This is a genomic window from Mesorhizobium sp. M0808, from assembly GCF_040320025.1.
In the GTDB taxonomy this organism is placed as follows: domain Bacteria; phylum Pseudomonadota; class Alphaproteobacteria; order Rhizobiales; family Rhizobiaceae; genus Mesorhizobium.
In genome coordinates this window covers 1-56,914 of sequence record NZ_JAMYOX010000027.1, presented here as the reverse complement: position 1 = coordinate 56,914, position 56,914 = coordinate 1, and the positions used below count along the sequence as shown (strand labels likewise).

At 61.6% G+C, this 56,914-nt stretch carries 55 protein-coding genes, 1 tRNA gene and 1 pseudogene (1 of these 57 cut by a window edge); 35 read left to right on the top strand and 22 right to left on the bottom strand.

Features of this window, described 5'->3' with window-relative positions; genetic code table 11:
• From NKI25_RS25145 to NKI25_RS25070, 16 genes are all read left to right on the top strand, one after another.
• Positions 1-1,618: the 3' portion of a bifunctional 2',3'-cyclic-nucleotide 2'-phosphodiesterase/3'-nucleotidase gene (locus NKI25_RS25145; RefSeq protein WP_352999672.1), read on the top strand. Its footprint begins 362 nt before the window's first position; 1,618 of the gene's 1,980 nt are visible here — the last part of the coding sequence; the start codon falls outside the window, past its left edge; its stop codon occupies positions 1,616-1,618.
• A 604-nt stretch (positions 1,619-2,222) separates the two neighbouring features.
• Positions 2,223-2,510 (top strand): Dabb family protein, encoded by a 288-nt coding sequence (locus NKI25_RS25140; RefSeq protein WP_352785014.1) that lies wholly within the window; start codon positions 2,223-2,225, stop codon positions 2,508-2,510.
• 96 nt (positions 2,511-2,606) lie between these two features.
• The gene (locus NKI25_RS25135; RefSeq protein WP_352568594.1) at positions 2,607-3,494 is read left to right on the top strand and encodes a VOC family protein; all 888 of its coding nucleotides are present in this window, start codon (positions 2,607-2,609) and stop codon (positions 3,492-3,494) included.
• Complete coding sequence (gene kdsA, locus NKI25_RS25130) at positions 3,491-4,342, top strand: 3-deoxy-8-phosphooctulonate synthase (RefSeq protein WP_352568595.1); 852 nt, start codon at positions 3,491-3,493, stop codon at positions 4,340-4,342. The genes NKI25_RS25135 and kdsA overlap by 4 nt, the downstream gene beginning before the upstream one ends.
• A gap of 122 nt (positions 4,343-4,464) precedes the next feature.
• The gene (locus NKI25_RS25125; protein WP_023675091.1) at positions 4,465-4,830 is read left to right on the top strand and encodes a PRC-barrel domain-containing protein; all 366 of its coding nucleotides are present in this window, start codon (positions 4,465-4,467) and stop codon (positions 4,828-4,830) included.
• Between the two features lie 413 nt (positions 4,831-5,243).
• The gene (gene eno / locus NKI25_RS25120) at positions 5,244-6,518 is read left to right on the top strand and encodes a phosphopyruvate hydratase (RefSeq protein WP_352568598.1); all 1,275 of its coding nucleotides are present in this window, start codon (positions 5,244-5,246) and stop codon (positions 6,516-6,518) included.
• A 135-nt stretch (positions 6,519-6,653) separates the two neighbouring features.
• Positions 6,654-6,974, top strand: a complete 321-nt coding sequence (locus NKI25_RS25115) for an FtsB family cell division protein (RefSeq protein WP_352523806.1) — start codon at positions 6,654-6,656, stop codon at positions 6,972-6,974.
• Positions 6,975-7,144: 170 nt separating this feature from the next.
• On the top strand, positions 7,145-8,185 hold the full coding sequence (gene pdhA, locus NKI25_RS25110) for a pyruvate dehydrogenase (acetyl-transferring) E1 component subunit alpha (RefSeq protein WP_352568599.1): 1,041 nt from the start codon (positions 7,145-7,147) through the stop codon (positions 8,183-8,185).
• Positions 8,186-8,200: 15 nt separating this feature from the next.
• Complete coding sequence (locus NKI25_RS25105; RefSeq protein ID WP_352593868.1) at positions 8,201-9,604, top strand: pyruvate dehydrogenase complex E1 component subunit beta; 1,404 nt, start codon at positions 8,201-8,203, stop codon at positions 9,602-9,604.
• An 18-nt stretch (positions 9,605-9,622) separates the two neighbouring features.
• Positions 9,623-10,999 (top strand): pyruvate dehydrogenase complex dihydrolipoamide acetyltransferase, encoded by a 1,377-nt coding sequence (locus NKI25_RS25100; RefSeq protein ID WP_352593869.1) that lies wholly within the window; start codon positions 9,623-9,625, stop codon positions 10,997-10,999.
• Between the two features lie 18 nt (positions 11,000-11,017).
• Positions 11,018-11,437, top strand: coding sequence for a hypothetical protein (locus tag NKI25_RS25095; RefSeq protein ID WP_023675084.1), 420 nt, complete (start codon positions 11,018-11,020; stop codon positions 11,435-11,437).
• Positions 11,434-12,072 carry an SGNH/GDSL hydrolase family protein gene (locus tag NKI25_RS25090; RefSeq protein WP_023675083.1) on the top strand — a complete coding sequence of 213 codons (639 nt, stop codon included), beginning with the start codon at positions 11,434-11,436 and terminating at the stop codon, positions 12,070-12,072. The genes NKI25_RS25095 and NKI25_RS25090 overlap by 4 nt, the downstream gene beginning before the upstream one ends.
• 11 nt (positions 12,073-12,083) lie before the next feature.
• Positions 12,084-13,529, top strand: coding sequence for a dihydrolipoyl dehydrogenase (lpdA, locus tag NKI25_RS25085; protein ID WP_023675082.1), 1,446 nt, complete (start codon positions 12,084-12,086; stop codon positions 13,527-13,529).
• A gap of 98 nt (positions 13,530-13,627) precedes the next feature.
• Positions 13,628-13,885 (top strand): GlsB/YeaQ/YmgE family stress response membrane protein, encoded by a 258-nt coding sequence (locus NKI25_RS25080; protein ID WP_023675081.1) that lies wholly within the window; start codon positions 13,628-13,630, stop codon positions 13,883-13,885.
• 137 nt (positions 13,886-14,022) lie between these two features.
• Positions 14,023-14,988: a lipoyl synthase gene (gene lipA, locus NKI25_RS25075; RefSeq protein WP_023675080.1), complete on the top strand. Its 966-nt coding sequence runs from the start codon at positions 14,023-14,025 to the stop codon at positions 14,986-14,988.
• A 12-nt stretch (positions 14,989-15,000) separates the two neighbouring features.
• Positions 15,001-15,462 (top strand): type II toxin-antitoxin system RatA family toxin, encoded by a 462-nt coding sequence (locus NKI25_RS25070; protein ID WP_352457493.1) that lies wholly within the window; start codon positions 15,001-15,003, stop codon positions 15,460-15,462.
• Here NKI25_RS25070 and NKI25_RS25065 read toward each other — a convergent pair.
• Both NKI25_RS25065 and NKI25_RS25060 read right to left on the bottom strand, forming a co-directional pair.
• Positions 15,438-15,947, bottom strand: a complete 510-nt coding sequence (locus NKI25_RS25065; protein WP_352593871.1) for a CinA family protein — start codon at positions 15,945-15,947, stop codon at positions 15,438-15,440. The two genes, NKI25_RS25070 and NKI25_RS25065, sit on opposite strands and share 25 nt — an antisense overlap.
• Positions 15,944-17,164: a bifunctional 2-C-methyl-D-erythritol 4-phosphate cytidylyltransferase/2-C-methyl-D-erythritol 2,4-cyclodiphosphate synthase gene (locus tag NKI25_RS25060; protein ID WP_352593872.1), complete on the bottom strand. Its 1,221-nt coding sequence runs from the start codon at positions 17,162-17,164 to the stop codon at positions 15,944-15,946. Before NKI25_RS25060 ends, NKI25_RS25065 begins: the two co-directional genes overlap by 4 nt.
• A 181-nt stretch (positions 17,165-17,345) precedes the next feature.
• Between NKI25_RS25060 and dusB the strand changes: the two genes are divergently transcribed.
• The 8 genes from dusB to hflX all read left to right on the top strand — a co-directional run bounded on the left by dusB (position 17,346) and on the right by hflX (position 27,467).
• Positions 17,346-18,371 (top strand): tRNA dihydrouridine synthase DusB, encoded by a 1,026-nt coding sequence (gene dusB / locus NKI25_RS25055; protein ID WP_352785036.1) that lies wholly within the window; start codon positions 17,346-17,348, stop codon positions 18,369-18,371.
• Positions 18,368-19,510: a two-component system sensor histidine kinase NtrB gene (locus NKI25_RS25050; protein ID WP_023675075.1), complete on the top strand. Its 1,143-nt coding sequence runs from the start codon at positions 18,368-18,370 to the stop codon at positions 19,508-19,510. Before dusB ends, NKI25_RS25050 begins: the two co-directional genes overlap by 4 nt.
• Positions 19,507-20,967 (top strand): nitrogen regulation protein NR(I), encoded by a 1,461-nt coding sequence (gene ntrC / locus NKI25_RS25045; RefSeq protein WP_023675074.1) that lies wholly within the window; start codon positions 19,507-19,509, stop codon positions 20,965-20,967. The genes NKI25_RS25050 and ntrC overlap by 4 nt, the downstream gene beginning before the upstream one ends.
• Positions 20,968-21,095: 128 nt before the next feature.
• Positions 21,096-23,381, top strand: a complete 2,286-nt coding sequence (locus tag NKI25_RS25040; protein ID WP_023675073.1) for a sensor histidine kinase NtrY-like — start codon at positions 21,096-21,098, stop codon at positions 23,379-23,381.
• The gene (gene ntrX, locus NKI25_RS25035) at positions 23,371-24,732 is read left to right on the top strand and encodes a nitrogen assimilation response regulator NtrX (RefSeq protein WP_023675072.1); all 1,362 of its coding nucleotides are present in this window, start codon (positions 23,371-23,373) and stop codon (positions 24,730-24,732) included. The genes NKI25_RS25040 and ntrX overlap by 11 nt, the downstream gene beginning before the upstream one ends.
• An 88-nt stretch (positions 24,733-24,820) precedes the next feature.
• A complete protein-coding gene (locus NKI25_RS25030) occupies positions 24,821-25,684 on the top strand; it encodes a D-amino-acid transaminase (RefSeq protein ID WP_023675071.1) in 864 nt (287 codons plus the stop codon).
• A 145-nt stretch (positions 25,685-25,829) separates the two neighbouring features.
• On the top strand, positions 25,830-26,075 hold the full coding sequence (gene hfq, locus NKI25_RS25025; protein WP_006202172.1) for an RNA chaperone Hfq: 246 nt from the start codon (positions 25,830-25,832) through the stop codon (positions 26,073-26,075).
• Positions 26,076-27,467, top strand: a complete 1,392-nt coding sequence (hflX, locus tag NKI25_RS25020) for a GTPase HflX (protein WP_023675070.1) — start codon at positions 26,076-26,078, stop codon at positions 27,465-27,467. It begins immediately after the preceding gene.
• Between the two features lie 6 nt (positions 27,468-27,473).
• Here hflX and mazG read toward each other — a convergent pair whose 3' ends face one another.
• Together mazG and NKI25_RS25010 are read right to left on the bottom strand one after the other, a co-directional pair.
• On the bottom strand, positions 27,474-28,298 hold the full coding sequence (gene mazG / locus NKI25_RS25015) for a nucleoside triphosphate pyrophosphohydrolase (protein WP_352593874.1): 825 nt from the start codon (positions 28,296-28,298) through the stop codon (positions 27,474-27,476).
• Between the two features lie 136 nt (positions 28,299-28,434).
• On the bottom strand, positions 28,435-29,619 hold the full coding sequence (locus NKI25_RS25010; protein ID WP_352593875.1) for an amino acid aminotransferase: 1,185 nt from the start codon (positions 29,617-29,619) through the stop codon (positions 28,435-28,437).
• A gap of 218 nt (positions 29,620-29,837) precedes the next feature.
• On the opposite strand from NKI25_RS25010, the gene NKI25_RS25005 reads away from it, so the two are divergent.
• Genes NKI25_RS25005 through NKI25_RS24990 form a run of 4 tightly spaced genes read left to right on the top strand, consistent with a single transcriptional unit; the run spans position 29,838 to position 32,460 of the window.
• On the top strand, positions 29,838-30,371 hold the full coding sequence (locus NKI25_RS25005; RefSeq protein ID WP_502897431.1) for a sigma-70 family RNA polymerase sigma factor: 534 nt from the start codon (positions 29,838-29,840) through the stop codon (positions 30,369-30,371).
• Positions 30,368-31,141 carry an anti-sigma factor family protein gene (locus NKI25_RS25000; protein ID WP_352471852.1) on the top strand — a complete coding sequence of 258 codons (774 nt, stop codon included), beginning with the start codon at positions 30,368-30,370 and terminating at the stop codon, positions 31,139-31,141. The genes NKI25_RS25005 and NKI25_RS25000 overlap by 4 nt, the downstream gene beginning before the upstream one ends.
• A 24-nt stretch (positions 31,142-31,165) precedes the next feature.
• A complete protein-coding gene (locus NKI25_RS24995; protein ID WP_352999668.1) occupies positions 31,166-31,873 on the top strand; it encodes a Bax inhibitor-1/YccA family protein in 708 nt (235 codons plus the stop codon).
• Between the two features lie 23 nt (positions 31,874-31,896).
• The gene (locus NKI25_RS24990; protein WP_245274627.1) at positions 31,897-32,460 is read left to right on the top strand and encodes a DUF2076 domain-containing protein; all 564 of its coding nucleotides are present in this window, start codon (positions 31,897-31,899) and stop codon (positions 32,458-32,460) included.
• Between the two features lie 157 nt (positions 32,461-32,617).
• On the opposite strand, the gene NKI25_RS24985 is transcribed toward NKI25_RS24990, so the two are convergent.
• From NKI25_RS24985 to NKI25_RS24945, 9 genes are all read right to left on the bottom strand, one after another.
• On the bottom strand, positions 32,618-33,208 hold the full coding sequence (locus NKI25_RS24985; protein WP_352593878.1) for a hypothetical protein: 591 nt from the start codon (positions 33,206-33,208) through the stop codon (positions 32,618-32,620).
• Positions 33,209-33,411: 203 nt separating this feature from the next.
• The gene (locus NKI25_RS24980; protein ID WP_352636703.1) at positions 33,412-34,230 is read right to left on the bottom strand and encodes an MBL fold metallo-hydrolase; all 819 of its coding nucleotides are present in this window, start codon (positions 34,228-34,230) and stop codon (positions 33,412-33,414) included.
• A 3-nt stretch (positions 34,231-34,233) separates the two neighbouring features.
• A complete protein-coding gene (locus NKI25_RS24975; RefSeq protein WP_352593880.1) occupies positions 34,234-35,028 on the bottom strand; it encodes a TatD family hydrolase in 795 nt (264 codons plus the stop codon).
• The gene (gene metG, locus NKI25_RS24970; protein ID WP_023675060.1) at positions 35,028-36,578 is read right to left on the bottom strand and encodes a methionine--tRNA ligase; all 1,551 of its coding nucleotides are present in this window, start codon (positions 36,576-36,578) and stop codon (positions 35,028-35,030) included. The genes NKI25_RS24975 and metG overlap by 1 nt, the downstream gene beginning before the upstream one ends.
• Before the next feature lie 153 nt (positions 36,579-36,731).
• Positions 36,732-37,787: a DNA polymerase III subunit delta' gene (locus tag NKI25_RS24965; RefSeq protein WP_352593881.1), complete on the bottom strand. Its 1,056-nt coding sequence runs from the start codon at positions 37,785-37,787 to the stop codon at positions 36,732-36,734.
• Positions 37,784-38,458, bottom strand: a complete 675-nt coding sequence (gene tmk, locus NKI25_RS24960; protein ID WP_352448921.1) for a dTMP kinase — start codon at positions 38,456-38,458, stop codon at positions 37,784-37,786. Before tmk ends, NKI25_RS24965 begins: the two co-directional genes overlap by 4 nt.
• A gap of 64 nt (positions 38,459-38,522) precedes the next feature.
• Positions 38,523-39,653 (bottom strand): D-alanyl-D-alanine carboxypeptidase family protein, encoded by a 1,131-nt coding sequence (locus NKI25_RS24955; protein ID WP_352593887.1) that lies wholly within the window; start codon positions 39,651-39,653, stop codon positions 38,523-38,525.
• 131 nt (positions 39,654-39,784) lie between these two features.
• Positions 39,785-41,008: a septal ring lytic transglycosylase RlpA family protein gene (locus NKI25_RS24950; protein ID WP_352646064.1), complete on the bottom strand. Its 1,224-nt coding sequence runs from the start codon at positions 41,006-41,008 to the stop codon at positions 39,785-39,787.
• A 273-nt stretch (positions 41,009-41,281) separates the two neighbouring features.
• Entirely contained in the window at positions 41,282-42,166 is an 885-nt protein-coding gene (locus NKI25_RS24945; protein WP_352593883.1) for a GNAT family N-acetyltransferase, read from the bottom strand.
• Between the two features lie 307 nt (positions 42,167-42,473).
• Between NKI25_RS24945 and NKI25_RS24940 the strand changes: the two genes are divergently transcribed.
• The 4 genes from NKI25_RS24940 to rimO all read left to right on the top strand — a co-directional run bounded on the left by NKI25_RS24940 (position 42,474) and on the right by rimO (position 45,550).
• Positions 42,474-42,563 (top strand) — tRNA-Ser (locus tag NKI25_RS24940).
• A gap of 282 nt (positions 42,564-42,845) precedes the next feature.
• Positions 42,846-43,253: a DUF930 domain-containing protein gene (locus NKI25_RS24935; protein WP_352456770.1), complete on the top strand. Its 408-nt coding sequence runs from the start codon at positions 42,846-42,848 to the stop codon at positions 43,251-43,253.
• A 171-nt stretch (positions 43,254-43,424) separates the two neighbouring features.
• Complete coding sequence (locus NKI25_RS24930) at positions 43,425-44,084, top strand: TerC family protein (protein WP_023675054.1); 660 nt, start codon at positions 43,425-43,427, stop codon at positions 44,082-44,084.
• Positions 44,085-44,236: 152 nt separating this feature from the next.
• Positions 44,237-45,550: a 30S ribosomal protein S12 methylthiotransferase RimO gene (gene rimO / locus NKI25_RS24925; RefSeq protein ID WP_352577862.1), complete on the top strand. Its 1,314-nt coding sequence runs from the start codon at positions 44,237-44,239 to the stop codon at positions 45,548-45,550.
• Between the two features lie 63 nt (positions 45,551-45,613).
• Here rimO and NKI25_RS24920 read toward each other — a convergent pair whose 3' ends face one another.
• The 8 genes from NKI25_RS24920 to NKI25_RS24885 form a co-directional block, all read right to left on the bottom strand.
• Positions 45,614-46,681, bottom strand: coding sequence for a BMP family ABC transporter substrate-binding protein (locus NKI25_RS24920; RefSeq protein ID WP_352646066.1), 1,068 nt, complete (start codon positions 46,679-46,681; stop codon positions 45,614-45,616).
• Positions 46,682-46,728: 47 nt separating this feature from the next.
• Positions 46,729-47,703 carry an ABC transporter permease gene (locus NKI25_RS24915; protein ID WP_352448916.1) on the bottom strand — a complete coding sequence of 325 codons (975 nt, stop codon included), beginning with the start codon at positions 47,701-47,703 and terminating at the stop codon, positions 46,729-46,731.
• Positions 47,703-48,815 carry an ABC transporter permease gene (locus NKI25_RS24910; RefSeq protein WP_352999665.1) on the bottom strand — a complete coding sequence of 371 codons (1,113 nt, stop codon included), beginning with the start codon at positions 48,813-48,815 and terminating at the stop codon, positions 47,703-47,705. Before NKI25_RS24910 ends, NKI25_RS24915 begins: the two co-directional genes overlap by 1 nt.
• A complete protein-coding gene (locus tag NKI25_RS24905; RefSeq protein ID WP_502897430.1) occupies positions 48,812-50,404 on the bottom strand; it encodes an ABC transporter ATP-binding protein in 1,593 nt (530 codons plus the stop codon). The genes NKI25_RS24910 and NKI25_RS24905 overlap by 4 nt, the downstream gene beginning before the upstream one ends.
• 152 nt (positions 50,405-50,556) lie before the next feature.
• Positions 50,557-51,534, bottom strand: coding sequence for a quinone oxidoreductase family protein (locus NKI25_RS24900; RefSeq protein WP_352456767.1), 978 nt, complete (start codon positions 51,532-51,534; stop codon positions 50,557-50,559).
• 18 nt (positions 51,535-51,552) lie between these two features.
• Positions 51,553-52,329: a phosphatidylcholine synthase gene (gene pcsA, locus NKI25_RS24895; protein WP_502894454.1), complete on the bottom strand. Its 777-nt coding sequence runs from the start codon at positions 52,327-52,329 to the stop codon at positions 51,553-51,555.
• Between the two features lie 35 nt (positions 52,330-52,364).
• Complete coding sequence (locus NKI25_RS24890) at positions 52,365-52,979, bottom strand: DUF1326 domain-containing protein (protein ID WP_352999662.1); 615 nt, start codon at positions 52,977-52,979, stop codon at positions 52,365-52,367.
• Between the two features lie 13 nt (positions 52,980-52,992).
• Entirely contained in the window at positions 52,993-53,931 is a 939-nt protein-coding gene (locus NKI25_RS24885; RefSeq protein WP_352698876.1) for a DUF2182 domain-containing protein, read from the bottom strand.
• Positions 53,932-53,992: 61 nt separating this feature from the next.
• Between NKI25_RS24885 and NKI25_RS24880 the strand changes: the two genes are divergently transcribed.
• Entirely contained in the window at positions 53,993-55,201 is a 1,209-nt protein-coding gene (locus tag NKI25_RS24880; RefSeq protein WP_352568627.1) for a UbiH/UbiF family hydroxylase, read from the top strand.
• A gap of 221 nt (positions 55,202-55,422) precedes the next feature.
• Positions 55,423-55,746: a heat shock protein HspQ gene (gene hspQ, locus NKI25_RS24875; protein ID WP_023675043.1), complete on the top strand. Its 324-nt coding sequence runs from the start codon at positions 55,423-55,425 to the stop codon at positions 55,744-55,746.
• A gap of 124 nt (positions 55,747-55,870) precedes the next feature.
• Here hspQ and NKI25_RS24870 read toward each other — a convergent pair whose 3' ends face one another.
• Positions 55,871-56,500: an invasion associated locus B family protein gene (locus NKI25_RS24870; RefSeq protein ID WP_023675042.1), complete on the bottom strand. Its 630-nt coding sequence runs from the start codon at positions 56,498-56,500 to the stop codon at positions 55,871-55,873.
• 231 nt (positions 56,501-56,731) lie between these two features.
• Here NKI25_RS24870 and NKI25_RS24865 point away from each other — a divergent pair.
• A pseudogene (locus NKI25_RS24865) lies at positions 56,732-56,914 on the top strand (ABC transporter substrate-binding protein); the annotation flags it as partial.

Below are 56,914 nucleotides of genomic sequence, written 5' to 3'. Positions count from 1 at the left end.
GAACCTGCTCGGCTACGAATGCTCGACGCTCGGCAACCACGAGTTCAACTACGGCCTGTCGTTCATGGACAAGGTGCTGGCCGGTGCCAATTTCCCGTTTGTCTGCGCGAATTTGATCCGCGGCACGGAGCCCGCCGCGAACCCGCGCGACGACAAGCTTTATCTCAAGCCTTACGTCATCCTCGACAGGAAGATCAAAGACGGGTCGGGCGCCGAGCAGCCGATCAGGATCGGCATCATCGGCTTCGTGCCGCCGCAGATCATGGTCTGGGACCTGAAAAATCTCGAGGGCAGCGTCAAGACGCGCGACATCGTCGAGGCGGCCAAAGCGTGGGTGCCGCAAATGAAGGAAGAAGGCGCCGACATCGTCATTGCGCTCTCCCATTCCGGCATCGACGTGAAGCAAAGCGACATGATGGAGAATGCCTCCTTCTTCGTTGCCGGTGTCGAAGGTATCGATGCGGTGTTCATCGGCCACCAGCATCTGGTCTTCCCCGGCAAGAAGGACTTTCAGTCGCTGGACGCCGTCGATACGGCGAAAGGCACGTTGCAAGGCAAGCCCGCCGTCATGGCCGGCTTCTGGGGCTCGCACATGGGGCTGATCGATCTTTTGCTGGAGCGCGACGGATCGACGTGGAAAATCGTCTCGGCGACCTCTGAGGCCAGGCCGATCTTTGAGCGGGTCGACAAAACGAACAAGCCGACCGTCGCGGACGACCAGCGCATCATCGACGCGCTCAAACCGGACCACGAGGCGACGCTTGCCTATGTGCGCCGGCCGGTCGGCAAAACCTCGGCGCCGCTCTATTCCTATTTTGCGCTGGTCGCCGACGATCCATCGGTGCAGATCGTCAGCCAGGCGCAGACCTGGTACTTGAAGGACATCCTGAAGAACACAGAGTGGAAGGATATGCCGCTGTTGTCGGCGGCGGCACCGTTCAAGGCCGGCGGGCGCAACGGCGCCGACTATTACACCGACGTGGCGGTGGGCGATATCGCCATAAAGAACGTCGCCGACCTCTACCTCTATCCAAACACGGTGCGCGCCGTCGAAATCACCGGGGCAGAGGTGAAGGAATGGCTGGAAATGTCGGCCGGCATCTTCAACCGGATCGAACCGGGCAAAGCCGACCAGGCGCTCATCAACACCGACTTCCCATCCTATAATTTCGACGTGATCGACGGCGTCACCTACCGGATCGATCTGTCGCAGCCACCGAAATACGATCCGAAGGGCGGGCTGGTGAACGCCGGCTCGAACCGCATCATTGACTTGATGTTCGACGGCAAACCAATTGATCCCATGCGGAAATTCATCGTCGCAACCAACAACTACCGGGCCGGCGGCGGGGGCAATTTCCCGGAGATCAATGCCTCGAAGATCATCTACGAAGCGCCCGACACCAACCGCGACGTGATCGTGCGCTATATCGTCAGCAAAGGCACCATCAACCCGTCGGCGGACGCCAACTGGTCGTTTGCGCCACTACCGGGAACCAGCGTCGTATTCGAGACCGGCGCCAAGGCGAGAGAGTTTATTGCGCAAGTGAAGTCGCTGAAGATCGAGCCGGCGGGCGAGGGCGAAGCGGGCTTTGCAAAATACCGCATCACGCTTTGAGGCAAGGATTTGAGCGTCGGCTCGAAACTGTCTCAGCGTTAAGATACTGTCCCGATACGGCCAATCCGTTTGAGACAGGGGCCTCTTCAAGCAGGTGGTGCGAAACGCCGCTTGACGGCGGCATGACCAGATCCAGCGCGTCCGTCGAAATCCCACCGGAATAATCGTGTGGCAGTTGGTCGATCGAGGCGGGAAGCGGTCGTCGAAGCCGAGCGGGGTTATCTTTCCAAGGCGCCCTGCAGCGGTAGCGCCATTCTGGCCAGCAAGCATCGCAGCGGACAGACCAAAGGCCGTTAAAATTCGGGGAGGGTCCCAGCAGGGCCGGAATCACTATGGTTGCAAGCATCCATATACGCTAGTTTCAGCCATGCGTTATGTCATCATCATCACAACCGTCACCTTTTTCCTGATCTGGGACGGCATTTACAACCAAGGCCGCTACCTCGACAGGACCATCAGGGAGGTGACCCGCGTCGTGCACTATGTAACCAGTATGGTGTAGTTTCTCTTTTTCGCCACGGTTCGCCGACGCGACATCCTGCCGATTGACGGCACGCTCCCGCTGACACAAAAGAACGCCGGTCCAACGGTCCAGGAGGCTGGGTTGATCCGGCATATCGTTTTCTTCAGCGCGCGGCGTAAAGCGGACGTCGAGGCAGTGCGTACGGGTCTGCTGGCGCTCGGCGAGATACCCCACTCGCGCCATTTCGAGGTGATGCTCAACACCAAGGTCGACCCGCTCTCGCATGAAATCGATGTGGTCGTCTATGCCGAGTTCGAGGACGAGGCAGCGCTCGCCGCCTACAAGGCGCATCCGCTCTATGCAGAGACCACCAGCCGGGTAAAACCGCTGCGCGAATTGCGTTATTCGGCCGATATCGTGGCAAGTTGACGAGCCGCCGTCTCCTACGCGCTGATGTGGTCTTTCCGCTGAGGCGTCGGCCAAGCCCTTGAACCATTTTCAGGAATGAGGCACATCGCGCGGGACATGACCGAGAACACCCCCGCAAGGCCTCATCCGCTCGATCACCTGGTGCTGCCGACAGCGAGCCTCGATGTTGCGCGGGCGCGCTTGACCTCGCTCGGCTTTACCGTTGCGCCGACAGGTATCCACCCTTTCGGAACGGAAAACTGCTGTGTCTTCCTCACCGACGGCACCTATCTCGAGCCGCTCGCTGTCGCCGACAGACAGACTGTGGCAACGGCGATCGCGAACCGCAATGTCTTTGTCGGGCGTGATCTCACTTATCGCGAAAAAAACGGCGATGAAGGATTTTCTGCCGTGGCGCTGGGCACCGACAGCGCCGCCGCGGACCACGCGCGCTTCATCGAAGCCGAACTGTCGGCGGGAGACATGCTCAGTTTTTCGCGCGCCTTCGCTGATGCGACAGGAAAGAGCGACACCGCATCGTTCAAACTGGCCTTCGCGGCTACAGGCAAGACAACGGACGCTTTTCTCTTCGCCTGCGAGCGGATCAATGCGCCGAACGTCGACCGTACTGCGTTGCAGGCCCACGCCAATGGCGCAACCGGCATTGTCGAAATCGTGGCAGTCAGTGGCGAACCTTTCGAACAAGGCCATTTGATTTCGATCGTAGCCGGAATCGAGGCGCAGGGCGGCGGCACTGTCTATGAGTTGCCGAATGCCGTCGTGACCGTTCTGGATCCTGCAGCCTATTCGGCACGCTTTGGCATTCCTGCCGAGGCGCAATCTGAACTCCGCTTTGCTGGGATCGTCTTTTCGATTAGGCATGGCGATGCCGTCGCCAAGTTGCTTGCAGCCAATTCCGTCGAACACCACATGCGCGGCGGTGATACCATCGTGCCGCCGGCGCCAGGGCAGGGCGCAGCCTTCATTTTCCGGGAGATCGCATGAACAAGCTCAATCCCCTGATGCCGAACTCTTCCGTTGCGGTCGGCAAGGTCATTTTCGGCAACAGCGCGCCCCTGTCGCTGATCGCCGGTCCATGCCAGTTGGAATCGCGGCAGCACGCTTTCGACATGGCCGGTGCGCTAAAGGAACTGACCGAAAGGCTCGGCATTGGGCTCGTCTACAAGACCAGTTACGACAAGGCCAATCGCACCTCGCTTGGCGGCACGCGCGGTGCGGGACTTGAAGCGGCAATGCCGATCTTCGACGATTTGCGCAAGAATTTTTCGCTGCCGATCCTGACTGACGTCCATACCGAGGAACAATGCGCGATCGTCGCGCCGCATGTTGATATCCTGCAGATTCCTGCCTTCCTTAGCCGGCAGACCGATTTGCTGATTGCTGCGGCAAGAACCGGCAAGGTGGTCAATGTGAAGAAGGGGCAATTCCTCGCGCCGTGGGACATGAAGAACGTCGTCGCCAAGATCATCGGCTCCGGCAACGCCAATGTCTTGGTCACCGAGCGCGGCGCATCCTTTGGTTACAACACCCTGGTGTCCGACATGCGGGCGCTGCCGATCATGGCCGAGATCGGCGCGCCGGTGATTTTCGATGCCACCCATTCCGTGCAGCAGCCGGGTGGGCAGGGCGGTTCGTCTGGAGGTGACCGGCGCTTTGTCGAGACGCTGGCGCGCGCGGCCGTCGCGGTTGGCGTAGCCGGCGTCTTCATCGAGACGCACCAGGACCCCGACAACGCGCCTTCCGACGGTCCCAACATGGTGCCGCTGAAGGATCTTCCCGCATTGCTTGAACGGCTGATGGCGTTCGATCGCATCGCCAAAAGCGTGGGTTGAACCAGCAGTTGCGCCACAGCAGCGCGGCCAAGAAAACTTTGAAGAATTTCGAACCCGCCTGGAACCTTAGCCCGCGGCCCTCATTGTCAAAATCTAATGTCAACGACGACGAGGAGCACACCATGACGACCCAGACGGGACACACCGAAGCCATCGCCGCTTCGCGGGTTATCGGCACATCGGTCTACAATACGGAAGGCACTCATATCGGCGACATCGAGGACGTCATGCTCGACAAACTGTCGAACGGAATCATGTTTGCCGTGATCGGTTTTGGCGGATTTCTCGGCATCGGCGAGAAATACCACGCCATTCCGTGGGCAAGCCTAGACTATGATGAGAACAAGGGTGGCTATGTCGTGCCGTTCACCAAAGACCAGCTGATGGCCGCTCCTTCCTATTCGATCAACGAGCTGACCGGCGCCGACGGAGAGGCCGCGCGTGACGCCTCATACAACTACTACAAGGTCGAGCCTTACTGGCACTGACCTTACTGGCACTGACTAAGTCTCCTGGAATCAAAAAGGCCCCCGGAAATCGGGGGCCTTTCGATGTGGCGGGATGCTACTGCGCAATCTGCAGGGCCGGCAAAGGCGACGATCCCTGCGGGGGTTGCTGATTGTCGCACGACGTCAGGAACGCAGCCGCAATCAGGAACAAACTCACAATACCGCTCAACTGGGACATGGCGAAACTCCTCCTGTTTCGCCCCGCGCGACAACAGCCATAGACCAGAAACCGGCATGCGGCGCATGACAAATGATGACAGCGCTTCGTGCTTCGTGAATCCCAAGAGCGGCAATGGGCGCACGGGCAATATTTGCAAGTGCCCCGATTGCGTTTTGCAGCGCTTTGGCTAAGAGGTGCGCGACGCTTCAATCGATCAATCGGGGACATCGCAATGACGGCCATCATCGACATTGTCGGGCGTGAAATCCTGGACAGCCGCGGAAATCCGACCGTCGAGGTCGACGTCGTGCTCGAAGACGGCTCGATGGGTCGCGCCGCGGTGCCGTCCGGTGCCTCGACCGGCGCGCATGAGGCAGTCGAACTACGCGATGGCGGCCCCCGCTATCTCGGCAAGGGCGTGCTGACAGCGGTCGAGGCGGTGAACGGCGAGCTGTTCGAGGCGATCGGCGGCATGGAGGCGGAGAATCAGATCCATATCGACCAGACCATGATCGATCTCGATGGTACGGCCAACAAGAGCCGGCTCGGCGCCAATGCCATCCTCGGCGTGTCGCTGGCGGTGGCCAAGGCCGCGGCCGAAGCGGCCGACCTGCCGCTGTACCGTTATGTCGGCGGTACCAAAGCTCATGTGCTGCCGGTGCCTATGATGAACATCATCAATGGCGGCGCGCATGCCGACAACCCGATCGATTTCCAGGAATTCATGATCCTGCCGATCGGCGCGCCGACGCTGCGCGACGGCGTGCGCTGGGGCTCGGAGATCTTTCATACGCTGCGAAAGAAGTTGAAGGACGCCGGCCACAACACCAATGTCGGCGACGAGGGCGGCTTTGCCCCCAACCTGAAGAGCGCGCCGGCCGCGCTCGACTTCATCATGGAATCGATCGAGCAGGCTGGCTTCAAGCCCGGCGAGGAGGTTGCGCTAGGCCTCGACTGCGCGGCGACCGAATTCTTCAAGGATGGCAACTACGTCTATGAAGGCGAGAGGAAGACCCGCGACCCGAAGGCGCAGGCCAGATATCTGGCCAAACTCGCTGCCGACTACCCGATCATCACCATTGAGGACGGCTTGGCCGAGGATGACTGGGACGGCTGGAAAATGCTGACCGATCTCATCGGCAAGCAAACGCAGTTGGTTGGCGACGATCTGTTCGTCACCAACACGGCGCGGTTGCGCGACGGCATCCGCATGGGTGTCGCCAATTCGATCCTGGTCAAGGTCAACCAGATCGGCTCGCTTACCGAAACGCTCGACGCCGTCGAGACCGCGCACAAGGCCGGCTATACCGCGGTGATGTCGCACCGCTCGGGCGAGACCGAGGATTCGACCATCGCCGACCTCGCCGTTGCCACCAATTGCGGGCAGATCAAGACGGGCTCGCTGTCACGCTCGGATCGCATGGCCAAGTACAACCAGCTCATCCGCATCGAGGAGGAGCTCGGCAAGCAGGCGCGATATGCCGGCAAGTCCATCGTGAAAAGCTGATTTCCGAGAGAAAATCCGCGGCGGCGAGGGCGGGGACATTCCCGCCCTTTTTTGCTTCCTGGCTCTGAATCCAACAGTCTGTAACCGTCCATTAAGCACAATCGGGCGACAAAGGCGGCGCAGAGGATTCGGACCATGTGGACACGCCAGCACAAGCAAAGAAACACCGGCCGGCTTATCATCCCCTCGCTCTGCGTGGTGTTCCTGACCTATTTCGGCTTCCATGCCTATCATGGCGAGTTCGGCATCTATTCCAAGTATCGGCTCGAAGCCGAGACTGTCGAATTGCAGGGCAGGCTCGATGCCGTCAAGGCACGCCGGATCGACCTGGAGCGCCGCGTCCAGCTGATGCATGAGGGCACGCTCGAGAAGGACATGCTGGACGAGCAGGCGCGCAAGGCGCTTAATCTGTCCCATGCCGACGAGATCACCATCATGCTGCCGGCCGCAAGATAACTGGATTTCCGTTAATCGGCGATATTTGCAATGATTTTAATCGCTTAGATGCATGACAGCCATGCGTTTTCGGCATGGCGAAAGCCTTCCCTGCATGTTAGCCTGCCTCAAATCGGTGGGAGACTGATCTCCCTCGCTGTCCGCCAAGAGACGCCAACAGGGAGTGATGCATGGCCACCGCCGCCAGAAAAGCGCCTGCCAAATCCAAATCCGACGGCAAAACGCCGGGCCTTTCCACCCCAAAGCCTGTTGAATTCACCAAAGACCAGGAGCTTGCCGCCTACCGGCACATGCTGCTCATCCGCCGCTTCGAGGAAAAGGCCGGCCAGCTTTACGGCATGGGCTTCATCGGCGGTTTCTGCCATCTCTACATCGGCCAGGAAGCGGTCGTTACCGGCATGAAGATGGCGCTGATCGATGGCGACCAGATGATCACCGCCTATCGCGATCATGGCCATATGCTGGCCATGGAGTTGTCGCCGCGCGGCGTCATGGCCGAACTGACCGGGCGCCGTAGCGGCCTGTCCAGAGGCAAGGGCGGCTCCATGCACATGTTCTCCAAGGAGAAGCATTTTTACGGCGGCCACGGCATCGTCGGCGCGCAAGTGTCGCTCGGCACCGGCATTGCCTTCGCCAACCGCTATCGCGGCAACAACAATATGACGCTGACCTATTTCGGCGATGGCGCCGCGAATCAGGGCCAGGTCTACGAAAGCTTCAATATGGCCTCGCTGTGGAAGCTTCCGGTGGTCTATATCATCGAGAACAACCGCTATGCCATGGGCACCTCGGTCTCGCGCTCGTCGGCCGAGACGGATTTTTCGCATCGCGGCGCCTCCTTCAAGATTCCAGGCATCCAGGTCGACGGCATGGATGTGCGCGCCGTCAAGGCCGCCGGCGACCTCGCCGGCGAATGGTGCCGCGCCGGCAACGGGCCGCTCATTCTCGAAATGCAGACCTACCGCTACCGCGGCCATTCGATGTCGGATCCGGCAAAATATCGCTCCAAGGAGGAAGTGCAGAAAATGCGCTCCGAACGTGACCCGATCGAACAGGTCAAGGCACGCTTGCTCGACAAGAAATGGGCAAGCGAGGACGAGCTCAAGGCCATCGACAAGGAAGTCCGCGACGTTGTCGCCGACGCTGCAGAATTTGCCCAGAACGACGCGGAGCCGGATCCGTCCGAGCTCTGGACCGATATCGTACTTTAACGAGAGGGCAAGGACATGCCGATCGAAATTCTCATGCCCGCCCTCTCGCCGACCATGGAAGAGGGTAATGTTTCCAAGTGGTTGAAGAAAGAAGGCGACAAAGTCGCAGCCGGTGACGCCATTGCCGAGATCGAAACCGACAAGGCAACGATGGAAGTCGAAGCCGTCGATGAAGGCACACTTGCCAAGATCGTGGTTCCTGCCGGCACCGAAGGCGTCAAGGTCAACACGCTGATCGCTGTGCTGGCCCTCGATGGCGAAGACATCGACGAGGCGGGCGAAGGCATTGGCGAGGAGGCTGTCGAGTCGCAAGCGGCAGCGCCCGCGGCTGCTCCGGCCCCCGCGGCTGCTCCGGCCAAGAGCGAAGCGGTAACACCTGTTGCCGCCGCGCCCAGGCTGGAAATTGCCGCCGATCCGGACATCCCGGCCGGCACCGAAATGGTCTCGACCACGGTGCGTGAAGCCTTGCGCGATGCAATGGCTGAGGAAATGCGCCGCGACGGCGACGTCTTTGTCATGGGCGAGGAAGTCGCCGAGTACCAGGGCGCCTACAAGATCACACAGGGCCTGTTGCAGGAATTCGGTCCGAGACGCGTGGTCGACACGCCGATCACCGAGCACGGCTTTGCCGGCGTTGGTGTTGGCGCGGCGATGGCCGGCCTGAAGCCGATCGTCGAATTCATGACCTTCAACTTCGCCATGCAGGCGATCGACCAGATCATCAATTCAGCCGCCAAGACGCTCTACATGTCCGGCGGCCAGATGGGCGCCCCGATCGTCTTTCGCGGCCCGAACGGCGCTGCTGCCCGCGTCGCCGCGCAGCATTCGCAGTGCTATGCCGCCTGGTACAGCCATATTCCTGGATTGAAGGTGGTGATGCCTTATACCGCCGCCGACGCCAAGGGTCTGCTCAAGGCGGCGATCCGCGACCCGAACCCGGTCATCTTCCTCGAGAACGAAATCCTTTACGGCCACTCCTTCGACGTGCCGAAGATGGACGATTTCGTGCTGCCGATCGGCAAGGCGCGCATTCACAAATCCGGCAAGGACGTGACCATCGTCTCGTTCGGCATCGGCATGACCTACGCGCTCAAGGCGGAGGCGGAGTTGCGCGGCATGGGCATCGATGCCGAGATCATCGACTTGCGCACCATCCGCCCGCTCGACTTCGACACCATCGTCGCCTCGGTCAAAAAGACCAATCGCCTCGTGGTGGTCGAGGAAGGCTTTCCGCAGAACTCGGTCGGCGACCATATCGCCAATCAGGTCTCGCAGCGCGCCTTCGATTTCCTCGATGCACCGGTCATTACAATTGCCGGCAAGGACGTGCCGATGCCCTATGCGGCGAACCTCGAAAAGCTGGCGCTGCCCAATGTCGGCGAGGTCGTCGAGGCGGTCAAAGCCGTCACGTATCGCTGAGCAGGGCGGGAGGACAAAATGCCGATCAACATCACCATGCCGGCGCTGTCGCCCACAATGGAAGAGGGCAATCTTTCCAAGTGGCTGGTCAAGGAAGGCGATAAAGTTTCGCCCGGCGACGTGATTGCCGAGATCGAGACCGACAAGGCGACGATGGAAGTCGAAGCCGTCGACGAGGGCACGGTCGCCAAGCTGGTGGTTCCGGCCGGCACAGAAGGCGTCAAGGTCAATGCGCTGATCGCGGTGCTGGCTGCCGAGGGCGAGGATGCTGCTTCTGCCGCCAAAAGCGGTGATGGCGCTGCGCCGGCCAAGGCTGAGGCTCCGAAAGCGGAAGCCCCCAAAGCTGAAACATCAAAGCCCGAAGCGTCGAAGCAGGAGCCTGCCGCACCTGCGCCTAAGGCGGAAGCGGTGCCGGTCGCCAACGGCCACGCAAGCGGTGAGCGCATCTTCGCCTCGCCGCTGGCCCGGCGCATTGCCAGGGAAGCCGGCGTCGATGTCGCGGCGCTGACAGGCTCCGGCCCCCGCGGCCGCGTAGTAAAGGCCGATGTCGATGCCGCAATTTCCAGTGGCGGCGCCAAGGCGACACCAGCCGCAAAAGCGGCGCCCGCCGGCGCTCCGGCACCTGCGGCCGCAGCACCCAAGGCGATGTCGGACGAGCAGGTGCTCAAACTGTTTGCCGAAGGCTCCTACGAGCTGATCCCGCACGACAATATGCGCAAGACCATTGCGAGGCGGCTGGTCGAAGCCAAGACCACCATCCCGCATTTCTATCTGACGCTCGACTGCGAGCTCGACGCACTTCTGGCCCTGCGCACGCAGATCAATGCGGCCGCGCCGGTGAAGAAGACCGAGAAGGGCGAAACGCCGGCCTACAAGCTGTCGGTCAACGACATGGTCATCAAGGCTCTTGCCATGGCGCTGATGGCGGTTCCGGATGCCAATGCGTCGTGGACAGAAAACGCCATGATCAAACACAAGCACGCCGATGTCGGCGTTGCCGTATCGATCCCCGGCGGCCTGATCACCCCGATCATCCGGCGTGCTGACGAAAAGACGATGTCCGTCATCTCCAACGAGATGAAGGATCTTGCCGGCCGCGCCCGCAGCCGCAAGCTGAAGCCGGAAGAATATCAGGGCGGCACCACGGCGGTGTCCAATCTCGGCATGTTCGGCATCAAGGATTTTTCTGCCGTCATCAACCCGCCGCATGCGACGATCCTTGCGGTCGGCGCCGGCGAGCAACGCGCAGTGGTCAAGAACGGCGAGATCAAGATCGCCACAATCATGTCGGTGACGCTGTCGACCGATCACCGCGCCGTCGACGGTGCGCTCGGCGCCGAGCTGCTCGTCGCCTTCAAGCGTATGATCGAAAATCCAATGGGCATGCTGGTTTAAGAGAAGGGAAACAGGGCGGTGCGGAAATTCTTCACCAGCCTTTTTGCCTTCTTTCTTTCCGGTTTGGCCGGCGGATTGGTGGTGCAGTGGCTCGCCGTCGCCACCAAGGCCGACGTGGAGTACATCCTTGTATTCATGATCTCGGCTCTCGTCACCATCTTCGCGACGCTCGCATTCTTCATCGCACAATTCATGTCGGACCCACGACGGGCAACAAAACTGACCGCGACCATAGGGGTAGCATCTTTTGTGCTCGTTGGAGTTTCCCTGATCGGCTGGACTTTCTCCCAGCCGCCGGGCAAGCGCGAGTGGTCGGGCGATCTTCCTATCGTCGCCGGTCTCGTCCTGCCAGGCATCGCTACGGTGCTGGTCCAGTGGCTTTTCGTGCGCTGGCGATTGGCGCGCTCGCAACCAGGTTTCGGCGGGGCAGGCACATGAAGACGGTCCTCTGCTACGGCGATTCGCTTACCTGGGGCTATGACGCGGCAAACCTCGGCCGGCATCCGCTGGAAGATCGCTGGCCGAGCGTGCTGCAGGCGGCATTGGGCAGCGGCGTCGAGGTCATCGCCGAAGGCCTGAATGGCCGAACCACCGCCTTTGACGATCACTTGGCCGGAGCGGACCGCAATGGCGCAAGGCTGTTGCCAACAATCCTGACGACGCATGCGCCGATCGACTTGATCGTCATCATGCTCGGCGCCAACGATATGAAGCCGTGGATTCACGGTAATCCGGTCGCGGCCAAACAAGGTATGCAACGCCTGATCGATATCGTGCGCGGTCATGATTACCCGTTCGATTGGCCGGCGCCGCAGATCCTGATCGTCGCGCCGCCCGTAGTCAGCCGCACGGAAAACGCCGAGTTCAAGGAAATGTTCGCCGGCGGCGATGACGCGTCAAAGCGGCTGGCGCCGCAATATTCCGCCCTTGCCGACGAGGCCGGCTGCGGCTTCTTCGATGCCGGCACCGTGGCCAAAACCACGCCGCTCGACGGCGTCCACCTGGACGCGGAAAACACGCGGAACGTCGGGCAAGCGCTGGCGCCGCTCGTGCGCCTCATGTTGGAATTGTGAAGGAGAAAGCCGTGGCTGAGAACTACGACGTCATCATCATCGGCTCCGGCCCCGGCGGCTATGTCACTGCAGTGCGTTCGGCCCAGCTTGGCTTCAAGACGGCGATCGTCGAGCGCGAGCACTTGGGCGGCATCTGCCTCAACTGGGGCTGCATTCCGACCAAAGCGCTGCTGCGCTCCGCCGAGATCATGCACTATTCGGATCATCTGAAGGACTACGGCCTGAAGATCGATGGCAAGGTCGGCGTCGACACAGCCGCCGTCGTCGATCGCTCGCGAAAGGTCTCGCTGCGGCTCAACGGCGGCGTCGGCTTCCTGATGAAGAAGAACAAGGTCGACGTCATCTGGGGCGAAGCCAAGCTGACCAAACCTGGCGAGATCGTCGTGTCGAAATCGTCAAAGAAGCCGATGGAGCCGCAGCCGCCGGCGCCCAAGGGCGTCAAGGGCGAGGGCACCTATAGCGCCAAGCACATCATCCTGGCGACCGGCGCCAGGCCGCGCGCGCTGCCCGGCATCGAGCCTGACGGCAAGTTGATCTGGACCTATTTCGAGGCGATGGTGCCGAAAGAGATGCCGAAATCGCTGCTGGTGATGGGCTCGGGCGCCATCGGCATCGAGTTCGCCTCGTTCTACCGCACCATGGGCGCCGAGGTGACGGTGGTCGAACTGCTGCCGGCTGTGATGCCGGTCGAGGACGCCGAGGTCTCGAAATTCGCGCAGAAGCAGTTCGAGAAGCAGGGCATGAAGATCATCTTAGAAGCCAAGGTGACCAAGGTCGAGAAGGGCACTAACTCGGTCACCGCGCATGTCGAGATGAAGGACGGCAAGGTCGAGAAGATCACCGCCGACCGCATGATCTCGGCCGTCGGCGTACAGGGCAACATCGAGAATCTCGGCCTCGAGGCGCTCGGCGTGAAGACCGAACGCGGCTGCGTCGTCGTCGACGGCTACGGCAAGACCAACGTGCCCGGCATCTATGCCATCGGCGATGTCGCCGGACCGCCGATGCTCGCCCACAAGGCCGAGCATGAGGGCGTGGTGTGCGTGGAAAAGATCGCCAATTTCCCCGGCGTGCATGCCATTGACAAGCTGAAGATCCCGGGCTGCACCTATTGCAATCCGCAAGTCGCCTCGGTCGGACTGACGGAAGCCAAAGCGAACGCCGATGGCAAGGACATCCGCGTCGGCCGCTTCCAGTTCGCCGCAAACGGCAAGGCGATTGCGCTCGGCGAGGACCAAGGCTTCGTCAAGACCATTTTCGACAAGAAGACCGGCCAGTTGCTGGGTGCCCACATGGTCGGCGCAGAAGTAACCGAACTGATCCAGGGCTTCGTCGTGGCGATGAATCTGGAGACCACCGAGGAAGAGCTGATGCACACGATCTTCCCGCACCCGACGCTGTCGGAGATGATGAAGGAGAGTGTACTCGACGCCTATGGCCGCGCACTGAATGCATGATAAATTAGTTGGGCGAGTCTCACACGGAAGACACAAAGGAACTCGACGGCAGAGCAATTCGTTTCGCAGGCATCATCCATCATACAAGGAGAGGGCATATGGAAATGAACGGCGTGGGCTGGGTTGCAGCCATCATCATCGGCGGCCTGGCGGGATGGCTCGCCGAGATGGTCATGAAGAGCAATACCGGCATCCTCATGAACATCGTTCTCGGCATTGTCGGCGCAATCGTGTTGAATGCCATCTTGCAGGCCCTGAACATCGGCATCTTCGGCGTCGGCTGGATCGCCTATCTGATCACCGGCTTCATCGGTGCCTGCATTCTGATTGCGGTCGGACGACTGGTACGCCGCTAACCTCTGTCGGCACTTGCTATGCGAAAAAGGCCACCGCGGCATGCGTGATCGCGGCCTTTTTCTTTTCGCCGAAAAGTCCTAGATGACGTGGGTAGAGCGAGCGCTGGACAAGCGCTTGCCAATGAGCCGGGTTTCACATGGTCACCGTCCTCGACACGATTGCCAATGCGCCGCGCCTGCGGCATCCCGAAAAGGCGCACAAGCCGGATCAGGACGTACTGCGCAAGCCTGACTGGATCCGCGTCAAGGCGCCGATGTCGAAAGGCTATGCCGAGACGCGCGAAATCGTGAAGTCTCACAAACTGGTGACGGTTTGCGAAGAGGCGGGCTGCCCCAATATCGGCGAGTGCTGGGAGAAGAAGCACGCCACCTTCATGATCATGGGCGACATCTGCACGCGGGCCTGCGCCTTTTGCAATGTCGCCACCGGCATCCCGACCGCACTCGATCCCGACGAGCCGGCGCGTGTCGCGCATGCGGTCAAGCAAATGGGCTTGAGCCATGTCGTCATCACCTCCGTCGATCGCGACGATCTCGCCGATGGCGGGGCCCAGCATTTTGCCGATGTCATCCGTGCGATCAGGGCAGCAACCCCGTCGACGACGATCGAAATCCTGACGCCCGATTTCCTGCGCAAGGACGGTGCGCTGGAGATCGTCGTGGCGGCCAAGCCGGATGTTTTCAACCATAATCTCGAGACCGTGCCGTCTAACTATCTGACGGTTCGGCCGGGCGCGCGCTATTTCCACTCCATCAGGCTCTTGCAGCGGGTCAAGGAACTCGACCCCTCGATCTTCACCAAGTCCGGCATCATGGTCGGCCTTGGCGAGGAGCGGAACGAAATCCTGCAGCTGATGGACGATTTGCGTTCGGCCAATGTCGACTTCATGACCATCGGCCAATATCTGCAGCCGTCGAAGAAGCACCATCCGGTGATCCGCTTCGTCACGCCGGAGGAATTCAAGTCCTTTGAGACGATCGGCAGGACCAAGGGCTTCCTGCTGGTGGCGTCGAGCCCGCTGACGCGCTCGTCGCACCACGCCGGGGACGACTTTGCCAGGTTGCGCGCGGCGCGCGAAGCGTTTCTCAGGAAGTCCGCCTAACCCACTGGTTTCATGCCACAATTCGAAGCCCATCGCCGCGTTGCGCATACGCCGGAACAGATGTTCGCTCTGGTTGCCGATATCGAATCCTATCCGCAATTCCTGCCGCTTTGCGAGGCACTTACGGTTCGTTCGCGCAAGGAACGCAACGGACGCACCCTGCTCATCGCGGACATGAGCATCGGCTACAAGGCGATCCGCGAGACTTTCACCACGCAGGTGCTGCTGAAGCCTGACGAGAACGCCATCGACGTCAAATATATCGACGGCCCGTTCAAATATCTCAGCAATGTCTGGCGCTTCGACCCGGCGGACGGCGGCGGTTGCAACGTCTGTTTCTTTATCGACTATGAGTTCAAGAGCCGCATTCTGGGTGCGCTCATGGGAACCATGTTCGACCGCGCCTTCCGCATGTTCTCCGAGGCGTTCGAGAAACGTGCCGAAATCATCTACGGCGCGCCATCGGCAGCCTGATCCGCGGCGAGCGCGCGTAGACCCAGTTCAAGCGCATGTCGGACCGTCTCCCGGCGGATGAAATCACGGCCCTTGTCGGCGAACAGCTGGCATTCGCTGACTACCGGCCGGCCAGCCACGGCAACGCCGAACCAGACCAGGCCGACAGGTTTTTCCGCAGAGCCGCCGTCCGGACCGGCGATGCCGGTCACCGCCAGGGCGAGCCCGGCCGGCGAATGCGTCAAGGCTCCGGCCGCCATCTCCACCGCAGTCTCGCGCGAGACCGCGCCGTGCGCCTCGAGCGTAGCGGCCGAGACGCCGAGCATCTCGGTCTTGGCCCGGTTGGAATAGGTGATGAAGCCGCGATCGACCACCGCGGAAGAGCCGGCGATGTCGGTCAGCGCGGCGATGATCATGCCGCCGGTGCAGCTCTCCGCCGTCGCCAGCATCATGCCGCGCTGCTGGCAGGCCTTAAGCAGGACATCTGCGAGACCGCTATTGCTCATTCAGGGACATCCCCTGGAAACACAACGCTGGCAGTCGCGATGGCCGCTATGCCTTCCTCACGGCCGACGAAGCCGAGCTTCTCATTGGTTGTCGCCTTGATCGAGATGCGATCGCGCGAAATTCGCAGCATTGCCGAAAGCGCTTCGGTCATGGCCTCGCGATGTGGGCCGACGCGCGGCGCCTCGCAGATCAGGGTGATGTCGGCGTTGGCAATGCGCCCGCCGCCCTCGCGCACCAGCTTCACCGCGTGTTCGACGAAGATGCGTGAAGCGGCCCCTTTCCACTGCGGGTCGGAGGGCGGGAAATGCGTGCCGATGTCACCGGCGCCGCAGGTGGCCAGCAGGGCGTCGGTCAAGGCGTGGAGACCGACATCGGCATCCGAATGGCCGGACAATTTCTTGCCGTGCGGAATAGCTACACCGCACAGGGTGACATGGTCGCCGGGCTCGAAGGCATGGACGTCATAGCCATTGCCGGTTCGGATGTCCGGAAAACGTGCCCCCCCGGAAAGCCGCTGATCCGCCATCGCAATATCCCTTGCCCAGGTCAGTTTGACATTGTCCGGCGAGCCGGGAACGATCTTCACCGGAATATGCGCCCATTCGGCGATTGCCGCATCGTCCGTGAAATCCGCTTTGCCCAGATGATGAGCCTTTTCGTGCGCAGCCAGGATCGGCCAGAACGGAAAGCCTTGCGGTGTCTGTGCGGCATGAAGCCCGGCCCTGGACACGGTTTCGCCGATCATGCCTTCGGCCGTTTCGCGCTTGAGCGTATCGGCAACGGGCAAGGCAGGCAGTGCTCCCTGGCGTTCGCCAATGGCGGCGATCGTGCGGTCTATCAGTTCCGCGTCGACAAACGGCCGAGCCGCATCATGGATCAGCACCCGGCCCGGCGCATGGCTTCTTAACGCCAGCAGTCCAAGCCGGACGGACTCCTGCCGTGACGTACCGCCGGTCACCGCGACGACACGGTCGGCGTTCGCACCCGCCGCACGGCGAAAAAGCGCGCCGTCGTCGGCATGGATAGCAACGACGACAGGTCCAATCTTCGGATGCATCAGAAAGGCGCCGAGCGTGCGTGCGATAACGGCGCCGCCGCCAATTTGCTGGTACTGCTTCGGCCCCTTGGCCTGTCCGGCGCGCGCGCCGCGGCCGGCGGCAACGATGACCACCGCGACCTTGTCGTCCGCAGCTTGCTTTTCGCTCACATCTCTCATGCCGAGACGCTTAGCGCATGATCCCGAAAAGTGGTATCGCTTTTGGAAGACCCAGGATTGATGCGGTGCGGCGATCCGTATTTTTCCCAAATGCGCCTTAATATCACGACATTGCGCGTTGCACATTGCCGTCGTTCTGGCTAGAGAATGTGCAGCAACCGAAGGTGCTTGGTTTTTGTGCATGCCTGATGTGACCAAATTGGCTTCGCCGCTGGATGTGGGTGGCGTGAGAATCCACAACCGCGTGTTTCTCGCGCCGATGTCGGGCATCACCGACGAACCGTTCCGGCAGCGCGCCCATGCGCATGGCGCCGGGCTGGTTGTTTCGGAAATGGTGGCGAGCGGGGAGCTTGCAAAGGGCAGGGCTGGCTCGGGCCTGCGCATCCGTCATTCCGGGCTGCCTGTCCACATGGTCCAGCTTGCCGGCCGTGAGGCGGTGCACATGGCCGAGGGCGCGCGAATCGCAGCCGGCGAAGGCGCCGACATCATCGACATCAATATGGGCTGTCCGGCCAAGAAGGTGACGGGCGGCTATGCCGGTTCGGCACTGATGCGAGACCTCGACCACGCGCTGTCGCTGATCGAAGCGGTACTCGGCGCGGTCGACGTGCCGGTCACGGTCAAGATGCGGCTCGGCTGGGACGAAGGCGCGCTCAACGCGCCGATGCTGGCGCGACGCGCTGAGCAGGCCGGGGTGATGATGGTGACGGTGCACGGCCGCACGCGTTGCCAGTTCTATCAGGGCACGGCCGACTGGCGTGCCATTGCACGCGTCAAGCAGGCCGTCTCGATCCCTGTGGTTGCCAATGGCGATGTCGGCTCGCTGGCAGAGGCTGCGTCGATCCTTGACCAGTCCGGCGCCGACGCGGTGATGATCGGCCGTGCGCACTATGGCGCGCCGTGGACCGCCGGCAGCATTGTAGCGGCCGCGCTGGCCGAGCCAGTATCCGGCATGCCGGAAAGCCCGCAAACGCTGTCCGACTACGTCATTGCCCATTACGAAGACATGCTGACGCTCTATGGCGTGGAAAGCGGATTGCGCCAGGCGCGCAAGCATCTCGGCTGGTATCTCGACCGCCACGCCGCCACAAGCGACGACCGGCGCAAGGCCATACTCACGTCTTTCGAGCCTGGGCGCGTCATTTCCTTGCTGCGCGACGTATTTTCAAGCGCTCCCGAAGCGGCGAACCTGCGGAGTGCGGCATGAACGCCACCGTCACACAGAGCACGGATATGGCGGACGCCGCGCATATTGTGCTCAACACCATTCGCCGGCCGGTGATCATGGTCGATCCGCAAGGCTTCATCACCTTCGCCAATGCCGATGCCGAGGATTTTTTCCGTTCGAGCGCCACGATGCTCGCGCGCAATACGCTGCACAAGCTCATTCCTTTCGGCAGTCCGCTGCTGACGCTTGTCGACCAGGTGCGCGAGCGCCGGGCGCCAGTCAACGAATACCGGGTGGACGTGTCGTCGCCGCGGCTCGGCATCGAGAAGGTGGTCGATCTCTACGTCGCGCCTGTGACGGAATTTCCAGGCTCCGTCGTGGTAATGTTCCAGGAACGCTCAATGGCCGACAAGATCGACCGGCAGATGACGCATCGCGGTGCGGCGCGCTCGGTCACCGGCCTTGCCGCGATGCTTGCCCATGAGATCAAGAACCCGCTGTCGGGCATTCGTGGTGCCGCGCAGCTGCTTGAACTGTCGGCGTCCGACGAGGATCGCGCACTGACCAGGCTGATCACCGACGAGACCGACCGCATTGTCTCGCTGGTCGACCGCATGGAGGTGTTTTCGGACGAGCGGCCGATCGACCGCTACCCTGTCAACATCCATGTCGTGCTCGACCATGTCAAGGCAATCGCCAAGAACGGTTTTGCCAAGCGGATCAAGATATTGGAGGATTATGATCCATCGTTGCCTCCGGTTTTTGCCAATCGCGACCAGCTCATCCAGGTGTTTCTCAATCTGGTAAAAAATGCCGCCGAGGCGATCGGCAGTGATCCGCAGGGCGAGATCATGCTGTCGACCGCCTTCCGCCCAGGCATCCGTGTTTCCGTGCCCGGAACGCAGGACCGCGTGTCGCTGCCATTGGAATTCTGCGTGCGTGACAACGGTTCGGGTGTTTCCGAGGATATCCTGCCGATCCTGTTCGATCCCTTCATCACCACTAAGCCGAACGGCTCCGGTCTCGGTCTGGCGCTGGTCGCAAAGATCGTCGGCGAGCATGGCGGCATCATTGAATGCGAATCGACCCCGCGCGGCACCACTTTCCGCATCCTGATGCCGGCGTGGAAAGAAACCCAGTTTGGCACCGACGACGACGGTGAAGGAGACCGCAAATGACCGTTCGCGGCAATATTCTCGTCGCCGACGACGATGCGGCCATCCGCACAGTCCTCAACCAGGCGCTTTCGCGCGTCGGCCACGACGTGCGTGTCACCTCCAACGCTTCGACGCTGTGGCGCTGGGTTGCGGCGGGCGAGGGCGATCTGGTTATCACCGACGTTGTCATGCCTGACGAGAACGCCTTCGACATGCTGCCGCGCATCAAGAAGGCGCGACCGGAACTGCCGGTCATCGTCATGAGTGCGCAGAACACGTTCATGACCGCGATCCGGGCCTCCGAAACCGGAGCCTATGAATATCTGCCGAAACCGTTCGACCTGACGGAGTTGCTCAACATCGTCAACCGCGCGCTTTCCGAACCGCGGCGGCCCAAGATCGATACGCGTGCCGACGAGCCGCCTGAAACGATGCCGCTGGTCGGCCGCTCGGCGGCCATGCAGGACATCTACCGCATGCTGGCGCGCATGATGCAGACCGACCTGACGGTCATGATCAGCGGAGAGTCGGGTACCGGCAAAGAGCTGGTGGCGCGCGCGCTGCATGAATACGGCCGCCGCCGAGGCGGTCCCTTCGTCGCCATCAACATGGCGGCGATCCCGCGCGACCTGATCGAATCGGAGTTGTTCGGGCACGAGAAGGGCGCCTTTACCGGCGCGCAGAACCGCTCCACCGGCCGTTTCGAGCAGGCCGAAGGCGGCACGCTCTTCCTCGACGAGATCGGCGACATGCCGATGGAAGCGCAGACGCGGCTGCTGCGTGTGTTGCAGCAGGGCGAATACACCACGGTCGGCGGCCGCACGCCGATCAAGACCGACGTGCGCATCGTCGCTGCCACCAACAAGGACCTGCGCACACTGATCAATCAGGGGCTTTTCCGCGAGGACCTGTTCTACCGCTTGAACGTTGTGCCGCTCAGGCTGCCGGCGCTGCGCGAGCGGTCGGAGGACATTCCGGACCTCGTCCGCCACTTCTTCAAGCTCGGCGCCAGTGAAGGCTTGCAGACCAAGCGCATTTCCACCGGCGGCATCGAGCTGATGAAGCGCTACCCATGGCCCGGTAATGTGCGCGAACTCGAAAACCTCATCCGCAGGCTGGCCGCACTGTATTCGCAGGACGAGATTTCCGCCGAGATCATCGAGGCGGAGTTGAAGACCGGCGAAAGGCCGGTCGTTCCAGGTGGCGGCAACCTCATTCCCGATGACCTTTCCATCGGCCAGGCGGTGGAGCATTTCCTGCAACGCTATTTTGCCTCGTTTGCCGGCGACTTGCCCCCGGCCGGGCTCTATCAGCGAATCCTCTCCGAGGTCGAATACCCGCTGGTCCTCGCCTCGATGACCGCAACGCGCGGTAACCAGATCAAGGCTGCGGAATTGCTGGGGCTCAACCGCAACACGCTGCGCAAAAAGATTCGCGAACTCGGCGTCAACGTCTACAAATCGTCCAGGCAGGTCTAGACGAATCCCTTTACGAGCGCTTTCCAGGGGATCGATTGCCGAAAGATTTCCGTCTCGGCCACACTTGTTGCATAATCGCCACAATGCGTTGCATACATCCGACGCAATCAATGGCTCTAGACGGCGACATGGCCCTGCACGCACCGACACTGAGCAAATCGCTTTTCAGCAATACGGGCGCGCGAGACGGTCGCCGGCTGCTTGCGCTGCCGGGCGTGATCGCCGTTGCCGGTGCGCTGGTGACGGCGGCGATCTCCTTCGCCATTCTGGTCGGCGCGACGCCGATCACGCCCGACGCGAGGACGACGCTGGCGCTGATTGCGCTTAATGCGGCGTTCGTCCTGTTTCTGATCTTGCTGGTCGGCCGCGAGGTGCATCGCATCCTGATGGCACGACGGCATGGCAAGGCTGCGTCGCGCCTGCATGTGCGCATAGTGGCGATGTTTGCGCTAGTCGCCGCCATCCCCGCGATCATGGTGGCGATCATCGCGTCGATCACGCTCGACATCGGCCTCGACCGCTGGTTCGAGATCCGCACCAAGACGATCGTCAATTCGTCGTTGTCGATCGCCGACGCCTATGTTCAGGAAAACGCGCGAAATCTTCAGGGCACGACGTTGTCGATGGCCTACGACCTCGACGCTTCCCGCACGCTCTACGGCCTCGATCGTACCGGTTTTCTCGACCTCATGAACAAGGAGGCGGTGGGACGCTCGCTGGCGCACGCAGCACTCATCAAGCCCGATGGTTCCTTCGTCATGAGCGCCAAGACCGACGCGGACTTTGCCATGCCGGAGCCGCCTGAGGGCGCCGTGGCAAGCGCTGCCGACGGCAAGCCGGTGCTGATAGAACCGCGCACCCGCAACATCATGGGTGCCATCGTCAAGCTGCGCGAGATCGACGGCCTCTATCTCTACACCATCCGCCTCGTCGATCCCGAGGTGATCAAGGCGCGGCAGATCGTCAAATCCAACACCGCCGAATATCGCGGTCTCGAAGACAATCGCCGCACCTCGCAAGTGGCTTTCGCGCTTCCCTATCTGTCGCTGACGCTGATCATCATCCTGTCCGCCATCTGGACCGGCATTGCGGTGGCCGACCGCCTGGTGCGGCCGATTCGTCAGCTCATCGGCGCGGCCGATGAGGTCGCTACCGGCAATCTCGACGTAGCCGTGCCTGTCCGCCCCTCCGACGGTGACGTCGCCTCGCTCGGCGACACCTTCAACAAGATGCTGATGGAGCTGAAATCGCAGCGCAACGAGATCCTGTCGGCCAAGGATTTGATCGACGAGCGGCGGCGCTTTTCGGAGGCGGTGCTTGCCGGCGTCACCGCCGGGGTCATCGGGGTCGATCCATATGGCATCGTCACCATCGTCAACCGTTCGGCCGAAACGATGCTGGCCATATCCGCCACGGCAGCGCTTGGGCAGAACCTTTCCGCCGTGCTGCCGCATGTCGGCCGCGTCTTCGAGATCGGCCGCAAATCGGGCAAGCCGGTCTATCGCGAACAGGTCACCTTCTATCGTGCCGGCACCGAACGGACCTTCAACGTGCAGATCACGATTGAAGCCGGCGACGACGGTTCGGAGGATAAATCCTACGTCGTGACAGTCGACGACATTACCGATCTGGTCCAGGCACAGCGTTCCTCTGCATGGGCCGACGTGGCGCGGCGCATCGCCCACGAGATCAAGAACCCGTTGACGCCGATCCAGCTTTCGGCCGAGCGCATCAAGCGCCGTTATGGCAAGGTCATCACCGAGGACCGTGAGGTTTTCGATCAATGCACCGACACCATCATCCGGCAAGTGGAGGACATCGGCCGCATGGTCGACGAGTTCTCGGCGTTCGCCCGCATGCCGAAACCGGAAATGAAGGCCATCGATCTGCGCGATTCGTTGCGCGAGGCCTCGTTCCTGGTCGAAGTGAGCCGCGCCGACATCACCTTCGAGCGCGTCTTCGGCAATGAGCCACTCAAAGGCACGTTCGACAGCCGGCTGATGGCGCAGGCGTTCGGCAACGTCATCAAGAATGCTGCCGAAGCCATCGACGGACTTGATGCAGAGGATCGTCCGCACGGCATAATCCGGATTCAAGCCGGGCGTCAGAATGGCGCGATTCGAATCGACGTCATCGACAACGGCAGGGGCTTGCCGCGCGAAAACCGGCAGCGCTTGCTCGAGCCTTACATGACGACACGCGAGAAAGGCACCGGGCTTGGCCTCGCTATCGTCAAGAAGATCGTGGAGGACCATGGCGGGCGACTCGAATTGCACGATGCACCAGCGGACTTCCACGATGGGCGGGGTGCAATGATCAGCATCATCCTGCCGGTTGCCGCCACCGTTCCGATACGCGGCGAGGGCAAGACGGAACACGAAAAAGAAACTGAAAAGGTCGGAAATGGCGTCTGATATTCTCATCGTCGATGACGAGGAAGACATCCGCGAACTCGTCGCCGGTATCCTGAGCGACGAAGGTCACGAAACACGCACGGCGTTTGATGCCGACAGCGCGCTGGCGGCGGTCGCCGACCGGGCACCCAGGCTGGTCTTCCTCGACATCTGGCTGCAGGGCTCGCGGCTCGATGGCCTGGCCTTGCTGGACGAGATCAAGACGATGCACCCGAACCTGCCGGTGGTGATGATCTCGGGCCATGGCAATATCGAAACGGCAGTCTCGGCCATTCGCCGCGGCGCCTATGATTTCATCGAAAAGCCATTCAAGGCCGACAGGCTGATCCTCATTGCCGAACGGGCGCTCGAAACCTCCAAATTGAGACGCGAGGTTTCGGATCTCAAGCTGCGCAGCGGCGAGACTTTCGACCTCATCGGCATGTCATCGGCAATGAGCCAATTGCGCCAGACCATCGAGCGCGTCGCGCCGACCAACAGCCGCGTCATGATTATCGGCCCCTCCGGCTCGGGCAAGGAACTGGCGGCGCGCGCCATCCACGCACTGTCGGCGCGCAAGAGTGCACCGTTTGTGACGCTGAGCGCCGCCAACATCACCCCAGAGCGTATGGAGATCGAGCTGTTCGGCACCGAATCGAACGGCGTCGAACGCAAGGTCGGCGCGCTGGAGGAAGCCCATCGCGGCATTCTCTACATCGATGAAGTGGCCGACATGCCGCGCGAGACGCAAAACAAGATCCTGCGCGTGTTGGTCGAACAGCAGTTCGAGCGGGTAGGGGGCACCAAGCGGGTCAAGGTCGACGTGCGCATCGTCTCGTCGACCTCGCAGAACCTGGAAGCCATGATCGCCGACGGCCGTTTCCGTGAGGACCTTTATCATCGCCTGGCCGTGGTTCCGGTCATGGTGCCGGGACTGGCCGAGCGTCGCGAGGACATTCCTTATCTGGTCGACAATTTCATGAAGCAGATCGCTCGCCAGGCCGGCATAAAGCCGCGCCGCATCGGCGACGACGCGCTGGCGGTGCTGCAGGCGCATAACTGGCCGGGCAACGTTCGCCAGTTGCGCAACAATGTCGAGCGGCTGATGATCCTGGCGCGCGGCGACGATGTCGATGCGCCGATCACCGCCGATCTCCTGCCTGCCGAGATCGGCGACGTCATGCCGCGCACTCCAAACAAATCCGATCAGCACATAATGGCGCTGCCGCTGCGGGAAGCGCGCGAACAATTCGAGAAGGACTATCTGATCGCCCAGATCAACCGTTTTGGCGGCAATATCTCGAAGACGGCAGAGTTTATCGGCATGGAACGCTCTGCATTGCACCGCAAGCTGAAGTCGCTGGGCGTCTGACAGCCAAACCAGTCGTGGCCCACCCAATTATCGGTTACGGCGGTCTTGGAATCGCATAAGAAAGCTGGACTTCTTTCAGGGATTAGCCATGCCGCGCATTGCGTATGTGAACGGGCGCTACGTCGCTCACGCCGAAGCTTCCGTGCATATCGAGGACCGTGGCTATCAATTCGCCGACGGCGTCTACGAGGTCTGCGAGGTGGCACGAGGCTTCATCGTCGACATGCCGCGCCATCTCGCCCGATTGAACCGCTCACTTGCCGAACTCTCGATCGATTGGCCGATCACGCGCGGCGTGCTGCCGCTCGTCATGCGCGAGGTGGTGCGCCGCAACCATGTCGTCGACGGCCTGGTCTATGTCCAGGTGACACGCGGCGTCGCCAGCCGCGAGTTTTTCTTCCCGCCGGCGGACACGAAGCCGTCGCTGGTGGTGACTGCCAAAAAAGCCGATCCTGCAGCTGCCGCGAAGCGGGCCGAGAGCGGGATCCGGGTTATCACGGTGCCGGAGAACCGGTGGGATCGGGTCGATATCAAGTCGGTCGGCCTGCTGCCGAACGTGCTGGCCAAGCAGAAAGCCAAGGAAGCCGGCGCTCAGGAGGCCTGGTTCGTCGATGTCGACGGCACCGTCAAGGAAGGTGGATCGTCGAACGCCTGGATCATCACCGGGGATGGCGTGCTGGTGACGCGGCCGGCCGAGCACGGCATCCTGCGCGGCATCACCCGTACGACGCTGTTCGACGTGGCCGCCAAGCTCGGCCTGAAGATCGAGGAGCGCGGTTTTTCGGTGGCCGAAGCCAAGGCCGCGCGCGAGGTTTTCATCAGCTCCGCGACCACGATTGCCATGCCGGTGGTGGCGATCGATGGCGCTCCCGTCGCCAACGGCCACCCGGGCTCGATAACAGTTTCATTACGGCAGGCCTTTTTTGACGTTGCGGAAAAAAGTCCAGCCTGATAACCGCACAGATGGAATGAACATCAATATATCTCGTTCTGCTTGTCGTTACTGACGGCAAGATGGTGTTTGCGTGCTTGACATGTGCCGGCTAATTTGGCGCATTGGCCTGCAAACCGAAGGGGATCGGCGAAAGACAAGAACAATGGCGGAACGATCGCAAAATCTTCAGGACCTGTTCCTGAATTCAGTTCGCAAGAGCAAAAATCCACTCACCATCTTTCTCATCAACGGCGTGAAGCTGACCGGCGTGGTCACTTCGTTCGACAATTTCTGCGTTCTGCTGCGTCGCGACGGCCATTCCCAGCTTGTCTACAAGCACGCTATTTCCACGATCATGCCGAGCCAGCCGGTTCAGATGTTCGATGGTGAGGAAAGCCAGGGCGCCTGATTGGCACGTGAGAAAGACGCGGACCGCAGCGTTCGCGGAAAACCAGCACATCAGACCGGGACAGAGGCCAACGGCCCGACCCGGGCGGTGGTTATCGTGCCGGTGCTTACCCGGCAGCCTCGTGGCGACGACGACACCAACCGCCCCCGCCTGAGCCGTTCCGCCGAGGCTCGTCGCGACGAGGCCGTCGGCCTCGCCAGCGCAATCGACCTCGACCTGGTCCACACGGCGGTGGTGACCGTCAACGATCCACGCCCGGCGACCTTGCTCGGCAGCGGCAAGGTGGCGGAGTTCGCTGAGATCGTCAAAGAGGGCCACGCGGAAGTGGTCATTGTCGATCATCCGCTGACCCCGGTACAGCAGCGCAACCTCGAAAAAGAGTTGAACGCCAAGGTGCTCGACCGCACCGGGCTGATCCTGGAGATTTTCGGCGAGCGCGCCCGCACCAAGGAAGGCACGCTGCAGGTCGATCTTGCCCATCTCAACTACCAGAAAGGCCGCCTTGTGCGGAGCTGGACCCACCTCGAGCGCCAGCGTGGCGGCGCCGGCTTTCTCGGCGGCCCTGGCGAGACCCAGATCGAGTCGGATCGGCGTGTGCTGCAGGACAAGATCACCAAGCTGAAGCACGAGCTCGAAACTGTGCGCCGCACCCGCGACCTGCACCGCGCCAAGCGCAAGAAGGTGCCATTTCCGGTGGTGGCGATCGTCGGCTACACCAATGCCGGCAAGTCGACTCTGTTCAACCGGATGACCGGAGCAGGGGTGCTGGCCGAAGACATGCTGTTTGCCACGCTCGACCCGACGCTGCGCCGCGTGCGCCTGCCGCACGGCACGCCGATCATCCTTTCCGATACGGTCGGCTTCATTTCCGACCTGCCAACGCATCTGGTCGCGGCCTTCAGGGCGACGCTGGAGGAAGTGGTCGAGGCAGACCTCGTCATTCATCTGCGCGACATCTCCGATCCCGATACGGCCGCGCAGGCCGAAGATGTCGAGCGCATCCTTGCCGATCTCGGCGTCGATGCCCGCGATAGCAAGCGCGTCATCGAAGTATGGAACAAGATCGACCGGCTCGACGAGGGCAACCGGGCGCGGCTGCTTGCCGATGGTGCTGACGGCAAGAAGGCACCGCCGATCGCCATATCGGCGGTAACCGGCGAGGGCATCGATGCGCTGAAGACGATCATCGAGACGATGATGTCGGGCGAACTGGAGACGTTCACCGTCACACTTAAGCCCGACCAACTCGGCGTCGTCGACTGGCTTTACCGCAACGGCGACATCGTCTCGCGCGACGACAATGAGGATGGCAGCGTGACCGTCGCGCTCAAGGCTACACACAGCGCTCGGCAGGAGATCGAAAGCCGATTGCGCCGTCAAAACAACGGGTAGAGGCGTTTACTTCGCGCTTTTTGCCTGCTGCCAGAGCGCTTCCATCTCGTCCAGCGTCGCCTCTTCGAGGCTGTTTCCCGACGCTTGCAGCGTCCGCTCGACATAGTGGAAGCGCGATCGGAATTTTTCGTTGGTGCCACTGAGTGCCGCTTCGGAATCAATTTTGAGGTGCCGGCCGAGATTGACGACCGCAAACAGCATGTCGCCGAACTCGTCCTTGATCGGCGCAGTGTCGCCTTTGGCCAGCGCCTCGCGTAGTTCGCCGATCTCCTCCTCGATTTTGTCGAGGATCGGCGCCGCCTCGCTCCAGTCGAAGCCGACGCGGGCGGCCTTTTCCTGCAGCTTGAGCGCCCGGGGCAGCGCGGGCAGGGCGACCGGCACGCTGTCGAGAAAGCCCTTGCCATGGTCTTCCGGGTCGAGCCCACGGGTGAGGCGAGCACTGCGCTTCTCCGCCTTTTCCTCTGCCTTGATCTTTTCCCACATGCCCTTGGCCATGCCGGCGCTGCGCGCCTTGTTGTCGCCGAAGACATGGGGGTGGCGGCGGATCATTTTTGTGGTGATGGCCTGGACTACATCGCCGAATGAAAATTCGCCGGCCTCCTCGGCCATTTGCGCGTGGTAGACCACTTGCAGCAGGAGATCGCCGAGTTCATCCCGCAGATCGTCGAGGTCGCCGCGCGCAATGGCGTCCGCCACTTCGTAGGCTTCCTCGATTGTGTATGGCGCGATTGTCGAAAAGTCCTGCTCGATATCCCACGGGCAACCGGTTTCCGGCGCCCGCAGCGCTGCCATGATCTCGATCAGTCGGGAAATGTCTTTCGAGGGTTTCATCTGGGAAACGCTATCCTGTACACGGCTGTGCGGCCAACGGCTTCAGCCGGTGAGGGCGCCTTGTCCACAGATGGGCCGCCAGACCATGATACGAAAGTGGAAGCCGGTTTCCGGAAGATCCTAGTTAGCAAAAGCATCAGTCGAGCACGGAGACTATCGCCTTGGCGAGCGCATCCATGCCGTCCTCGGGCAGGCCGGCAACGTTGATGCGGCTGTCGCCGACCATGTAGATGGCATGCTCGGCGCGCAGCCGCTCGACTTGCGCTTCCGACAGGCCAAGCCGGGAAAACATGCCGCGATGGCTGGCGACGAAATCGAAACGGTCGGAGTTGGACTGCCGCCGCAGCGCCTCGGCGAACTGGACGCGCAGCCGCAGCATGCGCAGCCGCATCTCTTCAAGCTCTGCCTCCCAGTCGGAACGCAATGCGGGGTCTTCAAGCACGATGCGCACCGCCGCCGCGCCGTGGTCCGGCGGCATCGAATACATGGCGCGCGCCGCCGACAGCATCTGGCCCATCGCCAAATCCGCCTGCGCGCCGGCTTTCGCCATGATCAGCGCTGCACCGACTCGGTCGCGATAGACGGCAAAGTTCTTCGAGCAGCTGGAGGCAACGACCATTTCCGGAACTTTTGCCGCCAGAAGGCGCAAGCCGGCGGCATCCACATCAAGTCCCTCGCCAAAGCCCTGATAGGCGATGTCGACAAAGGGCAGCAGGCCGCGCTCAACGACAAGATCGGCAATGGCAGCCCATTGCGAGATGTCTAGATTGGCGCCCGTCGGGTTATGGCAGCAGCCATGCAACAATACGACGTCGCCAGGATTCGCGGTTCTCAATGCATTCAGCATGTCGTCGAAGCGAACCGCACCAGAAGCAGCGTCGAAATAGGGATATTCGCGTGTCTGCAGGCCAGCGGCGCGCATCACCGGCATGTGGTTCGGCCATGTCGGATCCGACAGCCAGACCATCGCGTCGGTGCGGGTCCTTTTCAGCAGCTCTGCTACCAGCCGCAGCGCGCCGGAGCCGCCTGGCGCCTGCGCCGCACGAATGCGCGTCATGTCGGCGGCTGGGCCGAACACCAACCTGGCCATCGCCGCGTTGAAGGCGGTATCGCCGGCAAGGCCGAGATAGGTCTTGGTATCCTGGCCCTGCAGCAGCCGCTTTTCGGCTTCGCGCACCGCGCGCATCACCGGCGTCTTGCCGTCGCGATCCTTATAGACGCCGACCCCAAGATCGACCTTGTCGGGACGCGGGTCGGCGCGATAGAGGCCGATCAAGGCCAGGATCTTGTCGGCAGGCGCGGGCTGGAGATTTTCGAACATCGATAAGGTTCCGTTGGCGGCGGAGTGATACGCAAACCGGCCGTGCTTTGCCAGCAGTTTCATATGCGCCAACTCGGCGCCGGTTTGCCTCGAAGGCGGCCGATACTATCTGGCGGGCGAGAGCGGGCCCGATATCTCCCAGGACGAGAACGCGGCGAGCCGTAAGAAAATTTCGGGGAGAGCGGGATTAACATCCCGACCTGCTCCGTAAACAGGACATGAAACGGCCGATGCCACGCTTCGATATTCTGGGACAGCTCGGTTCGCTGCGCCGCTATGCACGCTCGCTGACGCGCGACAGCGCCGATGCAGAGGATCTGGTGCATGATGCGCTGGTGCGTGCCTATGAGCGACGCGGCAGCTTCCGCTCCGGCGGAAATCTTCGCGTATGGCTGCTGTCGATTGTCCATAATGCATTCATCGACGGTCTGCGGTCCCGCAAATCCGAAGCAATGCGCATCGAACAGGCCGGCTATCTCGCCGAGGCGAATGTCCAGGCTCCGCAGGAACATTCGGTCCGTCTGGCGCAGGTGCGCGAAGCGTTTTTCGAATTGCCGGAGGAGCAGCGTTCGGCGTTGCATCTCGTCGCCATCGAGGGGCTTAGCTACAGCCAGGCCGCTGAGGTGAGTGGCGTGCCGCTTGGCACGCTGATGTCGCGCATCGGCAGGGCGCGTGCGGCCCTGCGCGAGATGGAGGACGCGGTGCCGGCACGTACGAAAGGCCATCTGAAGATCGTCGGAGGTGGATCATGAACCAACTGCGCGATCCCGTCACCGACACCGATCTCGACGCCTATGTCGACGATCAGCTGGACGTTGCTCGTCGCATCGAGGTCGAGGCGTTCCTTTCGGCTCGCCCGGACGCGGCCGCGCGGGTAATGTCCGACCTGCGGATGCGTGACGAATTGCGCGTGGCGCTTGCCGGATCGAAAGGCATGGCGCGGCCCGCGACGGCCGATGCTGCACGGCGGCTGGAGCGGGGATTGGCGCGCGGCCGCGTCCTTGGTGCTTTGCAGCGAGCTGCGGCAGTCGCTGTCTTCGTCGCTGCCGGCTGGCTTGCGAACGGGCTCATCGGACCGATATCGGTGACGGAAGTCGTCGCTTCGACCCATCCGCCGGCCTATGTGGAGGACGCGGTCCGGGCGCACCGCACGACGCTCGTGCGCGAGGCGATGTCGTCGCAACCCGAAGCACCCGGCTACAATGCCGACGAAATCCGCGCCGCGACGGCGATCGTGATGCCATCGCTGCCAGCGGACTGGACGGTCCGTGACGTGCAGATCTATCCATCGCAATTCGGACCGAGCGTCGAGATGGCTGTCGAGACGAAAGAGATGGGGCTGGTCTCGTTGTTCGCGATCAGGCCCGGAACATTCGACGTCGTCAAGCCGACCGTCGTTCCCTCGGGCGAAGTTTCCTCGGCTTATTTCCAGATCGGCGAGGTCGCCTACGCGGTCGTCGGACGCAGCGATGTCGGCGGTCTCGATCGCACGGCCGAAGCGCTCGCCAAAACGCTTTACTGATCGACCTGCAAGAAGGAGAACCACATGAACAATCTCGGATATATCGGGGCCGGAGCCCGAGCCGGAGCCGTCTACGATGAAGGCCTGCGCCGGCACATGCTGCGCCTCTATAACTATATGGGCCTTGGCCTCGTCGTTACGGGCGTGATCGCGTTCGTGGTGGCTTCCACGCCCGCCCTTTACGTGCCGATCTTCTCCACACCGCTGAAATGGGTGGTGATGCTGGCCCCGCTGGCCTTTGTGCTCTTGTTCTCGTTTCGGATGCAGGCGATGTCGGCAGGCGGCGCCCAGGCGATGTTCTGGGCATTCTGCGCGGTCATGGGCCTGTCGCTGGCTTCCGTGTTCCTGGTCTTTACCGGCACCAGCATCGCACGCACCTTCTTCATCGCCGCCACCATGTTCGGCGCGACCAGCCTTTACGGGTACACGACCAAACGCGACCTGACGCAGTTTTCGTCGTTCCTGATCATGGGCCTGATCGGCGTGGTGATCGCCAGCATCGTCAATATCTTCCTGGGCTCGACCGCGCTCCAATTCGCGATCTCTGTGATCGGCATCGCCGTCTTCATCGGCCTCACCGCCTGGGATACCCAGACGATCAAGGAGCAGTATGCGGAAAACTTCGGCGCGGAATCACAGCAGAAACTCGCTGTCTTCGGGGCATTCTCGCTCTATCTGAACTTCATCAACATCTTCCAACTGCTGTTGAACTTCACCGGCGAGCGCGAATAGCCGGCGTTGAACCAAGACCGGAGTTGGACATCCTGGACAGAAACGATCAGCAAGCGATCGGACAGCTCTTCGAGAAGTTGGCAAGCGCCGAGCGCCAGGCGCCGCCGCGCGATGCCGAAGCAGAGCGCTTCATCCAGGACCAGATCACCCAGCAGCCTGGGGCGCCATATTACATGGCCCAGACGATCGTGGTGCAGGAGCAGGCCCTGAACGCAGCTCAGGCGCGCATAGAAGAACTGGAGGAGCAGGCGCGGCAGCCGGCCGGCGGTGGACCGCTCAGCGGCTTCTTCGGCCGCAGCGGCGGCAGGCGCTCAGGCTCGGTTCCGCGGGTAGGGCGCACCGCCTCCGTTGCAACTGAAGGGCCGCAGGACACGCCACAACGGGCAGGCGGCGGTTTTCTTGCCGACGCCGCGCAGACCGCGATGGGCGTGGCGGGCGGCGTGCTGCTCGGCAACGCGATCGCCGGCGTGCTTGGCGGCAGCGAAGCGAAGGCAGCTGAACAGCCGACGCCGCAGCCGGACGAAGCCGATCAGGCAGGCGATTCCAGCTCCGATAATGGCGGTGACTTCGGTGATATGGAGTTCTGACGAGCGACCCAGCCTGTGCCTGTGCTGGCGCTGGTGACGATTGCGGGTCAGCATCGGCGAGGTGGCGAGGGCAACATCCGGGAAGCGAGCCCTCGCCGGCGGCTAATAGCCCAGGCGCTTCAGTTCAGCCTTGACCGCCGCGATCGTCCGCCGGCGGCTAATAGCCCAGGCGCTTCAGTTCAGCCTTGACCGCCGCGATCGTCTTGAAGCGGAAGTGCTTCGTTGCGCCGTCGCGCCAATGGCAGTCGCATGTGGTATCGAACTTCCGGCTCGCTTTCAATTGAGTCAGCGCCTTCTGGCCTGGCTTGGGGCCATCGAAGATGCGAACTTCGTAGAGCGTCCCTTCGACATCGTAGTGCATCTGAGCCCAGGAAAGTATCACGATCAGTTCCTTTGCCGGGTCGTGGTCGGCGTTGGCGAGGCCGAGCGCTATGTCCGGTGTGTCGCCCTCTTGTTCACCGATCGTGACCTGGATTGCGCGATATCTGTTGTCAGCTAGCCGTTGTAGCGCGACGAGTGGGCGTTCCGGATATTCCTCAGTAGTCTGGTAATCGACGAAGAGTGTCTGGAGGCCGTTCCAGCTCACGGCTGTGGTGTGCGGATCAGCATTGTCGGCGAACCCAACAACACGTTTGGCGAAAGCCAGGTCGTTCTCGCCTGGCGCACGATCAAAGTCCTGCGCTCGCGCGCCAGTGAGCGCGCAGGCGAGGGTGAGGGCAAGACTTGCAAGTAGCGGGAGTGTGTTCATGATTCCCAACCCTAGCATGCCCGTTGCCCCACAGCGCTGTTGCGAATGTCTAAGAGTGACCGGCCTGATCTCGCCGCCAACGGATGCTATAGGCGTAGTCGCATAAGATAGATTATGGAACTGGCATGGCCGATTGGATGTGACGTGAAGATAGCACCTCGCGAGATCCAACTCGGGAACCCAGGCCGTAAAAACTTAGTCTTTCACGCTGATTCGTAAGGGATTTCGATCGTCATGCCGTCATAAGCAGGCTCGACGTTGGCCGGCGTCTCGGCCATTACCGTAGCGTAGTCGAGTGGCACATGCATATGCGTCAGCACCGCGTTCTTCGGCGCCAGTCTTTCGATCCAGCCAAGCGCCTGGCCAAGCGACAGATGGCTCGGATGGACGGTGTATTGCAGCGCGTCGATGACCAGCATGTCCAGCCCGCGCAAACGCTTGGCGGTCGCCTCCGGAAAGTCGCTGACGTCAGGGCAATAGGCCAGCCCGCCGATGCGGAAACCCAGCGAGGTGATGTCGCCATGGAGCTGCAGCAGCGGTTCGAGGGTGAGGGCGCCGCCCTCGCCTGCGATCACCACCGGCCTGTGGTGGTCGATGATATGGGCGTTGACGATCGGCGGATACGAACTGCCTTTCGGTGTTTCGAAACAGTAGCGGAACGCCTCGCGTAGGCGCAGCATGGTAGCCTGATCCGCATGGATGTCGATCCGGTGGCGCTGCTCGAGCACGAAGCCGCGCAAATCGTCGATGCCGTGGATATGGTCGGCATGCGGATGTGTATAGACCACCGCATCGATGCGCTTGACCGATGCCAGCAGCATCTGCTCGCGGAAATCCGGGCCGGTGTCGATGACGACCGTGGTCCGGGCGCCACTCGCCGCGATCCGCTCGACGAGCGCTGCGGTGCGCGTGCGCCGGTTCCGGGGGTCCGCGGGATCGCAATTGCCCCAGTCGCCGGTGATGCGTGGCGTGCCCGGCGATGAGCCGCAGCCGAGGACGGTAAGACGTAACCGGTCGCTCATGCGTCAGGCGCCCGGCGCGCTCGGGCGCGGCATTTTCCTAAACAGCCGGAAGAAATTATCCGTGGTGATATTAGCGATCTCGGCCTCGCTGAAGCCGATCGTCTCGGCCAGCACCTTGGCTGTATGCGCGACATAGGCGGGCTCATTACGCTTACCGCGAAACGGGATTGGCGCAAGGTATGGCGCGTCGGTTTCGAGCAGCAGACGGTCGCGCGGCACATCGGCGGCGACGGCGCGCAGCTCGGCGGAGTTCTTGAAGGTCAGGATGCCGGAAAACGAGACGTAGCCGCCGAGCGCCACGCCGATCTCGGCCAGCCGGCGCCCCGACGAAAAACAGTGCAGGATGAAGGGGAAGGCGCCCTTCCCCGTTTCTTCTTCGAGGATATCAGCCATGTCGTCGTCGGCGTCGCGCGAATGGATGACCAGCGGCAGACCGGTCACGCGCGCCGCGGCGATGTGGGTGCGAAAGCCCTGCGCCTGTGCGTCGCGCGGCGCATGATCGTAGAAATAGTCGAGTCCGGCCTCGCCAATCGCCACCACTTTGCGATGAGCAGAGAGCCGCACCAGATCATCGACAGTGACATCAAGCTCTTCGGCCGCATTATGCGGATGGGTGCCGACCGAGCAATAGACCTCATCGAAAGTCTCTGCAATCTCAAGCACTTGGTTAAATCGCTTCACCCTCGTCGAGATCGTCACCATTCGGCCGATGCCGGCCGCTAGGGCGCGGGCGACAATGGCCGTCCGCTCTTCGGCGAAATCCGGAAAGTCGAGGTGGCAGTGACTGTCGACCAGCATCAGGCGTTCGCGTCCTGCTTTTCGTAACGCGGAAAGACCGCCTCCGGCGCGGGCAATGCCGTGCCGGGCACCAGCGCATAGTCGGCGTGGACATGCGCAAAGTCACGGTTGTCTGCCGGCACCGCCAGCAGGTCGAGCAGCTTAGCAGCCGACCCCGGAACAAAGGGCTGGCAGAGCAGCGTCACGCGCCGGACGACTTCGATCGTCGTCCACAGAACTGTCTTCATACGCTCTGGATCGCTTTTGCTTAGCGCCCAGGGTTGCTGAGAGGCGAAATAGCGGTCAGCTTCGGCCACCACTCCGAAGATCGCCGCCAGCGCCAAATGGATGCCCTGATCCGCCATCGCCTTTCGCGCGACGGCGAGTGCCCCCACCGCTTGGTCGAGGATGGCGCTGTCGGCTTCGGTCAGTTCGCCGCGCTTTGGCACCGCGCCGCTGCAGTTCTTGGCGACCATCTTCAGCGAGCGCTGCGCCAGGTTGCCGAGGCCATTGGCAAGGTCGGCATTGGTGCGGTTGACGATCGCATCATGGCTGTAGCTGCCGTCCTGGCCGAACGGCACTTCGCGCAGCAAGAAATAGCGCACCTGGTCGAGGCCGTAGTGCTCGATCATCGCGAACGGGTCGATGACGTTGCCGACCGACTTCGACATTTTCTCGCCGCGGTTGAACAAAAAACCATGCGCGAACACGCGCTTCGGCAATTCGATGCCAGCCGACATCAGGAAAGCCGGCCAGTAGACCGCGTGGAAGCGGACGATGTCCTTGCCGATGACGTGCGCGTTTGCCGGCCAGAACGACCATCTCTCATTGGCCGGATCCGGATAGCCGGCGGCGGTGATGTAGTTGGTCAAGGCGTCGACCCAGACATACATCACATGCTTCTCGTCGCCCGGCACCGGGATGCCCCAGTCGAACGTGGTGCGCGAGATCGATAGGTCCTTCAGGCCGGACCTGACGAAGCTCATCACCTCATTGCGCCTCTCGGCAGGACCGACGAAATCGGGCTGGTTTTCGTAAAGTGCAAGGAGCCTGTCCTGATAAGCCGACAGCCGGAAGAAGTAGCTCTCTTCCTCGACCCATTCGACCGGCGTCCCCTGCGGCCCATAGCGGACATTGTCGGCACGCACCTCGGTCTCTTCTTCGCCGTAATAGGCTTCGTCACGCACCGAGTACCAGCCGGCATAGCCGCCCTTATAGACGTCGCCATTGGCGGCCATCGCCTTCCAGATCGCCTGCGAGGCCTTGTAGTGCCGCTTTTCCGTGGTGCGGATGAAATCGTCGTTGGAGGCATCGAGCGCGACGGCCATGCGCTCGAAATCGGCCGAGTTGCGGTCTGCCAGCTCGCGCGCTGAAATACCTTCTCTCTTCGCCGTCTGCAGCATCTTTATGCCGTGCTCGTCGGTGCCGGTGAGAAAGAGCACGTCCTTACCGTCGAGCCGCTGGAAGCGGGCCAGCGCGTCGGTGGCAATCAACTCGTAGGCATGGCCGATATGCGGTTTGCCGTTCGGATAGGAAATAGCCGTCGTGACGTAGTATTTTTCGCGTGCCATGGATGAGCCGTCATGAATGTCTGAATGAAAGATGTCGCGGTGAGATATCGCATCGAAACGGCAATTGCCATCCGACGCCAATGTGGTGGCTTCGAAGTTCCTGCGATTGATTGGGATCAATACTCAGGGGCTTCAAAGCCACGCCAGCGGCCGTCACATTCGCATTGCAGAATTCAGGCGGTCGATCATGGTCAGGGCGTGCTGCTTTTTGTCGAGATTGTAGGTCTCGGTTTCAGATATAGCGTTCAAAGCCTCGTGCCAAGTATCCGACAGCGTTTTGGCCCGCGCGAGATCGCCGGCGAGCGCGGCCTGGCTGGCGCCGGCCGACAGCAGATCAAGCGCGCGGCGATTGAATATCTCGAACGGGATTGCCTGGTCGCGGCCGGCGACCGCCTCGGCAAGACGGTAGGCGCCTGCGACATCTATCTTCTTGGACATGACCAGGGCGTCGAGGGTGGCGGCGATTTCGAGCCCTCCATACTGCGTCAACAGGATCGCATTGCGCGCGCTGCCCCCTGCCCGCTCCGCCAGCGCCGCGCGCGCCCCAGGATCCTCCGGTGGCGGCGGCTCGATGCCTTCCAGAACCGTCATCAAGTTCTCGGCATCGAGCGGCGCCAACCGCACCATCTGGCAGCGCGACCGGATCGTCGGCAGCAGACTGCCCGGCGCATGGACGATGAGGATGAACAAGGTGCGCGCGGGTGGCTCTTCAAGATTCTTCAGCAAGGCATTGGCAGCATTGGTGTTCATGTCGTCGGCGGGATCGACGATAACCACCCGGTAGCTGCCGTCGTGCGAGGTCAGCGACAGAAAACGGCTGACCTTGCGGATTTCGTCGACCGTGACCACTGTCTTGAAGCTCTTGGTCTTGTCGTTCGCCGGGCGTGTAAGATGCAGCACCGAAGGATGCGCGCCGGTGGCGATCTGTCGAAACAGCGACGAAGCCGGATCTGGAACGGCAAGGCTTTCCGGCGCCTGCTCGAAGGCCGGGTGCTTCAACAGATGATGCGCCAGGTGAAAGGCCAGCGTCGCCTTGCCGATGCCAACCGGTCCGGCAAAGATCAGTGCGTGCGGCAGCTTTCCCGAGCGGTAAGCGGTGGCGAGCATGTTGGCCGCCTGCAGGTGACCGACAAGACGCGGCGTCTCGGATGGCTCGGGCACCCCGTCCAGCGTATCGTGCTGTTCGGGCGCGATGCGTTCGAAAATCATGCTGGCGCCGCCTGCCTTCTTTGTGCCGGCATCATCCTCTCGAGAGCCGCGAACACCGCGGCGGTAACGACATCCTCCACCGCATCTAGGTCGGCTGAGGCATCGACGACAACGCAGCGTTCGGGTTCAGCTGAGGCGATCGCGAGAAACGCCTCGCGCCGGCGTTGGTGGATGGCCAATGTTTCTTTCTCGAAGCGGTCCGGTCCGTCACTGCTGCCCCGCCGGGCGGTAGCGCGCCTCAGGCCCTCGGCGGGGTCGATGTCGAAGATCAGTGTCATGTCCGGCACCATGCCGTTGATGGCGACCTTCTCCAATGCGTCCATGAATGCCGGGTCGAGGCCGCCGGTCACGCCCTGGTAGACGCGCGAGGAATCCATGAAACGATCGCAAAGCACGACCGAACCGCGCTCGACTGCCGGCCGGATGACCTGTTCGACATGGTCGGAACGCGCAGCGGCGAAAAGCAGCGCTTCCATCTTGGGGCCGAACGGCTCGGCTGCGCCTGAAAGCAGGACATGCCTGACCGCCTCCGCGCCCGGCGAGCCACCCGGCTCACGTGTCACCAGCACATCGTATTTCTTGGCGCGCATCTTCTTTGCCAGCCGCTCGATCTGCGTCGACTTGCCTGCTCCTTCGCCGCCTTCAAAAGTGATGAAAAATCCGCGCGCCAAAGCCTTTGTCCATACTTCGGGGACCGTATAGTCCCGGCGGGAAAAAAGGTCCACCGCGACGGTGCTAACGCAGCCAGCCGACGGCCAGTTCCTTGGCGGCGTCGAGCGCGCGCTGCGGCAGCGAACCGACACCGATCGACTCGGCGGCAAACAGCGGCGTCTCCTGGCTCAGCGTATCGCCGATCCAGACGCGCAGCGTACCCACCGGCTGCCCCTCCTCCACCGGCGCTGCCACCGGTCCGTCATAGACGATCCTGGCGGTGAGCTTGTCGCGGTTGGTGATCGGCAGGAAGATCTGCACCGGTCCTTTTGCCTTTAACGCGACACCGGACTTGGCGCCGCCAAAGACCTGGGCTTCGCCAACCACTTCGTCCTTGGCGAATACTTCAGTCTTCTCGAAGGAGCGAACGCCCCAGTCGAGCAGCTTTCGCGCTTCCTCAGCACGCTCACGGTCGTTTGCCAGGCCGCTCATCGCCGCGATCACCCTTGTGCCGTTGTGGCTGACCGAGCCGACAATGCCGAACCCGGATTGCTCGCTGGCACCGACCGCGAGCCCGTCGGCGCCTATGTCCATGGCCAGTAGCGGATTGCGGTTCCTCTGGGAAATCTTGTTCCAGGTAAAATCCTTCTGGCCGTAATAGCGGTAGAGATCCGGGTAGTTGCGCCAGATATGCAGCGCCAGAAGCGCAAGTTCGCGAACGCTCGTTTGCTGCTCATCGGCCGGCAGACCGGTGGAATTGACGAAAGTCGATTTCTGCAAGCCGATCTGGCGGGCACGCCCGGTCATCTGCGCTGCGAAGTTTGCTTCGGACCCGGCCATCCCTTCAGCAATGACGATACAGCCGTCATTGGCCGCCTGCACGGTCACGCCCTGGATCAGGTCTTCCAGCCGGATCGTCGACTTGAGCTTGGCGAACATGGTCGATGTCCCCGAAGGAGCGCCGCCTTTGCGCCAGGCGTTCTCGCTCACCACGAAGGTATCATCGAGCGTCATGCGCCCTGATTTGATGGCGTCGAAAACCACTTCCATCGTCATCAGCTTGGCCAGCGAGGCCGGCGGAATCAACCTGTCGGCGTCCTTGGAAAACAGCACGGTTCCGGTTTCGGCATCGATCATGAAGGCCTGCGCGGCCTTGGTCTCGAAAAGCTGTGCTGAGGCCGGCGCAAGCGAGAGCAGCAGCAGGCCGAGCGCCATAAGCCCGGTGAAAGGGTGAAAAGATTTCATCAGGTTCGACCAGTGAGCCGGCGCTTTTGCAAGTTGGCAGAAGCTATCAGGCTTTTGCCTGGCGGATCAATCGCGCGCGAAAAAACCAGGCAGCCCCGAGCTCAGTTGCGTACAGCAAGCGCATCCGGCGCACCATGCGACCACGCTGCCTGCAGCATCTCGTCCAGGCTGCCACGACCGTCGGCAAAGAGGTTGACCGAGTACCAGTCCTTGCCTTCAAGTTCCGAGCGCTGGATCTCGGTCTTGCCGAAGCTGGAAAGCTGGGCCGCCACACGCTCCGCTTCGGCGGCATTCTCGAACGAACCCGCCGCGACATAGTCCGTGGGCGACCCGGTTGGAGGAGCTTGCCGCTTCCACGATTGAAGAATTTCGGCGGGCGACATGCCGGCGCCATCCAGCTCGGCAAACGCGTTGGAGGCGCGTTGCACGCGCTCGTCCGCGTAAGACAGCGACGCCACGGTGAACGGCGATTGCGCCGGCAGGTTGATCTCCGGGCGCTCCGGCACGATCGGGCCGAAATCGGGCAGTACAATGTCTCCCAAAGCAGATGCTTGCACTGCCATGACAGGCCCTGCATCGGATCCCTGCCCGGAATTCGTCAGCTGACCGGGGAACGGCACGGCAGCAGCGCTCATCGGCAGGCTTGGCGACGGCCCATTCATCGCGACCATGACACCGCTGGGCAGGCCGTCCGACGGATCCGGCGCCCTGTTGCCTGGACGATACGAAGCCACAAGATACTGCCCGTCATTGCCTTCGAGCGGCGCACGGCCGACATATTCGACCTTCACCTCGGCCGTACCGATGTTGGCATAATCGAGCATTTCAGCAGCGCGCTTCGACACATCGATGATGCGTCCATCATGATAGGGTCCGCGGTCGTTGACGCGCACGATCACCGAGCTGCCGGTCTTCATGTTGGTGACCCGCGCATAGCTCGGCAGCGGCATGGTCGGATGCGCCGCCGTCAGATCTGCCATGTCGTAGACTTCGCCGTTGGCGGTCAACCGGCCGTGGAAGGCCTCACCGTACCAGGATGCGAGGCCAACCTTGGCGTAACGTTTGTCTTCCTTCGGATAATACCACTTGCCGCGCACCTGATAGGGCTTGCCGAGCTGGTCGCGTCCGCGAGACGTCTTGAACATGACGCGCGGGCTGGCTTTCACGCCGTATTCGGCTTCGGAAAAATATTCCTTGGAGCGAGGTTTCTTGTTGACCATCGCCTTTTGCTGCGGCCCGGCACATGCTGCAAGAAAGGCTGCCGACAAGGCAAACAGCGCGAAAGCGGAAGCGCGACGAAGACGCGGGCGCGCCGTGGTCTGCATATTTTGATTATCCCCTATAGCATCGACGAAGGCACCGCAGCATGAACGTCAGCGATGCCAAAGCACCCACTCCAGAAACGCCGGCGACGCCCTACCCCAATCCTTTTTGTGCGCAGGAATTGTTTATCACCGTATTAACCGATTGTGGTCGGAACCGGGCGAGATTGTGGCACGGACCGCCTCGCTGATCGGCATGAAAATCATCGCTTATCGATCAGAAACGCCGTTCGTGGCGCACTTTGCCTCTGGCTTGGCGTGTCTGCGAGCGCAGATTCAGGGACCGAATATCACAAGTTCGGTGAACGTCAGATCTCCAGGTGCGGGTGGTCTGGGACCTTTGAAGTATTTCAGCCCCTTGTTGGGCCGGTACCATCCCACCAAACCTGGAATCGGCTCCTTGGCGTCGACAAAGCAAACCAGGATTCCGCTTCGCAAGAGAAAGCGCCCCATCGCACCGGCGCAGCGGCTCAAATCCGCAAGCGAGCGGCAATAGATGACCTGATGGCACTGGATAACACCGTGCAACATTCGGCGCGGCATCAATACCAGGGGGAACGCTGCTCCGTCGCAAATGCAGATCAACGACAGGCAGCCCAGCGCGGCGTGTTCCGAGAGTATGTACCTCTCACTCTCGGGCAGCATCGCCAATTCCGGGAGATCGGGACGCACTTCGACTACGCGACATGACCGCTGCGTCAAACTTAAAGCCGGCAAGAAGGTAAATTGTCCGCTGGAGAAGAGCCGAAAGCCTAGCGCCCGGTTGGCTTTCAATGTCGCTTGTGCCGGCGAAATGTTCGTGTAGGTCACGTCCTTCCGCTTGAGAACCGCCACAACCAACATGGCGCCATAAGGACGGAATTCTGCATCGACTGACCAGCTTGAAAGATTGCAGCGGATTTCGTCGCCCTCTGGCCCCTGGTAGCGAGCATAAAGGGTGAGCACAACGCCGACGATCCGACCGGCATGCTCCAAAACAAAGCCATATCGTGGGAACTCGGCAACCGCAGGACGCTGCGACAAACGGGTCAGAGCGTGTATCCAGTAACTCCGGTTACGCGCCGGAAAGCCCCTGCACAGGCAATCAACCACTCCCTCCCAGTCGGTTTCGCGGATTGGTCTACAGCGAAGACCGGGCGGGAGAGCGCCAAGTACGGCCAAAATCAACTCCAGAATACGATTTACTTACATGTGCCTAATGCGCTCCACATATCAGCGCTCAACGATTAATAGTCCGTGCGGGTTTTAAAAACGATTTTCCACACTCAGCACAAACACAGCTCGCCATGACGCTGCTCACCGTCCTGGATCGCGCCGAAAGGTGCGGCCGCCACGGTTGACTTGGCGTTGAATGCGGCTTTACAGGAATGGAGCGCGAACCGGTCGGGGAACGTCCTGGTGCCAATCCGGTACCGACAGCTCGAACCCGCTCCTCTCGCGATATCCTAAGTGATTGAAAAATCACCTTGGAGGGATGGCCGAGCGGTTTAAGGCACCGGTCTTGAAAACCGGCGTGGGTGCAAGCCCACCGTGGGTTCGAATCCCACTCCCTCCGCCATATCCGGCCAATTTCTTCAATCCTGCAGGCATGACGTCGAGTTTTCCGCTCGTCGGATTCTCGACTGCCTGGGTCTAACAGGCCGGTCCGCTTCGGGGAGAACCGCCGCTCTGCCCCATGCAGCGCACCACCTCTCGCGTCGCTGAAATGCGACAGGTGCTGATCGTGGCAACGATACCAAAGTACCGGTGATACTATTGCGTAATCAACAACCTGCCACAAAGCGAAGACTGTCACCCGCCGCGCAGCCGCGCTTCGTCGGGTTGATTTCTCCGCCCGAATATGGTGCTTCTCCCGCCCATGAATAAACTATTTTCTGCGGTCCTCGCATGGACGATAGTGGCTTGGCCGGCCAGCGCAATGGACAGCGCATTGCGCGCCGGCCTGCTGAAACTCGATCCGCAAACCCGGCTGGAGCAGCGATGCGACGCCGAAATTCTCGACCGGATTACCCGCGACGACCACAAATACAAAGCCGATCGTGTCGTCGCCTACGCTTTTGCGACGCCCGAAATGGGCGCCGATGCGATCAAGAGCCCGGGTGCTGCGTTTCGCAGCAAGGGACAGTGGTACCGGCTGAAATTCAAATGCGAAACAGCGCCGGACCATATGGAAGTCCTGCAGCTCCGCTATCGGATCGGTGATGAAATTCCGGAAAGCGACTGGCCCAAATACAATCTCTATAACTAGGCATTCGCGACCTGTGGCCGCATTTTGCCGGTGTTTCGGGCCGATCGTCGCAAACTCTGTATATTGCCGGCCTTGTTCCAACCAGTCCCTTGACGCGCGGGAACCATACACGTTAGGCCCTCCAGGCATTCGACGCGAACGGTCGGCCAACCAGCAAGGGACTTCCAGTCGATGGAAATTTTCACTGCCGCGGGCTTCTCTGCCCTGCTCCAGGTCATCGCCATCGACCTCGTGCTTGCAGGCGATAACGCCATCGTCATCGGCTTGGCCGCGGCGGGCTTGCCGGTCGAGCAGCGCAAGAGAGCGATTCTCATCGGCGTGGTGGCGGCGACGGTGCTGCGTATCGGTTTTGCTGCGATCACCGTCACCCTGTTACAGATTGTCGGCCTGCTGCTGGCCGGCGGCATCTTGCTGCTGTGGGTGTGCTGGAAGATGTATCGCGAGCTGCGCACGTCGTATGCCGACGAGGTGGAGGCGACCGAAGCGCTGTCCAATTCCGATATCAACAGCGATGATATGGTGGCCGGCAAGGCGCGCAAGAAGACCTTGGGTCAGGCGGCATTGCAGATCGTCATCGCCGACGTGTCGATGTCGCTCGACAACGTACTGGCGGTCGCCGGCGCGGCGCGCGATCACTTCCAGGTGCTGGTGATAGGCCTCGTCCTGTCGATCGCGCTGATGGGCCTTGCCGCGAGCTTCATCGCCAAGCTGCTGCACCGCCATCGCTGGATCGCCTATATCGGCCTTTTGATCATCTTCTATGTCGCACTCGATATGATCTACCGGGGCGCGGTGGAAGTCTTGCCGCATGTCAGCAGTGCGGTGAGCTGACACGCCGACTCGAATTCTCATCGGTCGGCCTTTCAGCTTCGGCGAGCCTTCGGCGACGCTGGCGGTTGCGTTTCGCCGCAGCCGCTGCCCATACCAATGCCGCGACAAGTGTGATACTGCGCCGCCAATCCTGAAAATCCGGAAAAGCTTAGATGTCCGCCCCTCGAGTCAGTTTCGTCAGCCTTGGATGCCCGAAAGCCCTTGTGGATTCGGAGCGCATTATCACCCGCCTGCGCGCCGAAGGCTACGAGATCGCCCGCAAGCACGACGGCGCCGACCTGGTCGTCGTCAACACCTGTGGCTTCCTCGATTCGGCTCGCGACGAATCGCTCAACGCCATCGGCTCCGCACTTTCGGAGAATGGCAAAGTTATCGTCACCGGCTGCCTCGGCGCCGAGCCGGACGTCATCCGTGAAAGACATCCGAACGTCCTCGCCATCACCGGACCACAAGCTTATGAAAGCGTGATGGCGGCGGTGCATGAGGCTGCCCCCCCGAGCCATGATCCCCACATCGACCTTTTGCCGCCGCAAGGGGTCAAGCTCACGCCGCGCCACTATGCGTATCTCAAGATTTCGGAAGGCTGCAACAACCGCTGCACCTTCTGCATCATCCCGGCGCTGCGTGGCGACCTCGTATCGCGGCCGGCGGCCGACGTGTTGCGCGAAGCCGAGAAGCTGGCCAAGGCCGGGGTCAAGGAGATCCTCGTCATCTCGCAGGATACCAGCGCCTACGGCATCGATATCAAATACCAGACCAGCATGTTCGGCGATCGCGAAGTGCGGGCGAAATTCCTCGATCTATCGGAAGAACTGGGCAAGCTCGGTGTCTGGGTGCGCATGCACTATGTCTATCCCTACCCGCATGTCGCAGACGTCATCCCACTGATGGCCGAAGGCAAGATCGTTCCCTATCTCGACATTCCGTTCCAGCACGCCTCGCCGCAGGTGCTGAAGAACATGCGCCGGCCCGCTCATGGCGAAAAGACGCTCGAGCGTATTCGCGGCTGGCGCGACATCTGCCCGGACCTTGCCATCCGCTCCACCTTCATCGTCGGCTTCCCCGGCGAGACGGATGACGATTTCGAGATGCTGCTCGACTGGCTGGACGAGGCCAAGATCGACCGCGCCGGCTGTTTCAAATACGAGCCGGTCAGAGGCGCCCGCTCCAACGAGCTCGGCCTCGAGCAAGTGCCGCAGGAGATCAAGGAAGCCCGCTGGCACCGCTTCATGCAGCGCCAGCAGAAGATTTCGGCAACGCAGCTAACCAAGAAAATTGGCAAGCGCCTGCCGGTCCTGATCGACGAGGCGCATGGCAATTCGGCCAAGGGCCGGACCAAATACGACGCGCCCGAAATCGACGGTTCGGTCCATATCCAGTCGCGGCGGCCACTGCGCGCCGGCGAAATCGTCACGGTCAAGATCGAGCGCGCCGACGCTTACGACCTTTACGGCTCAGCAGTCTGATATTCCGTCCAAAATGAAAAGGGCGCCGCGTGGCGCCCTTTCGTTCGATATGTTTCCGACCACCTACTGCGGCAGCTTGTCGTCGACGCCCTTCACGTAGAAATTCATGCCGAGCAACGTGGCGTCGTCGGCGACCTCGCCCGCCTTCAGCCAAGGTGTGCCGTCCTGCTTGGCGATCGGCCCGGTGAAGGGGTTCCAGCCGTCGGCGATCTTCTTGGTGGTGGCTTCGGCCATCGCCTTGACGTCGTCGGGCATGTTGGTGAACGGCGCCAGCTTGACGGCGCCGTCCTTAATGCCGAGCCAGACATTGTCGGGCTTCCAGGTGCCGTCGAGCGCCGCCTGGACGCGGCTGATGTAGTAGGGACCCCACTCGTCGGTCAGCGAGGTCAGCTGCGCGTGCGGCGCGAACTTGATCATGTCGGAGGACTGCCCGAAGCCGTGCAGCTTGCGCTCCTCCGCCACCTGCAAGGCAGCGGTCGAGTCGGTGTGCTGGACGATGATATCGGCGCCCTGGTCGAACAATGCCTTGGCAGCATCGGCCTCCTTGCCCGGATCGAACCAGGAGTTCACCCACACGATCTTCGCCTTGAAGTTCGGGTTGATCGACTGTGCGCCGAGCATAAAGGAATTTATGCCCATCACCACTTCCGGGATCGGGAAGGAAACGATGTAGCCGGCGACGCCCGACTTCGATTGCTTGGCGGCGATCTGGCCAAGCACGTAGCGGCCTTCGTAGAAACGCGCATTGTAGATGCCGAGATTTTCGGCCGTCTTGTAGCCGGTGGCGTGCTCGAACATCACCTTGGGGAATTTCTTGGCGATCTTCACTTCCGGGTCCATGAAGCCGAAGGACGTGCCGAAAATGATCTTGCATCCCTCGCGCGCCAGGCGCTCGAAGGCGCGGTCGGCATCGGGGCCTTCGGAGACGTTTTCGAGATAGGCGGTCTCGACCTTGTCGCCGAGTGCCTTTTCCACCTCGAGGCGGCCTTGGTCGTGCTGGTAGGAGTAGCCGAAATCGCCGATCGGGCCGGTGTAGACCCAGCACGCCTTCAGCTTGTCCGCCGCCTCGGCTGATGCCGCCAGCGACAATGCGGCCGTCGTCGCCATCAGGGCAATAAGCAGTTTTTTCATTGTGTTACCTCTCTGAGTTAAGCCTTGGAGCTTCCGTCTTTTTGTTGTCAACGATCCGGAACGAATGGCTGGCCCAAGGAGGCCGGCGTGTTCATCATCGTCAAACGCTTGTTGCGCGAGATTAGAACGAGAACCACGACGGTTGCCAGATAGGGCAGCGAAGAAAGCAGTTGCGAGGGAAACGATTTTAAGAACGCAATTAACTTGTAGAGCAACCAGGGCGCGTCGACGAAGTCCTGCAGATTTATGGCTTGGACGTGAAGCTGGCCAACCCAGATCGCGCCGAAAATATAGGCGCCGGCCAGCACCCGCCATGGCCGCCAGGAGGCGAAGACGACCAGAGCCAGCGCGATCCAGCCGCGGCCGGCGGTCATGTTCTCCACCCATTGCGGTGTGTAGACCAGCGATAGGTGACCGCCGGCGAGGCCGGCACAAGCGCCGCCGAAAATCACTGAGAGATAGCGGTAGCGGATGACGTGGATGCCAAGCGCATGGGCGGATGCATGGCTGTCGCCGATCGAGCGCAGCGTGAGCCCGGTGCGGGTCTTGAACAGGAACCACATGACGGCGGCGGTCAGCGCGATCGAGATGTAGAAGATTGGATCCTGGCCGAACAGCAGCCTGCCAACGACCGGGATTGCGGTCAGGCCGGGAATATCGAGGTTTGGCAGCCTTTCGCCGGGCTGGCCGACAAAATTCGTTCCCATCATGCCGGAAAGGCCGAGGCCGAGCAGTGTCAGCGACAGGCCGGTGGCCACCTGATTGGTGGCCAGCGACAGCGTCATGACGGCGAACAGCAGCGAGAACACTGCCCCCATGGTGATTGCCGCCAACAGCCCTATCCAAGGCGAGCCGGTGAGATAGCCGGCGCCGAAACCGCCGACGGCACCCATGATCATCATTCCTTCGACGCCGAGATTGAGCACACCCGAACGTTCGACCACCAGTTCGCCGATCGCCGCGATCAGCAGCGGCGTCGCCGCCGTCGCGATGGTCAAGAGGATGTTGACGGTGATGTCCATCAGCGGGCTTCCTCCAACTTCGGCGCTGCCTCGAGCTTCGGCGCGGAAAAGCCGGTCAGGCGAATGCGGTAATGGATGAGCGTGTCGCAGCCGAGCACGAAGAACAAAAGCATGCCCTGGAACACGCGCGCCACCTTGTCGGAGATGCCGAGCGCGCTTTGCACTGCCTCGCCGCCCAGATAGGTCAGCGCCAGCACAAGGCCTGCGGCGACGATGCCGAGCGGATTGAGCCGGCCGAGAAATGCCACGATGATAGCGGTAAATCCGTAGCCGGGCGAGATCACCGGCTGCAATTGTCCGATGGCTCCCGAGACCTCCGAAATCCCTGCAAGTCCGGCCAGTGCGCCCGACAGCAGGAAGGCAAAGAAGACCATGCGGTTAAGGCCAAACCCGGCGAAGCGCCCTGCCCTCGGGCTTGAGCCGAGCACGCGGACCTCGAAGCCTTTCAGCATACGGCTCATCAGGATCCAGATCAGGATCGCCGCGATCAACGCGAAGGCAAATCCCCAGTTTGCCCGGCCGGATTCAGGGAGGAGTTCAGGCAGTATGGCCGAGTCGTTGAACTGGATGGTCTGCGGGAAACCGTGGCCCTGCGGATCGCGCCACGGCCCGCGTACGAGCCAATCGAGGAAGAGCTGGGCGACATAGACCAGCATCAGGCTGGTCAGGATCTCGTTGGTGTTGAAGCGCGTCTTCAGCAGTGCCGGGATTGCAGCATAGGCGGCCCCACCGACCATGCCGAGCAGAAGCATCAGCGGCAGCACCAATGGGCCTTCGAACTGCGGAAACAGCACGGGGATGATCGAGCCGACAATGCCGCCCAGGATGAACTGGCCTTCGGCGCCGATGTTCCAGATGTTGGCCTTGTAGCAGACCGACAGTCCGACCGCGATCAGGATCAGGGGGGCGGCCTTGATTGCCAGCTCATGCAGCTGCCAGACCTGGCTGATCGGTTCGATGAAGTAGATGCGGAACGCGGTTAACGGGTTGACGCCGAGCAGCGCGAACATGATGGCACCGGCAATGATCGTCAAAACGAAAGCGATGAAAGGCGAGAGTGCCGAAAACAGCATCGAGCGCTGCGGGCGTTTTACAAGTTCGAGGCGCATCAAGCCGTCTCCAGCGTATGTTCGGCATGACCGGGTTCGGCGCCGCCCATCAGCAGCCCGATTTTCTCGAATGTCGCTTCAGCTATCGGCAGCGGCTTCGACAGTTCGCCATTGTGCATGACCGTGATCGCATCGGAAATCTCGAACAGCTCGTCGAGGTCCTGGCTGATCACCAGCACCGCCGAGCCGCTGCGCGCCAGTTCGATCAGCGCCTGGCGGATGTGGGCCGCCGCACCCGCGTCGACCCCCCAGGTCGGCTGATTGACCACCAAGACGCTCGGCCGGCGGTCGAGTTCGCGGCCAACGATGAATTTCTGCAGATTGCCGCCCGAAAGAGCCGCAGCCTCCGGATCCGGCGCGCTCTTGCGCACGTCCATTGCCTTTATGATGCGCTGGGCAGCGGTATGGATCGCATCGCCCTTGACCATTCCACCGGCGCCGACAAACATCTTGCCATCGGTGGCGTGGCGCGACAGAAGCAGGTTCTCCGAAAGCTTCATGCGCGGTGCTGCGCCATGGCCGAGCCGCTCTTCCGGGACGAAGGCAGCGCCCATCAGACGCCTGCCGGTGATGGTGAGGCCGCCGGCATCCTTGCCGCGGATGCGGACCGAGCCGGCATCCTGCTGCAGCACCTCGCCGGAAACGGATTCGAAGAATTCGCCCTGGCCGTTGCCGGCCACACCGGCAATGCCGATCACCTCGCCGGCGCGGACCTCGAGATTGATGTTCCTGAGCGGGATCGAGAACGGGGTCGCCGGCCTGCGGGTGAGTTCGCGGATTTGAAGCAGCGTCGGCGCGGTCTCGATACCCTCGGCCGGCGCCCGCACCACGGCCTGCACCTCGTTGCCGACCATCATCCGCGCCAACGAAGACGCGGTTTCCTGGCGCGGATTGCAATGGCCGACCACCTTGCCGTGACGCAGCACGGTGGCGCGGTCGCAGATCCGTTTGACCTCTTCCAGCCGGTGCGAAATGTAGAGGATGGACTTTCCTTCCGAACGCAGCCGTTCGAGCGTCTCGAACAACTTATCGGCCTCCTGCGGCGTCAGCACCGAAGTTGGTTCGTCGAGGATGATAAGTTGCGGCGTCTGCAGCAGGCAGCGGATGATTTCGATGCGCTGACGCTCGCCGACCGACAGATCACCGACCAGCGATAGCGGATCGAGAGGCAGGCCGTAACTGTAGGAGAGCGCCCTCGCCTTGGCCGCGATCGTGCTGATCGGCGAGCCGTCATCCAGCGACAGCGCGATGTTCTCCGCCGCCGTCAGCGCTTCGAACAGGGAAAAATGCTGGAAAACCATGCCGATGCCGAGCTTTTTTGCGGTGCCGGGGCTGGTGATTCTGACCGCCTGGCCATTCCAGAAAATCTCGCCGGAATTCGGTTCCAGCGATCCAAACAGCATTTTCACCAGGGTCGACTTGCCGGCGCCGTTCTCGCCAAGCAACGCGTGGATCTCACCCTTGGCAATGTTGAGATCGACATGGTCGCACGCCGTCAACGTGCCGAATATCTTTGTGAGGCCGCGAACCTCAAGCAGGTTTGCGCCGTCCTGATCTGCACTCACGGTGCCTCCATCTGGTTTGCCAGACATGTTCTGTGTTCCCGCAAGCATCGTATGCGGGGGCTGCTCTCTACGGTAAGCGCCTCACGACTTGAAAGAGCTTCAAGAATTTCAGCGGAAACTCAAGCGGTAAAGAGCAGTTCGCAAGAACGGCGGCGTCGGCGGCCCGAAACGGCGGGCGCCTAAGGGATAAGTATTGTTGTCCCGGTGGTCCTGCGCCCTTCGAGATCGGAATGCGCCTTGCCGGCCTCGCTGAGCGCGTAACGCTGGTTTATCTTGATCTTGACGGCGCCGCTGAGCACCACGTCGAACAAGGCGGCGGCGGAAACCTCGAGGTCTTCGCGCCTGGCATTATAGACGAACAGCGTCGGCCGCGTTGCGAACAGCGAGCCCTTCTGCGCCAGCAACGAGATGCTGAAGGGCGGGATCGGCCCAGACGATTGACCGAAGCTGACGAAAGTGCCGAGCGGCCGCAGGCAATCGAGCGAGGCTGGAAATGTGTCGTTGCCGACTGAATCGTAGACAACGTCGCATTTCTTGCCACCGGTGATAGCGGCAACGCCGGCCACGAAATCCTGTTCGCGATAGTTGATCACGTGGTCGAAGCCATGCGCCTTGGCGAGCTCGATCTTGTCGGTGGAACTCGCCGTGCCGATCACTGTCGCGCCGAGATGCTTGGCCCATTGGCCGAGGATCAGCCCGACACCGCCGGCCGCCGCATGAAACAGGATCGTGTCGCCGGCTTTCACCTTGAATGTACGGCGCAACAGATATTCGGCGGTCATGCCCTTTAGCATCATGGCTGCGGCCTGTTCGTCGCTGATGCCGTCCGGCACCTTCACCACGCGGTCGGCGGCGATCACGCGCTGCCCGGCATAGGCGCCGGTCGTCACGGCGTAGGCGATGCGATCGCCGGGTTTGAGCCAGTCGACATCCGAGCCGACATCCAAGACCACGCCGGCCGCCTCGCCGCCAGGGATCAGCGGAAATCCGCCCTGCGGCGGATAAAGGCCAGAGCGATAATAGACGTCGATGAAATTGAGACCGATCGCGGTATGCTTGACCAGGATCTGTCCCGAGCCCGGCTGCCCGGGATCGGCATCCTCATAGGTCAGGACCTCCGGGCCGCCATGGGCATGGATGCGGATCGCTTTGGACATTTTCTGGCTCTCTTGGGATCAGGCTTTCTTATCCGACTTGGCGCCGAGATTTGGGAAGAACTGCATGATAGCGCCGATGCAGGCGAGGTAAAGCCCGGTGAACGTAATCCCGAATTTGATGAAATCGCTGACCTGCTCGCCCAGCACGCCGATCTGGTCGTAGAAGGAGGCAAGTGCGGCCTGCGCCAGCGCCAGCGCGCCGAAAGCGCACCAAAGCAGCGTCATGCCGAGATTGATTGGCCGCAGCCGCTTCACCCGCACCGGATGGATGAAATTGATCGGCACGAAGGTGAGAATGGCGGCCACCACGACCACCGCGAAAGAAACCCATTGTCCGGGCTCGATGACGAACAGCGTGAACACCACCATGTTCCAGACGACCGGAAAGCCCTTGAAGAAATTCTCCTTCGTCTTCATGCCGGTATCGGCATAGTAGATTGCGCTCGACACCACGATGATCGCCGCCGACAGGAACGACAGGCGCTCGCCCATGAAGCCGCGCTGATAGAGCGCGAAGGCCGGAATCAACACGTAGGTCACGTAGTCGATGATGTTGTCGAGCAGTTCGCCCGACCAAGTCGGCAGGATTTCCTTGACATCGAGCTTCCTGGCGATCGGCCCGTCGATGCCGTCGACGAAAAGCGCCAGCCCCAGCCACCAGAACATCGCCGTCCAGCGCTGCTCGCTTGCTGCCACTAGCGACAGAAACGCCAGGAATGAGCCCGACGCGGTCAAGAGATGGACCGAGAACGCCCGCGCCTGAGGCCATGTGACTTTCTTCTTCGGCCGCGGAATCCGGTCGGCGATTTTCCTGGCCGTCGTCTTCTTGCTCACGGGCCCCGCCAGTCCAGCTTGCAGATTTCGGCCGAACGGCCAGCAAAGTTCCAGTTGCGGCCAAAGGCCCGCATTTTGCTCTTGTCGGATTTGGCGACGATGATTTCCGGCGCAATCCAGTATTCCGAATTGCTGATGACCGCATCCTTGTCGCGATCCTTGCCGGTGATTGGCGTCACCGCACCATCGATGATCTTCGGTATCTGAAAGATGCGTGTTTTTTCACGCGTCTCGTAGGTGATCGGCACCTGCTCGGCGCCGAGGAACTGTCCGACCAGGATGGAGAGCAGCGATGTGGTTCCACCGGCCTTGCCGGTGAATATCTTCGTCAGTCCCTTCACAGCGTAAACCGAGGCGCGCTTGTCGATGAACAGGCCCGCTGTCCAGTTGCCGCGGCTCATATAACCGGGGATTTCCATGACCAGCCCAAGATTGAGACCGGACAGGTCGACCTCTCCGAAATGGCCGGCATCGATCCGGAACCCCGCCCAGGTTTGGCAATAGCCTTCCGTAGGCGGATGATTGCCGAGCGACAGAACGCAAGGGCAAAAAACCGTGCAATTGCAGGAAAGGATGAGCTCTCCCTTCATTGCCCAGTTTTGATCTGTCATCGAATTCTCCCCCTCATGCCGAGACTACTAGTAGCGCGGCTGCCCAGACAAGAAGTATCGCACCGCCCAGCCGCGTCGGCAGATTGCCTGCCGTCTGTTTTTCGACCAGGCTGAACAAGCCGATCAGCGCCATCCAGAACACGTTCATCACACCGACGGCAAACATTACCAGCATCAGCGCCCAGCAGCATCCAAGGCACCACAGGCCCTGCTCCATACCGAGCCGGAAAATGCGAATGGGCCTGGCGCTCCAGTTGGCGAACAGGACCGAGAACGGATTTCTGCACTTCTCCAGACAGGCTTCCTTCAGCCAGCTGAACTGATAGAGACCAGCGATCGACAGCGCGGCTGCTCCGGCAATTCCAAGCAGCGGATCGAGCATCTGCCCGGATGACACGAATGCATGGACTGCGAGCGTCAGGGCAGCGAATATTGCCGAGGCGGCAAGCCAGACGCTCAAATATCCAGCGACAAGGATCAGCGGATGGGCAACGGGTTCCCCCTTGATCCTGGCGGTATCTGCGATCTCGCAATAGGTGCGGATCATCGGCGCCGCGGAGGGCAGCATGGTCGCGATGGCCATCAACAGCCACATCGCGGTGAGTGCCCCGCCTTGCGCGCCTACGCTTGCGCGAAGCGGCGCCGGCGCAAGGCAAAGGGCGAAGAAACGCGCAAGGAAATCCGGCAGCGGCAGTTGCGGCAGGTTCCCCAGCATCGTGTCGCCGGGTGCATCGGTGCCCGGGAGCCGGCTTACGGCACCACGAACTGCCATTGCGCCGAGAAGGAGCCAGGCAAGGGCGATGCCCATGCCGGCAACGACGCTCACCGTCAGTCGAGGGCTGCGCGCAACGCTCGCCATCGCGCGGCCGGTGCCGTCGAGGTGGCTGAAATCGTCTTGTTGGCCGGTCATGGCAACCGAATGGGCCGAATCGCCGCGTTGATCAAGCCGCATCACCTGACCTATATGGACCAGCAGGTCGGACGGGCCTCACCTCGCAATTCGGAAGCCGAATTTGAACCATCGGGAAACAGCACGGATACTGGTCGCCGGCAGCGGCCCTGCGGGGCTGATCGCGGCGCTTGGCTTTGCCGAGGCGGGCTTTCCCGTGACGCTCGTCGGACCCGATGCAGCCGGCCCCGACGGCCGGACGACAGCCTTGATGAACCCTGCCCTGAAGATGTTCGAACGGCTAGGGATCTTCGACGGAATCAGGCCGCACGCAGCGCCGCTCAAGGTGATGCGTATCGTTGACGCAACCAACCGGCTGATCCGCAGCCCGACAGTGACCTTTCGCGCCAGCGAGATCAACGAAGAGCAATTCGGGCTGAACTTGCCCAACAGCGTTCTCAACCGCACGCTAGCCGAGGCTGTCGCGCATTCGGGCATCGAATGGCGAAAGTCGATGGTGGAGGCATGGCGCCTCGATGCCGACCATGCCCATGCCGTTCTCGCCGACGGCAGCGAGGTTGAGGCATCGTTGGCAGTTGCCGCCGATGGCCGTCAGTCGCCGGCCCGCGAGGCAGCCGGCATCCGGACCTCGATCCGATCCTATCCGCAGGCGGCGTTGGTGCTCAATTTCGGTCACCGCAGCGACCATGCCTTCACCTCGACCGAATTCCACACCGAGACCGGTCCGTTCACACAGGTTCCCCTGCCCGGCAACCGGTCCAGCCTTGTCTGGGTGCTCGAACCCGATATCGCCAAGGACCTTGCAGCACTCGACGACGCCGAGCTTTCGACGCGGGTCGAACAGCGAATGCAATCGATGTTGGGCCGCGTGTCGGTTGAGCCCGGCCGGCAGATCTACCCACTTTCAGCGGTGAGCCCGTGGCGGTTTGCGCATCGCCGCGTGGCACTTGTCGGTGAAGCCGCCCACGTGTTTCCCCCAATCGGCGCGCAAGGCCTCAATCTCGGCATCCGGGATATCGACGACCTGATTGGTGCCGCAAGCAGAAACCGCTCGGACCCGGGCGCCGCCAAGGCGCTTGCAGCCTATGATTTCAAGCGGCGGCCGGACATTCTGGCGCGCAGCAGCGCGGTCAACCTGCTCAACATGTCGTTGCTTTCCGACATGCTGCCGGCTCAGATGGCGCGCAGCGCTGGCCTTGGCGCGCTTGAGAGGTTTGCGCCGTTACGGGCGTTTTTCATGCGCGAGGGTCTTCGACCCGGCAGCGGTTTTGCGGCGTTTTTTGGCGGATTGCGAAAACCGGCTGAGCGATAGCGATCTTGGCCACCGCCCTTGATCCGCATCTCGCGATGCTCAACCCGGCATCACGGGGATCGGGATTGAATTGACGCGGCGTCTGCGCCAAATAATGACGATGTCGACCTTAAGGTCTGGGCCAATCTTTGCCGGACCGATGCGTAAGAATCTAAAGTCCTGGAGCGTTCCTTGCGTGTTCCAGGATGCGTGGCGTTCAAGAAGTTCAAGTGGTGAGTGCGATGAAGACAGCCAAATTCTCGATCGGACAGGTGGTTCGGCACCGGCTGTTTCCGTTCCGCGGCGTCATTTTCGACGTCGATCCGCAATTCGCCAATACCGACGAATGGTACGAGGCGATCCCCGCTGACGTGCGGCCGCGCAAGGACCAGCCTTTCTATCATCTGCTCGCCGAGAATTCCGAAACGGAATACATCGCCTATGTGTCCGAGCAGAATTTACTCGAGGACCGGTCGGGCGAACCGGTCCGGCATCCGCAGATTGGTGAAATGTTCGACAAGAAGCCGGACGGGCGCTACGAGCCGAAGCACCAATTGAGACATTGACTTAGTCGGAATCTGGCTGGACTGGGACAGGCTTGAGACATGGCTGGACCCGACAAACAGCCGGTCCAAACGAAAAAAGCGGGGTATAAGCCCCCGCTTTTTTGTTGGTTCGAAAACCCGTCGATCAGTTGGCGGCCTTCGCCTTTTCCTGCTCTTCCTTGAGCTTCTTGGCAAAGTCCTGATTGTTCTTGGCGACGAACTCCTGGAGCTTCTTCTGTCGGTCCTCGATGTCCGACTGCTGCAGCGGCGGGCCGTCGAAGGCGCCGCTGAAGCCGGTCAGCGCGATCTTGATCGGGTTCGGCTGGTTCTGGAAATTGACCGAGGTCAGCGTCAGGTTCGAACCTTTCTTGAAGGACGCGACGAGCTGATCGGTCAGCGGCACTTCCGCCACGCAGCGATCCGGAAAACAGATCACATAGTCGAGCTTCTGCGCCTTGCCGCCGTCGATCTGGAGGCCGATGCCGGGAGGAACGAGACGGCCGGTCGGAACCGTCACCTGGAACACCTTGCGGTTCACCTTGCCCTTCAATTCGATCAGGCTGACGCCAGTGATGAGCTGGCCGTTGCCGGCGGTGGTGATGTTCTGGACATTGCAGATGTCGACGTCTTCCTGCTTGGTGCAGGCCTTGAACCAGCCTTGCGGAATCTGCTGTTGCTGCTGCGCGGAAGCAGCGGGAATCCCGGCGCCCAGAATGCCGACTACGCCAGCGGCCATGACCGACAGGCGGTACGCGTTGCTGTTCAGGCTCGTCATGTCGTGCATTCCTCTCAAATGATCCCGGAACCGGCTTTTTTCATGCCGTGTGGTCCAGCTACCTGTTGCCGAAATGAGGCAACAGAATGACTTCGGACGGCGTGTTACACTGCAAGCGGTGCCGAATCCAGCCCGGGTCTCGCGAATCTTGGCCGAGGGATAGGCTCAAGGGGTTGGCCGGTGCACGACCGGCTCATGTATGCTGCGCATCGAATCGGGAAGGAGACAGTCATGGGCCGCGTTGTCGTTTGGCTGATCGCCACAATGTTGTTTGTCGGCCTTTCCCTGCAGCCGGGCCTGTCGGAACCGAAGCACGCGCTTGCCATGCAGGGCGAGCCGGCGCTGCCATCCGACTACAAGCATTTCAACTATGTGAATCCCGACGCGCCGAAAGGCGGCAGCATTACCTATTGC

Excerpts from the sequence above, each read along its gene's own strand:
- NKI25_RS25135 (WP_352568594.1), top strand. The coding sequence starts at position 2,607 with ATGACCGAGAACACCCCCGCAAGGCCTCATCCGCTCGATCACCTGGTG.
- kdsA (WP_352568595.1), top strand. The coding sequence starts at position 3,491 with ATGAACAAGCTCAATCCCCTGATGCCGAACTCTTCCGTTGCGGTCGGC.
- NKI25_RS25125 (WP_023675091.1), top strand. The coding sequence starts at position 4,465 with ATGACGACCCAGACGGGACACACCGAAGCCATCGCCGCTTCGCGGGTT.
- eno (WP_352568598.1), top strand. The coding sequence starts at position 5,244 with ATGACGGCCATCATCGACATTGTCGGGCGTGAAATCCTGGACAGCCGC.
- NKI25_RS25115 (WP_352523806.1), top strand. The coding sequence starts at position 6,654 with ATGTGGACACGCCAGCACAAGCAAAGAAACACCGGCCGGCTTATCATC.
- pdhA (WP_352568599.1), top strand. The coding sequence starts at position 7,145 with ATGGCCACCGCCGCCAGAAAAGCGCCTGCCAAATCCAAATCCGACGGC.
- NKI25_RS25105 (WP_352593868.1), top strand. The coding sequence starts at position 8,201 with ATGCCGATCGAAATTCTCATGCCCGCCCTCTCGCCGACCATGGAAGAG.
- NKI25_RS25100 (WP_352593869.1), top strand. The coding sequence starts at position 9,623 with ATGCCGATCAACATCACCATGCCGGCGCTGTCGCCCACAATGGAAGAG.
- NKI25_RS25090 (WP_023675083.1), top strand. The coding sequence starts at position 11,434 with ATGAAGACGGTCCTCTGCTACGGCGATTCGCTTACCTGGGGCTATGAC.
- NKI25_RS25080 (WP_023675081.1), top strand. The coding sequence starts at position 13,628 with ATGGAAATGAACGGCGTGGGCTGGGTTGCAGCCATCATCATCGGCGGC.
- lipA (WP_023675080.1), top strand. The coding sequence starts at position 14,023 with ATGGTCACCGTCCTCGACACGATTGCCAATGCGCCGCGCCTGCGGCAT.
- NKI25_RS25070 (WP_352457493.1), top strand. The coding sequence starts at position 15,001 with ATGCCACAATTCGAAGCCCATCGCCGCGTTGCGCATACGCCGGAACAG.
- NKI25_RS25065 (WP_352593871.1), bottom strand. The coding sequence starts at position 15,947 with ATGAGCAATAGCGGTCTCGCAGATGTCCTGCTTAAGGCCTGCCAGCAG.
- NKI25_RS25060 (WP_352593872.1), bottom strand. The coding sequence starts at position 17,164 with ATGAGAGATGTGAGCGAAAAGCAAGCTGCGGACGACAAGGTCGCGGTG.
- dusB (WP_352785036.1), top strand. The coding sequence starts at position 17,346 with ATGCCTGATGTGACCAAATTGGCTTCGCCGCTGGATGTGGGTGGCGTG.
- NKI25_RS25050 (WP_023675075.1), top strand. The coding sequence starts at position 18,368 with ATGAACGCCACCGTCACACAGAGCACGGATATGGCGGACGCCGCGCAT.
- ntrC (WP_023675074.1), top strand. The coding sequence starts at position 19,507 with ATGACCGTTCGCGGCAATATTCTCGTCGCCGACGACGATGCGGCCATC.
- NKI25_RS25040 (WP_023675073.1), top strand. The coding sequence starts at position 21,096 with ATGGCCCTGCACGCACCGACACTGAGCAAATCGCTTTTCAGCAATACG.
- ntrX (WP_023675072.1), top strand. The coding sequence starts at position 23,371 with ATGGCGTCTGATATTCTCATCGTCGATGACGAGGAAGACATCCGCGAA.
- NKI25_RS25030 (WP_023675071.1), top strand. The coding sequence starts at position 24,821 with ATGCCGCGCATTGCGTATGTGAACGGGCGCTACGTCGCTCACGCCGAA.
- hfq (WP_006202172.1), top strand. The coding sequence starts at position 25,830 with ATGGCGGAACGATCGCAAAATCTTCAGGACCTGTTCCTGAATTCAGTT.
- mazG (WP_352593874.1), bottom strand. The coding sequence starts at position 28,298 with ATGAAACCCTCGAAAGACATTTCCCGACTGATCGAGATCATGGCAGCG.
- NKI25_RS25010 (WP_352593875.1), bottom strand. The coding sequence starts at position 29,619 with ATGTTCGAAAATCTCCAGCCCGCGCCTGCCGACAAGATCCTGGCCTTG.
- NKI25_RS25005 (WP_502897431.1), top strand. The coding sequence starts at position 29,838 with ATGAAACGGCCGATGCCACGCTTCGATATTCTGGGACAGCTCGGTTCG.
- NKI25_RS25000 (WP_352471852.1), top strand. The coding sequence starts at position 30,368 with ATGAACCAACTGCGCGATCCCGTCACCGACACCGATCTCGACGCCTAT.
- NKI25_RS24995 (WP_352999668.1), top strand. The coding sequence starts at position 31,166 with ATGAACAATCTCGGATATATCGGGGCCGGAGCCCGAGCCGGAGCCGTC.
- NKI25_RS24985 (WP_352593878.1), bottom strand. The coding sequence starts at position 33,208 with ATGAACACACTCCCGCTACTTGCAAGTCTTGCCCTCACCCTCGCCTGC.
- NKI25_RS24980 (WP_352636703.1), bottom strand. The coding sequence starts at position 34,230 with ATGAGCGACCGGTTACGTCTTACCGTCCTCGGCTGCGGCTCATCGCCG.
- NKI25_RS24975 (WP_352593880.1), bottom strand. The coding sequence starts at position 35,028 with ATGCTGGTCGACAGTCACTGCCACCTCGACTTTCCGGATTTCGCCGAA.
- metG (WP_023675060.1), bottom strand. The coding sequence starts at position 36,578 with ATGGCACGCGAAAAATACTACGTCACGACGGCTATTTCCTATCCGAAC.
- NKI25_RS24965 (WP_352593881.1), bottom strand. The coding sequence starts at position 37,787 with ATGATTTTCGAACGCATCGCGCCCGAACAGCACGATACGCTGGACGGG.
- NKI25_RS24955 (WP_352593887.1), bottom strand. The coding sequence starts at position 39,653 with ATGGCGCTCGGCCTGCTGCTGCTCTCGCTTGCGCCGGCCTCAGCACAG.
- NKI25_RS24950 (WP_352646064.1), bottom strand. The coding sequence starts at position 41,008 with ATGCAGACCACGGCGCGCCCGCGTCTTCGTCGCGCTTCCGCTTTCGCG.
- NKI25_RS24935 (WP_352456770.1), top strand. The coding sequence starts at position 42,846 with ATGGTGCTTCTCCCGCCCATGAATAAACTATTTTCTGCGGTCCTCGCA.
- NKI25_RS24930 (WP_023675054.1), top strand. The coding sequence starts at position 43,425 with ATGGAAATTTTCACTGCCGCGGGCTTCTCTGCCCTGCTCCAGGTCATC.
- rimO (WP_352577862.1), top strand. The coding sequence starts at position 44,237 with ATGTCCGCCCCTCGAGTCAGTTTCGTCAGCCTTGGATGCCCGAAAGCC.
- NKI25_RS24920 (WP_352646066.1), bottom strand. The coding sequence starts at position 46,681 with ATGAAAAAACTGCTTATTGCCCTGATGGCGACGACGGCCGCATTGTCG.
- NKI25_RS24915 (WP_352448916.1), bottom strand. The coding sequence starts at position 47,703 with ATGGACATCACCGTCAACATCCTCTTGACCATCGCGACGGCGGCGACG.
- NKI25_RS24905 (WP_502897430.1), bottom strand. The coding sequence starts at position 50,404 with ATGTCTGGCAAACCAGATGGAGGCACCGTGAGTGCAGATCAGGACGGC.
- NKI25_RS24900 (WP_352456767.1), bottom strand. The coding sequence starts at position 51,534 with ATGTCCAAAGCGATCCGCATCCATGCCCATGGCGGCCCGGAGGTCCTG.
- NKI25_RS24890 (WP_352999662.1), bottom strand. The coding sequence starts at position 52,979 with ATGACAGATCAAAACTGGGCAATGAAGGGAGAGCTCATCCTTTCCTGC.
- NKI25_RS24885 (WP_352698876.1), bottom strand. The coding sequence starts at position 53,931 with ATGCGGCTTGATCAACGCGGCGATTCGGCCCATTCGGTTGCCATGACC.
- hspQ (WP_023675043.1), top strand. The coding sequence starts at position 55,423 with ATGAAGACAGCCAAATTCTCGATCGGACAGGTGGTTCGGCACCGGCTG.
- NKI25_RS24870 (WP_023675042.1), bottom strand. The coding sequence starts at position 56,500 with ATGACGAGCCTGAACAGCAACGCGTACCGCCTGTCGGTCATGGCCGCT.